The 57,671-nt window shown below is 50.3% G+C and carries 56 protein-coding genes, 1 tRNA gene and 2 pseudogenes (1 of these 59 running past the window's edge); 18 read left to right on the top strand and 41 right to left on the bottom strand.

The genetic code is table 11. From position 1 onward, the window contains the following. The 15 genes and pseudogenes from DFO56_RS13330 to DFO56_RS13395 form a co-directional block, all read right to left on the bottom strand. Positions 1-240, bottom strand: a 240-nt coding sequence (locus tag DFO56_RS13330; RefSeq protein WP_233500349.1) for a putative holin, incomplete at its 3' end; no start/stop codon positions are given. A 102-nt stretch (positions 241-342) separates the two neighbouring features. Continuing rightward, positions 343-837 (bottom strand): hypothetical protein, encoded by a 495-nt coding sequence (locus DFO56_RS13335; RefSeq protein ID WP_045514570.1) that lies wholly within the window; start codon positions 835-837, stop codon positions 343-345. A 184-nt stretch (positions 838-1,021) separates the two neighbouring features. Further along, positions 1,022-2,089: a site-specific DNA-methyltransferase gene (locus tag DFO56_RS13340; RefSeq protein WP_045514567.1), complete on the bottom strand. Its 1,068-nt coding sequence runs from the start codon at positions 2,087-2,089 to the stop codon at positions 1,022-1,024. 272 nt (positions 2,090-2,361) lie between these two features. Continuing rightward, positions 2,362-2,676, bottom strand: a pseudogene (locus DFO56_RS25155) (antitermination protein); the annotation flags it as partial. 132 nt (positions 2,677-2,808) lie between these two features. Continuing rightward, positions 2,809-3,171: pseudogene (locus DFO56_RS25160) on the bottom strand (antitermination protein); the annotation flags it as partial. Between the two features lie 12 nt (positions 3,172-3,183). Further along, positions 3,184-4,176, bottom strand: a complete 993-nt coding sequence (locus DFO56_RS13350) for a DUF968 domain-containing protein (RefSeq protein WP_045514561.1) — start codon at positions 4,174-4,176, stop codon at positions 3,184-3,186. Further along, on the bottom strand, positions 4,173-4,892 hold the full coding sequence (locus tag DFO56_RS13355) for a phage antirepressor KilAC domain-containing protein (RefSeq protein ID WP_114413874.1): 720 nt from the start codon (positions 4,890-4,892) through the stop codon (positions 4,173-4,175). The genes DFO56_RS13350 and DFO56_RS13355 overlap by 4 nt, the downstream gene beginning before the upstream one ends. Positions 4,893-4,903: 11 nt before the next feature. Then, positions 4,904-5,293 carry a RusA family crossover junction endodeoxyribonuclease gene (locus tag DFO56_RS13360; protein ID WP_045514558.1) on the bottom strand — a complete coding sequence of 130 codons (390 nt, stop codon included), beginning with the start codon at positions 5,291-5,293 and terminating at the stop codon, positions 4,904-4,906. Continuing rightward, complete coding sequence (locus tag DFO56_RS13365; RefSeq protein ID WP_072051680.1) at positions 5,290-5,628, bottom strand: hypothetical protein; 339 nt, start codon at positions 5,626-5,628, stop codon at positions 5,290-5,292. Before DFO56_RS13365 ends, DFO56_RS13360 begins: the two co-directional genes overlap by 4 nt. A gap of 9 nt (positions 5,629-5,637) precedes the next feature. Next, complete coding sequence (locus tag DFO56_RS13370) at positions 5,638-6,510, bottom strand: Dam family site-specific DNA-(adenine-N6)-methyltransferase (protein ID WP_045514556.1); 873 nt, start codon at positions 6,508-6,510, stop codon at positions 5,638-5,640. After that, entirely contained in the window at positions 6,507-6,938 is a 432-nt protein-coding gene (locus DFO56_RS13375; RefSeq protein WP_052679836.1) for a PerC family transcriptional regulator, read from the bottom strand. The genes DFO56_RS13370 and DFO56_RS13375 overlap by 4 nt, the downstream gene beginning before the upstream one ends. Further along, positions 6,935-7,873: a conserved phage C-terminal domain-containing protein gene (locus DFO56_RS13380; RefSeq protein WP_045514553.1), complete on the bottom strand. Its 939-nt coding sequence runs from the start codon at positions 7,871-7,873 to the stop codon at positions 6,935-6,937. The genes DFO56_RS13375 and DFO56_RS13380 overlap by 4 nt, the downstream gene beginning before the upstream one ends. After that, entirely contained in the window at positions 7,857-8,048 is a 192-nt protein-coding gene (locus DFO56_RS13385) for a DUF4222 domain-containing protein (RefSeq protein WP_072051679.1), read from the bottom strand. Before DFO56_RS13385 ends, DFO56_RS13380 begins: the two co-directional genes overlap by 17 nt. A gap of 239 nt (positions 8,049-8,287) precedes the next feature. Further along, positions 8,288-8,749: a YmfL family putative regulatory protein gene (locus DFO56_RS13390; RefSeq protein WP_045514545.1), complete on the bottom strand. Its 462-nt coding sequence runs from the start codon at positions 8,747-8,749 to the stop codon at positions 8,288-8,290. A 37-nt stretch (positions 8,750-8,786) separates the two neighbouring features. Next, on the bottom strand, positions 8,787-9,035 hold the full coding sequence (locus DFO56_RS13395; protein ID WP_045514544.1) for a helix-turn-helix domain-containing protein: 249 nt from the start codon (positions 9,033-9,035) through the stop codon (positions 8,787-8,789). Between the two features lie 97 nt (positions 9,036-9,132). On the opposite strand from DFO56_RS13395, the gene DFO56_RS13400 reads away from it, so the two are divergent. Continuing rightward, positions 9,133-9,765 (top strand): LexA family transcriptional regulator, encoded by a 633-nt coding sequence (locus tag DFO56_RS13400; RefSeq protein ID WP_045514542.1) that lies wholly within the window; start codon positions 9,133-9,135, stop codon positions 9,763-9,765. Between the two features lie 407 nt (positions 9,766-10,172). Here DFO56_RS13400 and DFO56_RS13410 read toward each other — a convergent pair whose 3' ends face one another. Further along, positions 10,173-10,619: a hypothetical protein gene (locus tag DFO56_RS13410; protein ID WP_045514540.1), complete on the bottom strand. Its 447-nt coding sequence runs from the start codon at positions 10,617-10,619 to the stop codon at positions 10,173-10,175. Positions 10,620-10,865: 246 nt separating this feature from the next. Then, the gene (locus DFO56_RS13415; protein WP_147271677.1) at positions 10,866-11,150 is read right to left on the bottom strand and encodes a hypothetical protein; all 285 of its coding nucleotides are present in this window, start codon (positions 11,148-11,150) and stop codon (positions 10,866-10,868) included. A 509-nt stretch (positions 11,151-11,659) separates the two neighbouring features. Here DFO56_RS13415 and DFO56_RS13420 point away from each other — a divergent pair. The 7 genes from DFO56_RS13420 to DFO56_RS13450 are packed head-to-tail and all read left to right on the top strand — an operon-like array spanning position 11,660 to position 15,243. Next, complete coding sequence (locus tag DFO56_RS13420; protein WP_045514536.1) at positions 11,660-12,196, top strand: hypothetical protein; 537 nt, start codon at positions 11,660-11,662, stop codon at positions 12,194-12,196. Continuing rightward, positions 12,193-13,035, top strand: a complete 843-nt coding sequence (locus DFO56_RS13425; RefSeq protein ID WP_045514535.1) for a DNA adenine methylase — start codon at positions 12,193-12,195, stop codon at positions 13,033-13,035. The genes DFO56_RS13420 and DFO56_RS13425 overlap by 4 nt, the downstream gene beginning before the upstream one ends. Next, positions 13,032-13,250, top strand: coding sequence for a TraR/DksA C4-type zinc finger protein (locus tag DFO56_RS13430; RefSeq protein ID WP_045514529.1), 219 nt, complete (start codon positions 13,032-13,034; stop codon positions 13,248-13,250). Before DFO56_RS13425 ends, DFO56_RS13430 begins: the two co-directional genes overlap by 4 nt. Further along, entirely contained in the window at positions 13,240-13,551 is a 312-nt protein-coding gene (locus DFO56_RS13435; RefSeq protein ID WP_045514527.1) for a hypothetical protein, read from the top strand. The genes DFO56_RS13430 and DFO56_RS13435 overlap by 11 nt, the downstream gene beginning before the upstream one ends. After that, positions 13,551-13,820 carry a hypothetical protein gene (locus tag DFO56_RS13440; RefSeq protein WP_045514525.1) on the top strand — a complete coding sequence of 90 codons (270 nt, stop codon included), beginning with the start codon at positions 13,551-13,553 and terminating at the stop codon, positions 13,818-13,820. Before DFO56_RS13435 ends, DFO56_RS13440 begins: the two co-directional genes overlap by 1 nt. 30 nt (positions 13,821-13,850) lie before the next feature. Beyond that, positions 13,851-14,060 carry a hypothetical protein gene (locus DFO56_RS13445; RefSeq protein ID WP_045514523.1) on the top strand — a complete coding sequence of 70 codons (210 nt, stop codon included), beginning with the start codon at positions 13,851-13,853 and terminating at the stop codon, positions 14,058-14,060. Between the two features lies 1 nt (position 14,061). Beyond that, positions 14,062-15,243 carry a phage integrase Arm DNA-binding domain-containing protein gene (locus tag DFO56_RS13450; protein ID WP_045514521.1) on the top strand — a complete coding sequence of 394 codons (1,182 nt, stop codon included), beginning with the start codon at positions 14,062-14,064 and terminating at the stop codon, positions 15,241-15,243. Between the two features lie 365 nt (positions 15,244-15,608). On the opposite strand, the gene DFO56_RS13455 is transcribed toward DFO56_RS13450, so the two are convergent. Both DFO56_RS13455 and DFO56_RS13460 read right to left on the bottom strand, forming a co-directional pair. Further along, the gene (locus DFO56_RS13455) at positions 15,609-16,130 is read right to left on the bottom strand and encodes an ImmA/IrrE family metallo-endopeptidase (RefSeq protein WP_045514519.1); all 522 of its coding nucleotides are present in this window, start codon (positions 16,128-16,130) and stop codon (positions 15,609-15,611) included. An 8-nt stretch (positions 16,131-16,138) separates the two neighbouring features. Beyond that, a complete protein-coding gene (locus DFO56_RS13460; protein ID WP_072051678.1) occupies positions 16,139-16,498 on the bottom strand; it encodes a helix-turn-helix domain-containing protein in 360 nt (119 codons plus the stop codon). Between the two features lie 266 nt (positions 16,499-16,764). Between DFO56_RS13460 and DFO56_RS24745 the strand changes: the two genes are divergently transcribed. Then, positions 16,765-16,842: transfer RNA gene (locus DFO56_RS24745), tRNA-Pro, on the top strand. Positions 16,843-17,385: 543 nt separating this feature from the next. On the opposite strand, the gene DFO56_RS13465 is transcribed toward DFO56_RS24745, so the two are convergent. From DFO56_RS13465 to DFO56_RS24750, 11 genes are read right to left on the bottom strand one after another with little or no spacing between them, the layout of a single operon-like run. Continuing rightward, positions 17,386-18,636: an ATP-binding cassette domain-containing protein gene (locus DFO56_RS13465; protein WP_045514517.1), complete on the bottom strand. Its 1,251-nt coding sequence runs from the start codon at positions 18,634-18,636 to the stop codon at positions 17,386-17,388. A 42-nt stretch (positions 18,637-18,678) separates the two neighbouring features. Beyond that, entirely contained in the window at positions 18,679-19,431 is a 753-nt protein-coding gene (locus tag DFO56_RS13470) for a cysteine peptidase family C39 domain-containing protein (RefSeq protein ID WP_082071826.1), read from the bottom strand. A gap of 15 nt (positions 19,432-19,446) precedes the next feature. Then, positions 19,447-20,388 (bottom strand): hypothetical protein, encoded by a 942-nt coding sequence (locus tag DFO56_RS13475; RefSeq protein WP_045514507.1) that lies wholly within the window; start codon positions 20,386-20,388, stop codon positions 19,447-19,449. Between the two features lie 42 nt (positions 20,389-20,430). Continuing rightward, entirely contained in the window at positions 20,431-21,156 is a 726-nt protein-coding gene (locus tag DFO56_RS13480; protein WP_045514505.1) for an SDR family oxidoreductase, read from the bottom strand. Between the two features lie 18 nt (positions 21,157-21,174). Further along, positions 21,175-21,411: an acyl carrier protein gene (locus DFO56_RS13485; protein WP_313626350.1), complete on the bottom strand. Its 237-nt coding sequence runs from the start codon at positions 21,409-21,411 to the stop codon at positions 21,175-21,177. Positions 21,412-21,425: 14 nt separating this feature from the next. Continuing rightward, positions 21,426-22,211: a MaoC/PaaZ C-terminal domain-containing protein gene (locus DFO56_RS13490; protein ID WP_045514502.1), complete on the bottom strand. Its 786-nt coding sequence runs from the start codon at positions 22,209-22,211 to the stop codon at positions 21,426-21,428. Beyond that, the gene (locus DFO56_RS13495; protein WP_045514500.1) at positions 22,208-23,449 is read right to left on the bottom strand and encodes a beta-ketoacyl synthase; all 1,242 of its coding nucleotides are present in this window, start codon (positions 23,447-23,449) and stop codon (positions 22,208-22,210) included. The genes DFO56_RS13490 and DFO56_RS13495 overlap by 4 nt, the downstream gene beginning before the upstream one ends. A gap of 1 nt (position 23,450) precedes the next feature. Beyond that, the gene (locus DFO56_RS13500; RefSeq protein WP_045514498.1) at positions 23,451-24,839 is read right to left on the bottom strand and encodes an efflux transporter outer membrane subunit; all 1,389 of its coding nucleotides are present in this window, start codon (positions 24,837-24,839) and stop codon (positions 23,451-23,453) included. Beyond that, complete coding sequence (locus DFO56_RS13505) at positions 24,836-26,776, bottom strand: ATP-binding cassette domain-containing protein (RefSeq protein ID WP_114413877.1); 1,941 nt, start codon at positions 26,774-26,776, stop codon at positions 24,836-24,838. The genes DFO56_RS13500 and DFO56_RS13505 overlap by 4 nt, the downstream gene beginning before the upstream one ends. Next, on the bottom strand, positions 26,777-27,934 hold the full coding sequence (locus tag DFO56_RS13510; protein ID WP_045514159.1) for an efflux RND transporter periplasmic adaptor subunit: 1,158 nt from the start codon (positions 27,932-27,934) through the stop codon (positions 26,777-26,779). It abuts the gene before it with no gap. Between the two features lie 58 nt (positions 27,935-27,992). Next, positions 27,993-28,211 carry a hypothetical protein gene (locus DFO56_RS24750; RefSeq protein WP_152641198.1) on the bottom strand — a complete coding sequence of 73 codons (219 nt, stop codon included), beginning with the start codon at positions 28,209-28,211 and terminating at the stop codon, positions 27,993-27,995. A gap of 123 nt (positions 28,212-28,334) precedes the next feature. Between DFO56_RS24750 and DFO56_RS13515 the strand changes: the two genes are divergently transcribed. Then, on the top strand, positions 28,335-28,577 hold the full coding sequence (locus DFO56_RS13515) for a hypothetical protein (RefSeq protein WP_045514161.1): 243 nt from the start codon (positions 28,335-28,337) through the stop codon (positions 28,575-28,577). 661 nt (positions 28,578-29,238) lie between these two features. Here DFO56_RS13515 and mqo read toward each other — a convergent pair. Next, positions 29,239-30,894 (bottom strand): malate dehydrogenase (quinone), encoded by a 1,656-nt coding sequence (mqo, locus tag DFO56_RS13520; protein ID WP_045514163.1) that lies wholly within the window; start codon positions 30,892-30,894, stop codon positions 29,239-29,241. 274 nt (positions 30,895-31,168) lie between these two features. Here mqo and DFO56_RS13525 point away from each other — a divergent pair, with 274 nt between their 5' ends. After that, entirely contained in the window at positions 31,169-32,404 is a 1,236-nt protein-coding gene (locus DFO56_RS13525; protein ID WP_045514165.1) for a SulP family inorganic anion transporter, read from the top strand. Here the strand turns inward: DFO56_RS13525 and mgtE are convergent. The 6 genes from mgtE to DFO56_RS13555 form a co-directional block, all read right to left on the bottom strand. Further along, entirely contained in the window at positions 32,367-33,803 is a 1,437-nt protein-coding gene (gene mgtE / locus DFO56_RS13530; RefSeq protein ID WP_045514168.1) for a magnesium transporter, read from the bottom strand. The two genes, DFO56_RS13525 and mgtE, sit on opposite strands and share 38 nt — an antisense overlap. Before the next feature lie 150 nt (positions 33,804-33,953). Continuing rightward, the gene (locus tag DFO56_RS13535) at positions 33,954-35,597 is read right to left on the bottom strand and encodes a multidrug ABC transporter permease/ATP-binding protein (RefSeq protein WP_045514170.1); all 1,644 of its coding nucleotides are present in this window, start codon (positions 35,595-35,597) and stop codon (positions 33,954-33,956) included. Between the two features lie 73 nt (positions 35,598-35,670). Next, a complete protein-coding gene (gene alkB / locus DFO56_RS13540) occupies positions 35,671-36,321 on the bottom strand; it encodes a DNA oxidative demethylase AlkB (protein WP_020454493.1) in 651 nt (216 codons plus the stop codon). Continuing rightward, complete coding sequence (gene ada, locus DFO56_RS13545; RefSeq protein ID WP_045514173.1) at positions 36,321-37,382, bottom strand: bifunctional DNA-binding transcriptional regulator/O6-methylguanine-DNA methyltransferase Ada; 1,062 nt, start codon at positions 37,380-37,382, stop codon at positions 36,321-36,323. The genes alkB and ada overlap by 1 nt, the downstream gene beginning before the upstream one ends. Before the next feature lie 72 nt (positions 37,383-37,454). Next, a complete protein-coding gene (apbE, locus tag DFO56_RS13550; RefSeq protein WP_045514176.1) occupies positions 37,455-38,486 on the bottom strand; it encodes an FAD:protein FMN transferase ApbE in 1,032 nt (343 codons plus the stop codon). A 116-nt stretch (positions 38,487-38,602) separates the two neighbouring features. Then, positions 38,603-39,742 (bottom strand): porin OmpC, encoded by a 1,140-nt coding sequence (locus tag DFO56_RS13555; RefSeq protein WP_045514179.1) that lies wholly within the window; start codon positions 39,740-39,742, stop codon positions 38,603-38,605. Between the two features lie 838 nt (positions 39,743-40,580). Here DFO56_RS13555 and rcsD point away from each other — a divergent pair. Together rcsD and rcsB are read left to right on the top strand one after the other, a co-directional pair. Next, positions 40,581-43,250: a phosphotransferase RcsD gene (gene rcsD, locus DFO56_RS13560; RefSeq protein WP_082071823.1), complete on the top strand. Its 2,670-nt coding sequence runs from the start codon at positions 40,581-40,583 to the stop codon at positions 43,248-43,250. Positions 43,251-43,266: 16 nt separating this feature from the next. Continuing rightward, complete coding sequence (gene rcsB, locus DFO56_RS13565; protein WP_017458563.1) at positions 43,267-43,917, top strand: response regulator transcription factor RcsB; 651 nt, start codon at positions 43,267-43,269, stop codon at positions 43,915-43,917. A 33-nt stretch (positions 43,918-43,950) separates the two neighbouring features. On the opposite strand, the gene rcsC is transcribed toward rcsB, so the two are convergent. Then, positions 43,951-46,797, bottom strand: a complete 2,847-nt coding sequence (gene rcsC, locus DFO56_RS13570) for a two-component system sensor histidine kinase RcsC (protein ID WP_045514184.1) — start codon at positions 46,795-46,797, stop codon at positions 43,951-43,953. A 113-nt stretch (positions 46,798-46,910) separates the two neighbouring features. Then, positions 46,911-49,553 (bottom strand): DNA topoisomerase (ATP-hydrolyzing) subunit A, encoded by a 2,643-nt coding sequence (gene gyrA / locus DFO56_RS13575; protein WP_045514187.1) that lies wholly within the window; start codon positions 49,551-49,553, stop codon positions 46,911-46,913. A gap of 158 nt (positions 49,554-49,711) precedes the next feature. On the opposite strand from gyrA, the gene ubiG reads away from it, so the two are divergent. The 4 genes from ubiG (at position 49,712) to yfaE (ending at position 54,509) form a co-directional block, all read left to right on the top strand. Beyond that, positions 49,712-50,440, top strand: coding sequence for a bifunctional 2-polyprenyl-6-hydroxyphenol methylase/3-demethylubiquinol 3-O-methyltransferase UbiG (ubiG, locus tag DFO56_RS13580; protein WP_020454501.1), 729 nt, complete (start codon positions 49,712-49,714; stop codon positions 50,438-50,440). Positions 50,441-50,785: 345 nt separating this feature from the next. Continuing rightward, entirely contained in the window at positions 50,786-53,071 is a 2,286-nt protein-coding gene (nrdA, locus tag DFO56_RS13590; RefSeq protein WP_020454502.1) for a class 1a ribonucleoside-diphosphate reductase subunit alpha, read from the top strand. 53 nt (positions 53,072-53,124) lie between these two features. Next, positions 53,125-54,255, top strand: a complete 1,131-nt coding sequence (gene nrdB / locus DFO56_RS13595) for a class Ia ribonucleoside-diphosphate reductase subunit beta (RefSeq protein WP_017458568.1) — start codon at positions 53,125-53,127, stop codon at positions 54,253-54,255. Continuing rightward, positions 54,255-54,509, top strand: a complete 255-nt coding sequence (yfaE, locus tag DFO56_RS13600) for a class I ribonucleotide reductase maintenance protein YfaE (RefSeq protein WP_017458569.1) — start codon at positions 54,255-54,257, stop codon at positions 54,507-54,509. Before nrdB ends, yfaE begins: the two co-directional genes overlap by 1 nt. Positions 54,510-54,536: 27 nt before the next feature. Here yfaE and glpQ read toward each other — a convergent pair whose 3' ends face one another. Beyond that, a complete protein-coding gene (glpQ, locus tag DFO56_RS13605) occupies positions 54,537-55,601 on the bottom strand; it encodes a glycerophosphodiester phosphodiesterase (RefSeq protein ID WP_045514190.1) in 1,065 nt (354 codons plus the stop codon). 12 nt (positions 55,602-55,613) lie between these two features. Continuing rightward, positions 55,614-56,966: a glycerol-3-phosphate transporter gene (gene glpT, locus DFO56_RS13610; protein ID WP_045514192.1), complete on the bottom strand. Its 1,353-nt coding sequence runs from the start codon at positions 56,964-56,966 to the stop codon at positions 55,614-55,616. Between the two features lie 273 nt (positions 56,967-57,239). Here glpT and glpA point away from each other — a divergent pair, with 273 nt between their 5' ends. Beyond that, positions 57,240-57,671: the 5' portion of an anaerobic glycerol-3-phosphate dehydrogenase subunit A gene (gene glpA / locus DFO56_RS13615; RefSeq protein ID WP_045514194.1), read on the top strand. Its footprint extends 1,191 nt past the window's final position; the window shows 432 of its 1,623 coding nt (coding positions 1-432); the start codon lies at positions 57,240-57,242; the stop codon falls past the right edge of the window.

Here is a 57,671-nt window from a genome sequence, read left to right on the forward strand (position 1 = left end):
GGTGATGCTCGCAAGCATTGAACCCACCAGCCCGGAGCCGTACACGCCAGCGAAGTAAGAAACGATGAAGTAGGCAGAACGGCGGAGAATCGTCAGATCGGCAGCGGTGGCGACATAGAACACGGCGCCAGCGAACGCACCGAACACAACGCCGTAATCGGTACCAGTTAACAAGCCATACAAACTGGCACCGGTTAAAGCACTCGCCGCCGCAGCGGAACCGGAAACAGGTTCGGACATTTAGCCCCCTCGTATATGCTGTGAGTCCTCTCAGAATGAGGGGAATAAAAAAAGGCTGCTTAAGGCAGCCTTTTATGAGATCCAGTTAGTTAAGAAAAATTATCATTTACGTATCTTCGTACTGGAATAACCCGTTCTCTGGGTTGTGACACGTGTGGATACGTGAGTGTCACCACATTCAGCACAAGTAAAGGTATCGGTGATTTTGTAACGCTCTTCCGTCCAGGATTCATGGACTATAATTTGTTTACCGACGTCAGGCCCATACCCTCCAACCTTCCCCTCGTTTTTGATTTTTTTACGCGGTATAGCTGTAAGAAAATCTTTTTTTGAATCAACCCGTTGTACAGAAAATTGTGCATTACAGGCCTTACAACGAGAATCAGCAGAAAGTACAAGATAGAATATTTTTTTTGCCGGAACCAAAGCAATAGCGGTTAAAGCTATCAAGCTTGAAATCCGGAGAAATGAATCCTTTGGAAGAAAATTAATTGCTATGAAGCTTAAGATGAAAGCGGCCAGCGCGCCAAAAAGCCAAGATTTTAAATTTATGGTTTTTTCTATTCTGATTTGTGAACTTGATAAATTTCTATTCATACACGCTCCTTGTTAAGCAGGAAAAACTCTTCCATCAAGCAAGGTTGTAAAAACACTGGATGACCAAACCCGATAGCACCGAAAGTTGTTATCGGAAAATGAATAGAAAAGTTTAGTAAGTCCGCAATTAGAACAACACCAAAGTATTTGGCAGCCAAATAGCGAAACCCGATTAAACGGGTCTTTATGTTCTGTTACCTTTCGCAGGCAACACTTCTGACACTTCAGCAACTGTCTGATTGAAACGCTCTGTTTCAAGTTCTACACCGATCGCACGGCGGCCAAGTTTCACCGCTTCTTTAACCGTAGAACCTGAGCCCATAAAGAAATCAGCGATCAGATCACCGGGCCGGCTGCTGGCGTTGATAATGTCCCTGAGCATGTCCGCAGGTTTTTCACACGGATGTTTGCCAGGATAGAACTGCACCGGCTTGTAGGTCCATACGTCCGTATACGGAACCGCCGCGGTGACAGAAAAGGGACGCCGTAGCGATTTGTATTCTTCCAGTAGCTCGCAGTATTTACGGTTAAGCGAATAGTACGTGACCACCAGCTGATGATGAGGCTGAACCAGCCCGCTCCGCTGCTGCTTCTCTGCCGCTATGCGCGTGAACAGCGCCTGCAACTTCAGGTAATCAGCTTCGCCCGGTAGTTGCCACTGGCTGGCACCGAACCAGTGCGAAACCATATTCTTCTTGCCGGTGGCGTCTGCAATTTCCTTTGCCGTCACACCAAGTGATGCGCGGGCGCCGCGGAAATACTCGATCAGGGGAGCCATCAGGCTTTGCTTTAGCTCAGTCCCTTTCTGCTCATATCCATCATCTTTAGGTCGGTACGGCCCCAGATAATGTTCGGCGAAAAGAACGCGCTCGGTCGCCGGGAAGTAAGCCCGCAGGCTTTCTTTATTACAGCCGTTCCACCTTCCGGACGGTTTCGCCCAGATGATGTGATTCAGCACACTGAACCGGCGGCGCATCATCAGTTCGATATCTGCCGCAAGCCTGTGGCCGCAAAACAGATAGATGCTGCCCGATGGTTTGAGGACTCGCCAGAACTGCTCCAGGCAGCTATCGAGCCACTTTAAATAATCCTCGTCGCCTTTCCACTGATTGTCCCAGCCATCCGGCTTGACCTTGAAGTAAGGCGGATCGGTAACAATCAGGTCAATTGAGTTATCAGGAAGGGTTGCGATGTAATGCAGGCAGTCAGCATTGATTAAATCAATACTGTTTAAATTTACAGTATTTTTCATGGATCAGTCAGCGGGACTCTGATAGGCTCAGTATGCTTTTGCGCTAAAGCAGTGGGCCATGGTTCGCTTGTGACCTCAAACATGAGCGAATGGCTGGTCGGGTGCGACAACACCCACCAGCCGCCCATTTCCACAAAAAGAAAAACCCCGCTTAAGCGAGGTTTCGAATATTGTTGTTAACGGTAGACATACAATGCCCATCGTTGTAAAAATCCTAACCAGTTTTTTTGAACATTGCAAGCATCGTGACGCGATAATTAAGAAGTTTGTCGCTAACGTGTGACTTTACGCAATTGTGCTTCGGCAAATGCCTCTTCCTGCCAGCACTTCGTGACCAGCAGGCTGATCACGTCGGCATAACCGCTGTACCACTGGTAACTGGTCAGGTCAGGGATTACTCTTTCCACCAGGGCGCGGGCGAGTGTTGTCGGTACTCGGCTGTAGCGATTGCCATTGCAGCGACCGCAAACCTTATATGTCGGCGCGCCGATCAGCTTTGTGCGTTTCTCATCAAGTACCATCCCCTTACCCTTGCAGCCGCGGCACGCTGTGCTGATCTCTCCCTTGCCTCCACAATGATTGCATTTAATCTTTTCGGTGCCGGTTACCTCTGTCCATTCTTCCCAGTACGACGGGCAGAGACCTTTGGTTGTGGCTGCCCACTTGGGTGGTTTTCCATCCGGGTACTGCACTTTTTTTGTTGTGGTTTCTCCGTCAACAAAACCGGTCCCGGCGCAATGCGGGCAGCGTCCCTTGCTGGCGGCAGATCGGGAATAGTCGGCGTAAGCGAACTGCACCAGCACCGGCAGTATTTCGAGGCGCGCTTTTTCACTTAGCTTCATCAGCACCGGATTTTTGAGCGCCAGCGCATAGTTCATCAGTCCATCAATCGCCGGTGCCGGGTCCTGAATGCCCATCTTTGCCAGGAACAGGTTAAAGCCGAGCGGCGCTTTTGACTGCACCATGCCTTGTGCTGCCATCACATCAGTAATCGTCAGCGCGGCGCCGCCGGTGGCAGGTGTCTCGTCGTTTAACTTCGGTGACTTTGGTGAATAGAATTTTGGTAATGATTCGAGGTTCATAGCGTCTCCACTTTACGCCAGCACGCCGATGCCCAGCGCGCGAGTTAAAAAACGAAACAGCAATTCAAGCTGGCTGCCATATTTTTCTTCAAATGCCACGGTGTCAGCGTGCACCGCGTCGTGATGCGCTCTGCAAAGCGGGATCACAAACAGGTCGTGCACCTTAGTACCCATCCCACCAAAACCGTGGCCAATGATGTGATGGGGGTCATCTGCCGGGTTGTAGCAGCACATGCATTGCTGCGATTTAACCCAGCGTGTCCAAACTGGATTTTCCCAGCGGCGGTATTTCTCCACCTTCATGAATGATTCTGGCGACTCCGGATCGATGCACAGCGCCAGCACCTGCTTTGCAACTTCCTCAACGATGTCCCGCGCCTGCGGCATGCCGGGAACCAGATCAAGCTCGCGTGTTACCGATTTAATGACCGGCTTCGGCATAAGAAGAACCTGCCGGGCGGCTTCCTCCGGCAACACATCGGCAAGCCCGTTACGCGCCAGCCACCAGCAGAACTCCGGCAGCGTCAGTGAATGTGAGTCGTCGAAGCCAAGCTCACGGCGGGCGGTCGTGAGGATGTATGCGGCGCAGTTGGCATGGGCAATACCCGCCAGTTGCTCGGTGCTGTGCTCGCGAAGAATGTTGTCGCAGTGCCAGCACAACCGGATCGCGCCCGGCGCGTGGCGCATGGTAGTCATGTTCTCATCGTGCCAGCTTTCATGTGGCCACTGACATCCGGTACCGGATTCAAGCCAGCTTTCCAGACCATTGATACCGCCAGCGCGACGCAATACCGCTTCATTTTCGAAGACACCAGCCAGTGCCGGATCTTCCGCCAGCGGCTGCTCTGCTGGTGGCAGTTCACCGTTCGGCATACCCGCCAGGCGCTCGGGTTCGTTCTCAAGCAACATGCGCCCGCGACGAAAATGCGGCAGGAGGCTGGTGCCGGGACGGAACATGACGAGGCCAAGCTCAGTTACCACGACGGGGTTTAACAGCGCCCTCACTCGGCTTCCCCCTGTGCTTTGTAGGCCGTCCAGAGTCCACCAATCCACTGCACGCCCTTCGCGGTGAAGCGCGCCTGGCTGAAGGCGTAATTTGAGGTATTAGTGGTACCGGTTTTCACTTCAAAGCGCTTTGCTTCGATGTGCTGATGGTGTGGCGTAAGCGCGCCGCCGAGGCGATACATTATCCCCCGCTCAATGAGGAACATGCGAAATTCAGGCTCTTTGGCGTTCAGCAGCTTTGCCACTTGCCGGAATGACATCGAGCCGTTTGCAGAGCAATAACGATCGACAAATTCAACCTTCGGCGCGGCGGCCGCCAGTTCCTGTTTAAGCTGTTGCTGCTGTTCAGCCAGATCAGCGGCGAGGCGCAGCGCTTCAGGTAAAGACTTCGGCACCAGCAATTCCTGCTGGCTTTCCAGTTCCTGCCAGCGATCAACAAGGCGGGCGGTAAACTCTGGCGACAACTGAGCCACCACCACATAGCTATCTCGCTTACCAATCTGGTAAACCGCCACGGCCTGCCCCTGGTGATTGGTAACATCCACCAATGGTGGAAGTTGAATAGCGCCGCGTTCAGCCAGCCTTTCTACTGTTCGTTTAACGCTGTCGTGACGTGACTCAACCAGATCGGCAATCTCCTGGCTGCTCATTGTCATTTCCTGCCCCGGCATAAATGGTACAGGGGTGAATGCTGGTGTTGCGTTCATCTGCTGCATGCGTATCTCCTTTAAGCGGCTGCAACCGCTGTTGGTTCAAACCTGCTGATCGTGATCTCTACCCTGCCACCCTTCACTACCGGCCCCCACTCCACCAGCATGCGCTTTACCTGCCTGTCGTCTTCCCACACTCCTGCGTGCGTAAGAGAGTCCAGCAGCGCCTTGTTGTAGTTGTCGATGTCCCTGCGGCGGGCGTCAGGCGGGAAGAGAAGAATTTCCACCGCAGCCAGTTCAGTTGAAGGTTTAGGCAGACGGCGCAACTGATCGAGGATGGCCGCACAGGCAGCACTCTGGTATTTACGCCCGGCGGCGCTGATGAGGTGGCGGCCTTTAAGCGGCCCTTTATTCGGTGCGCGCCAGTAGGTATTAACGCTTGGCGGGAAAGGTAAAATCAGCTTCATGCCGCGGACCCTCTGCGTTTCAGCCATTCCTGAGCCAGATCAGCCGAGCTTTCCTCGCCCTCCAGGAGCGCCCGGATCACTTGTTCGGCTTCATCGAGCGCCAGCGTGTCGTTTACGCCGATCACTTTGATGCCGCGCGCGGTGCCGCTGGCGATCGTGATGTAGCCTTTTTTCACCAGGGCGCGCAGGTGTTCAAAGGCAGCGTTGCCCGAGGCGACGCCAATCAGCGCAGCAAGCTCGGTATAGGTCGGCGGGTAGCCGTGCATGTTGTGAAAATCCACAAGCGCATTCAGCACCTGCTGCTGCCGGTCAGTCAGTGGTTTACGTTCTTCCACGGTTCCCCCTCAGAGAATGGCCACGATGTCGGTGGCGGTTTCGCGCGTGCTGCCTTTGCTCGATATGGCGCGACGGGCGCTGACGTGATGCAGGTCGAAGCCATGCCCCTTGTAAAGCTCGATGATGCGGGGCGCGGTGGAATTGCTGATCACCACTCTGGCGCCACGCTGATGCGCAGCAACACAGCAGCGCGCTAACTCCTGCTGGTCGTCCCACGTAAAACCACCGGCGGCATAGTTGGTAAAACCTGAGGTACCGGGCATAGATTCGTATGGCGGATCGCAGTAAACGACATCACCCTCACCTGCCAGTGCCAGCGTGCGGAGATAACCGGCATTCATAAACACGCAGCGGCGCGACATAGATACAAAGGCGTTTATCTCGGTGGCGGGAAAATACGGTGCGCGGTATTTGCCATAACCGACATTGAAACGGCCTTCGCGGTTGTAGCGGATCAGGCCATTAAAGCAGTGGCGGTTGATGTACAGGAAGGCGGCGGCTCGCTCAGGGCCGGACATACTCTGGTTGTTGAACTCTTCGCGACAGGCGATATAGCTGTCTTCATCGTTCAGCTTTTCAAATAATCCCCTGGCCCACTCGGTTACCAGCTCGGGAACCACTGTCAGCATCTGGTACAGGTTGATCAGATCAGCGTTTACGTCAGCCAGCAGGAAACTTTCATGCTTATCGGAATTGATAAACACCGAACCGCCGCCCACAAATGGCTCAATAAGGCGTTTACCAGCCGGGATGAGGCGATCAAGTTCCGGTAGCAGTGAATACTTGCCACCAGCCCATTTGAGGAACGGGCGCTGGTAAATGCGCGGCGCTGGCGTTTCTGATGGTCTGGCAATGGTAATGATGTTATCTACCTGGCTCACTGTGAACCCCCGATATTGGTTTCGTTCCAGCGGTTACCGGCACCATCAGCGACACCGCGTGTCATTCCTGACAGGCACTTTGCCCGGCGCAGCGCGAAGCACGCTCTGGCCTGTGGCGTTTTTGCACAGTCAAAGGCTTCCAGCCATACAGTGGCAGCGCGGCGGCGTAAGCCCCTTGCCTCCAGATCAAGTGCCTTGTTCGCCAGTTCAACCGGACGGCCTGTTTCGCTGGGCGCGATCGGTGCGTCTGTGAAATACAGGAAAAAACGGCCAAGCGGTTTGCGCTTCAACTGGCCGATGCTCGCCAGGCGCTCAAGCGTGCGCTGCACGACTCTGAGATCCAGATGTTCCAGGCCGCAACACACCTCGCTAGTGGTGCATTCGCCGTTTTGCTGGATGTATTCGAGCACTTCAGAAAAGGCGCTCATCCGCGGAACCCCGGCGGTATATTGGTATCAGGGCGGCTAATGGCATTGATGTCCCGCTCCCGTTTCCTGTCCCAGGTCTCGCGAAGCGGACGGCCTTTAGCTTCCCAGTTGGTGGCGCGCTGAAGGTAACCTTCGAATTTCTTCGGACCAAACAGAGTTTCCGGGCGCATGTACTGATAAAACTCGTCGTTGTCGCGCCAGTGCTCGTGCTTCAGGTCGATAACCAGTTTCATGTCATTGACTGTGAACCCCTCGCGAAGACGCGCGCGGATGTGCTCAAGCGATCTCCGTGATTTCTGGTAACGAGATCCGCTGACCTGGTTCAGATGGGTAAGAACCTCAATCGCTGAATCAGTTATTGCCACTTCGGGGTCGGGTTGCGCAGCAACCTGACAAGAGGGTTTTGAGATCTGTTTGTGGTGATCTGTGTAATGATCTGTATAGAGAATAGATTCCGCGACTTCGCGGTTAGGGTTCCGCGATTCTGCGGTTTCGGTTCCGTGATTCTGCGTAATGGGTTCCGCGACTTCGCGTTTCCCGTTCCGCGATTCTGCGGAATCCACTGGATTCGCAGGAAAGAGAGCATTTATCAACGCGTCACCATCAATGCGGTAATGCGTTTTTTTGGTCCCGTTAACCTGACGCTGTGCTTTTTCCACCACACCCGGAAGCCAGCGAGTGCAAATCTTGTTTACAAGGCGTTGCACCTGGTCTTCACTTACACCACGGATTTCGGCAGCAAGCTCGCTGTGCTCTTTGTAAAACCAGCCATCATTCAGGTCTGATTTACCTGACCAGAATACAAGCTGATTAAGTACCGCACCCAGCGCATGCGCCTGCTGATCGCCGGAAAAGAAGTCGAGATAAGGAACAGGGATCGTGATGCTGTTCCTCTGCCCTGACAGCGACTGGACGATTTCAAATATCTGGCTCATGGTCGTCCTTTATTTCTCTGAATTTACGCTGGAACTGCTCAAACGGGCTGAAGCATTCATGCTCGTAACCTTGCGCTTCACGAAGATAGATAACGCGCTGCTTTTCTGGCTCCCAGCGGATGACCCGCACAGGGATTCCGCGGTGGTCTCTGAATTGCCGGTTAATTTCAGCCATTCTTTGCGCCCTTGCTCGTTCATAGCTGCAAACGCCTCTACCATTCCGGCGGCGCGCTGGTAGTTGTTGGCATCAGCGCTTCCGCGTACTCTTTCCACATAGCCGAACGGTGCATTACTCCCCACCAGCGGTGGGCAGCGGAATTGCTTAGCTGGCCGATATCGGTTTAAACTGTTCATGCGTAGGTATCTCCACAACGATCGACACGCCACGACGCCAGAGGCTGCAACCTGCTGGCGTCACTTCTTTTTGCGGCTGAATAATTCGATGATGGCCGCGACTTCTTCTTCACGCGCAGCCATATGACGGCGGTGATATTCGTGGATAAGTTCTGCTTCATGTTGTTCAATCACCCCGTCTTCCAGTGCCTGTTGGATAATCTGATCAACCTGCCCGCGTGCTGCTGCGGTGCGCATTGCCCTGCTGAAAAGGTCAACACGATCGAGTTCTTCAAAGGTTGGAACTTCCACCAGAAGACAGCCGCGGCGCTTCGCAAAGTAATCAGCCAGGAATGAGGTATTCGATAAGTCCTCCATCGCTTCCAGCTCTGTCACTTCGAAAAACCGGCAACCGTTTTTCTCGTAAAGGTTGTTATTGAACTGCGTGGCGGTCATGCCAAGCGCACCGGCCATGGCTTCACGTCCACCGGGGTAGGCCTTACACATCGCCTTAACCACTGCTTTCAAACTGTGCTCTACCATGTTGTTTTCCCTTTGGTAGTTAATTATTCAGAGAGAATCACGTAGGGTTTTTGTTCTTAAAATTTGAAACTTTTGCGGTGCTTGAATGATGTTCTCCATACAGCAGCCAGTGGGCATCACATTGAAGAGCGGTTGCGATCTCGAGCAAAAATCGTGGGCGCTTGGTATTACCAGCCTCAATTGCCTGTAGAGACTGCTGGGTCATTCCAGCTTTCTCGGCTAATTGAGCTTGAGATAAGTTCATCTCCTCACGTTTCTGCTTGAGGCGTTGAGAAATTGTTTCCATATCACCTCCACAGTTTTATCTGTATTTTCTGACAGCTAATTCTGTTTGTCAATTACAGTTTAAACTGTGACGATCGGGGCAAATGGAAGGGGAATCTATGAGCCTTGCAGAACGTGTAAAACAGAAAAGACTTGAACTGGGTTTAACTCAATCCGAGGCAGCAGAAAAAGCCGGCATTCGTCAGCAGTCATGGGCGAGTATTGAAGACGGAAAGACATTAAAACCACGTAATATTGTTGGGATCGGAAAGGCTTTGAATTGCGACCCAACATGGCTGATGAACGGCGGAACGTTTATGGCTACATCGGAAGTCAATAGCCACCGAGTTCCTCTTATCAGTTATGTTCAAGCCGGTGCGTTAGCTGAGAAGCCGCCTATCGAAGCGTTTGATGGCAGCTTTGAATATATAATGACTGACAATGATTTATCTGAATTCAGTTTCGCCTTACGGATTGAAGGTGATTCCATGGAACCTGATTTCAAGGACGGTGATGTCATTATTGTTGACCCTGAAATCGAGCCAACACCGGGAGAGTTTGTTGTTGCTAAAAATGGTGGTGATCAAGCGACATTTAAAAAATATCGCCCTACCTATACAGACAGTAAGGGGATTCAGCATTTCGAGTTAGTGCCACTAAATGACGATTATCCCATTATCAACTCCAATGATCAGCCGCTTACAATATTAGGCGTTATGATTGAACACCGCATATATCGTAGAAAGCGCTAACCCATCCCCGTGACAACCGGCCTATGCCGGTTTTTTTTCGTCTTTAGAAAATTAAATCTAATTAAAAAACAGATAGATGTGTATTTCATAATCAATTAACAGTTTTAGCTGTTGACTAAATTACAGTTTTATCTGTATCTTTTATCCATCAACAGCGAACAGCAGTAAGCCCACGAAGTAGCCGCCCGGGGCGTATGAGGATGGGGGTGATTCGCAAATTGTGTTTACAGGGGTGATGAATATGTCAATGAAAGAGCCGGTAATCGACGCTGGAACCATGAGCAACGAAGAGCTTCACTCATGGTTTATGCGTAAGGCTGAAAATTTGAACCTTCTTCGTGAACTTGAGATTGAGAGGGAATCACTGGAGGCGAGGCTTGCGGCACTCAGCGCCAGAATAGCCCAGGTCAGTCTGGAATCTCAGTTAGAAATCTTTGCGAAAGATTAGGATCCCACTCCCCGTCAAGATAGTCAGGAAAGTTAATCGGGTATTGGGTTCTGGTTATTTGCAAAAGATATCGGCCTGCGTCTTCGGGAAGGGATTCAAGCTGTAGTTCGTCGTGCAGAGAAAGAAATATGTCAGACAGGCTCAGTCCACGAATCACGGATGGTGGCCATTGATATTTCATTAAGAGTTTGTGGTGTAGCGCCTGTATTCCATTTAGACCGTTGCAGTTGTTCCCGTATTTTTTACGGTGCAACTCCAACAGGAAGTCGAGAGTGCACACCTGGACGGCACGGTTGTTAACACATGCGATTTCATTGCTATCAACGAAGCCGGAAACCTTAACGCCTCGGATGGCGGCAATGTTTTCTTTAGTTTGGTTAAAGAGATGGGCTATCCCGACAATCATGATGTTTTCCTTCTTGGCTGTGTGAGAACGCCAAGATACCACCGAGCCTGATGTGGTGAAAAGACAGGCAAAAAAGCAGTACGGCGTATGGCACATGCGTCGTTAGCGGTCCGGGGATTCCTTTGACAGTATCCCGATCCAGCGGGTAGCCGGAATGTGCAAGCCAGCCCCGTACTTCGGCCTGAGCGATTCACCATCGTGGCGATTCGGTGTGACCACCGGGAAGAGTCCGGCAAAACGCAGCGGCTAAAAATGTGCTCTCGGATAGCTAAGGATTTCGATAACGGTGTGACGGGCCTGCTCGACGCTCTCAGTGTAACCGGGTATTTCGACGGGAGCCTCCTTGATGAAATCCACAGCATCATCGGTGCTGATGGTGCCGTCGGAAATAAGAGCCGAGATCAGCGCAACGGTAAATTCAGACCGTGCGACAAGATTTACAACGTTTTTCTCGGCTACTGCCTGAGCCTCTTTCAGGCGGGCAATTTCGAGAGTCAGTTGGTTAATTTGTTGCTGCAGCACCGTGTCCATATTCGAGTCCTTCTGATTGGGTGAGAACACCAGGACAACACCGAACCTGATGTGGTTAAAGCCAGGCACACAACATGAAAGCGCACTCCTTCTCTCATCAGTTATGGGTGGCAGGTGTGATTAAGCGGGAGTGCGCTTCCAGTTGTGGTGAATTGCAGCCGCTTCGACAATAACGAGAAGATAAGCGTCTGGCACCACACAACAGTATAAATGCCAACTGGTAGTTTTTGGCGGCGTCGGATCTTTCCCGTGAGGGCGCCGCAATTTTTTCACATAACTGTAAGCGCGTTCCGGCCTCTTCCCCTGAGTGTCTGGTCGTTAATGCAAACCCATTCCGGAGCGCGCTTTCAATTATGTGGAGATACCACAGGCGGTTGCAGCCGCCCGCTTCATTAAGCGCCCTGCTCCGGGCGTTTAGTAAAGCGAATAGTCATTAATTATCGCCACCCGGCGAGGGATTCGTGCATCCAAAAATCGCGTGTTGCAGCGCGCAAAGGAGATACAACGCAATGAAAGAAACCTTTATTCGCACCTACACGGGCAAAAAGTTTGACTACCTGACGGCCACCGCCGACGACATTGATATTGAAGATATCGCCAATGCACTGTCGAAGGTCTGCCGCTTTAACGGTCACCTGCCGGAATTCTACAGTGTGGCGCAGCATTCGGTGCTGTGTAGCCGCATCGTACCGGTTGAGCACGCGTTTGAAGCGCTGATGCACGATGCTGCAGAAGCCTATGTGCAGGACATTCCCGCACCACTTAAAGCGCTGCTGCCTGACTACCAGCGCATCGAGGCTCTGGTTGACGAAATGATCCGCAATAAGTTCGGGTTGCCGCGCGAGCATACGCCTGTCGTCAAATATGCAGACCTCACTATGCTGGCTACCGAGCGCCGTGATCTGGATATAGACGACGGTACTACCTGGGCAATTCTGGAAAACATCCCGGCAACCGACCTGATACTGATTAACCCGCTCCGCCCAGGGCAAGCCTATGCCCTCTTCATGAATCGCTTTAACGAATTGCAGGAGGCACGCCAATGATCGACACCGTGGCAATCAAGCATCCTGCAATCCGTTACCACGGCGGCAAATTCCGCTTGGCTTCGTGGATCACAAGCTATTTTCCGGCGCACCGTTGCTATGTCGAACCATTTGGCGGCGCCGCATCAGTCCTTCTTCGCAAAGCACCGAGTGAGGCTGAGGTTTACAACGATCTGGATGGGGAGATTGTGAATCTGTTCCGCGTGCTGCGCGATGCAGTGCAAAGCCGGAAATTGATTGAGGCATGCGCTCTGACACCTTACTCACGTGAAGAGTTTTATTGCGCATACCAGCCGACGGAAGATCAGGTGGAGCGCGCACGTCGAACGGTAGTCCGCGCGGCCATGGGATTTGGTAGTGCCGGTGCGACCAAAGGCACTACAGGTTTCCGGCTTGATACCAAACGGAACAGCGCGACCGCTCAGGCTATTTTTGCAAGGCAACCGGATAACCTGGCCGCTGTGGCCAGCCGGTTCGCTGGCGTGCTGGTTGAAAACCGCGATGCAATCCAGTGTATGAAAGATCACGACACCACCAGCACATTGCATTTTGTGGATCCACCTTACATACATGACACCCGCGTTAATGTTGCGAAAAACAGCGCCTATCGTTTCGAAATGACAAACGACGAGCATAAAGCGCTGCTTACCAGCATGAAGGAATTAAGCGGGATGGTCATTGTTTGCGGCTACGACAGCGATCTTTACAACGAATCACTCTCGAGCTGGAAGCGAGTTACCCGCACGACATCAGCTAATGGTCAGTCTGGTTCAGTGCAACGCACTGAGTGCCTCTGGATTAACCAAGTAGCACAGCAGAAACAGGAGCGTGCAGCATGACAGCAGAACTCATCGACCAGGCTAACGAGCTGGTAGAGCTCAACATGGCGCACGCCTTACAACGCATTCGCATTGACCGTAATGCTCCGTCAGCCGAGCATTGCGAAGAGTGCGGCGAGGCTATACCTGAAGCGCGGCGCGCCGCTATTGCCGGTTGCAAGACCTGCATGGATTGCCAGCAGCTCATTGAATTGGGAGCCGACCATGCTCGCTAAATTACTCGCACTGCTGAAAGGTAACAGGGCTGAAAGCACAGAGTTCGATTACACCACGCAAACATGGGGCCACGCCCTGCACTTCGTTCAGGGCTTCAAGGAAAAGGGAAAGATGGAGATCACCGGCCATTACTTTGGCGCGGGTCTGATTTACGAACCGATGCCCAGGAAAGGTGACACCTTCACGATTTCATTTACCAACAACCGTATCGGAGTTCTCCGCATTCACTCTATTAAGTTCTACCGCGATGTGAGTGACATGTTTAATGCCACTGTTTCATTCGAGGGGTTGAAGCGCTAATGGCCAGCAAACTGAAATTGCGGCGACAACGGCGCTTGCGCGAAGACGTGATCTGGTGGCGCGCTGAAGCGATGGATTGTAAGGCGCGGCTGCTGGAACTGGCAAAGCTACTGGAGGAAGCTAAGCGCCAGAGAGTTCCAATGCCGGTGCTGGTTACTGCCCGGATAATTAAACAGATGGCTCCGGCCACCAGCGAGCCTGACATTTGTTTGAAGTGTAACGACGGCGCCAGGCTTGGCTGCTCGTCATGTGCGTACAGATTGAAATAACCGGTTGCAGCCGGTAGTGGAGATATGACCATGGCCAAGTTGATGAAGGCGAGTCAGTGGGGTAAACGCGAGTTTGTTCCCGGCTCGATACCAGATAACAGAACGATTAAGCGCTGGGTTGAAGATGGCCTGTTGAAGGGACGTGTCGTGGACGGAATGGTCTGGGTATGTTCTTCCGAACAATGGGGTGTAGATTCGATGATCAGTGAGCGCGTTCGCACGTTAATGCAAGAGGATTAACATGGCCGCAAGACCTCGAAAAAGGGAAAACCGAAACCTTCCGGATCACCTGTATTTTGAAAAATCATCAGGTCAATATCGTTTTACTCTGATTACCGGGAAGAGAAAGCACCTTGGAACTGATCGCGTTATGGCTATAGCGATCGCCAGAGAATATAACAACCGACTCCGCCCGGAGTCAGTGCCATCAATTGAAAACCTTGTCAGAGAATCCGGTGGTATAAACGGAGAGGCGCGCCCTTTTGCTGAATATGCACAGAAGCTTTTAGATCGCGCTATTAATGATGAGAAACCAGGAGGCGATACGCTATCGGTTTGGCTTAATGATATTGAGAGGGTTAAAGAATATTTCAGCGATATTTATGCCTGTGATATCGAACTTGAGCATGTTAATGGATATATCAGGAAATATCATTCGGAGGCATCGGCTAATGTTCAAAACAGAAAAGTCAGCTTCTTAAAAAAATTATTCAGCTATGCGGTAGATGAATCGTTAATGATGGATAACCCGGCAGAACGTAAAAAAATGCGCCGGGTTGAATCGAAGGTGCGCCGCCGTCTGTCGCTTAAGGATTACCTCAAAATTCACCAAGCGGCCGAACGATGGTTACAGATCGCGATGGATCTCGCACTTCAAACAACACATGCGCGCCTGGAGGTTTCACGGATCCGTTATTCCATTAAACAACCCAGTGAAGGTGTGTGCGGTTGCGTCTGGCTTAATGAACCTCATGGCGATATCTTCGGCACGCTCTACATCCATCGCCAGAAAGTACAGCATAAAGAGGCTTCTCACGTCGCGATCCCCATCGGGCCCGTATTGAAGGACATTATCGAACGCAGTCGGGATAATGTGGCCAGCCCTTATGTCGTCCACCGGCTTCCATTGAAGCGCAGCAATCCCACCAGCAAAGAGGTGCACCATCCGACACAGGTAGCGCCGGACTACCTGAGTCGGGCATTCTCTGCACTAAGGGATCTGGTTGGCGTCGCCGCAAATCTCCCGGAAGAACAGCGTCCAACATTCCACGAGATCAGGGCATTATCTGCCTTCCTCTTCAACAAGCAGGGTATTGATCCGCAGGCGCGGATGGCACACAGCGATGCGAAGTCTACAAAGATATACACCGAGAATCATATCGACTGGGTTTTCGTGCCACATGGTGAAATAAAATACGCGTAAAAAAGATATCAAAAAAGGCACCAAAAGAGGTGCCTTTGTTTTGATTGTTATCTGGACATTAGCAACGAACTAAGAATGCCCACGCCTCATACCCATAATCATGAGCATCAAGGACTTTTGCGGATTTCCCACGAACCTTGCGGTAACGGCAGAAGACCCAACGGAACCCTTTAGGCGCCGCTTTTGAAACGATAGATTTCAAACCCATCCATAAAACACCTCCTTACCAAGAGAGATTTTTCCCTTGAACATCTTCCCTGAAGGTGTTAGTTTCAGGCTGTCTATTGAAGCTGTTCACGGTGGTGATGCCTCTTGGGTTCATCACCTAAATGCCCCTTGTATTGGTTGGCGCCAAGCAAGGGGTTTTACATTTTTCCAAGTTGATAACGCGCGGCTTCTAACGATACCCCACATATCTCAGCAACTTTTTCCGCACTCATTCCTTTTAATACCCTGGAATGTATTGCTGGCACTAATAACTCCCCACTGAAACATTTAGCTTGCCATTCACTGCTTTCAAAAGGGCGGATCTTTAACCCAGGAGCGGAACGAGCAAAAGCAATATTCTTATGCATGAGGAGATGACCAAGCTCATGCGCTGCAGTCATTCGGTCACGGCCGACACCATTCAAAGCGCCCTCATAGATATCTTCTCGCAAAATCAATAAATGCTCCTGAGGGTATGTAAGACCATGCGTGTCCCCCATTTCTTTCATCCCACCGATATGGAGTTCAAAATCGGGGATCAACTGAGGCAATGCGAACTCAATTACCTCCATAACAGGAAACTTCAAACCTGTGATGCCGAAGGTACCCCGCAAGGATCTTACGATCGAACGTATTGATTCACGATTCTGCGGTGGTACACGGTAATCTTGTCCGCTCAAGCTGCCTCCTACTGCTGTTTTCGATTCAAAATCTGTCGTAAGTTCCGAAAATCTTCTTCATTTAACTCGTCGAAACTGCGAGCAAACGCAATTGCGACTTCACGAGCATGGTCATTCTTACCTGACAAGCTGATCTCTACTGATTGCTGAGAGTCACGAGCTGCATTGATAAGCTTTTCTTTTTGTTTTTCATCCGCATTGAGATAGCCAATGATGCTATCCAGCACGGGTTTAGTGACCGCCCTTTTACCAGTTTCGATTGCTGAAAGATAAGACGAGGTCATGCCCATAGCCTCAGCCATGCTTTTAAGCGTTAGCCCCAGGTCTATGCGCATTTTTCTTACTGTCTTACCAAACGGCGTTAACATAGTTATATCTCCAGTGTGTCGAAGACCCCCAGCCAGTTCACTTGGGTCTGGTTATAAGTTAACACTCAAAGAAAACAATATCAACAGATTTTTGTTGATTTGTTTATCTGCCAATGTTTATACAATTCTATTTTTTGTTGACGACACTAAATTTCAGGCAAAAATAAAAAGGAAAAACCCAGCTTAAGTCCTTGATGTATAAAGAGTGGGTTTTGTAAAAAATGTACTGTTTGCATATACATACAAACAACTCACAAAGCCAGATGCGGCAAGGGTTTTCCGGGTGTTGAATCGTTGTCATGGGGTGTCAGGGGTCGGAGGTTCAAATCCTCTCGTGCCGACCAAATTACAATATGGTGTGGTTCATTTCAGACCATAGACCTCGATAAAAACCGCATTCACACTGTGTTTGCGGTTTTTTTTCATTCATAGCAGTTCAGTCTGTTACATTTACAGCCAGGTATTTTAGTTATCCGTTTTGTTATACATCCACGATATAGCAATGAGCTGTAGTGCGTCGTTTCAAAGAGACCAGCCTCACGGCAGACATCTTTCACTGTTCATCCGGCTTCAACCATCCTGGACACAGTGATGAGCTGATGCTCAGTAAAACGGGCTTTACGCATAGCGCGCGCCTTCATGGGCAAGAATGAATATGCAGGAAGAGCTCTGAAAGTGGATGGGTCGATTATGCCGGGTACTTACACTAAGAGCCTGTATAGCACAAACCCTGCGTTTTTTATGCCCGCAATTGACTCAGGTCTATGGTCTAACTCCTTACCGATAATACATCTTGAAAAGTGTTACCGTTTTTGTAATACCTAAAAGTTAAAAAGAAGCTGGCCATAAGCCAGCTTCTTTTCAGATAGTTATCGCATGTATAACGGTCAATGATTATCCAGGTCAATAACATTATCAAACAGGGATAACGTTTTAACGTCATGGGTAGATAATACAATCGTTTTATCACTGGTCATTAAAGAGTCTAATGCCAGCATAGCACTTTTTTCATCGAGATTAGCGGTCGGCTCATCGAGCAAAATAATAGATTTAGATGAAAGTAATGCCCTGCAAAGCATCAATCGTTGTAATTGACCGGAAGAGAGAACGGGATTACCTGGCGATATTTTAGTGTACAACCCTGCAGGCAAAGATGTAATTACCTCCAATAAACCAAATTTCCTCAACATTTCGCGGCAATCACGTTCATTAGCCTCTCCACCACTATACCAGACGATATTATCATAAATCGTGCCGTTAAATACGATAGAGCCTTGTGGAAGATAATACACATTGGAATAAAACAGATGCAGGTCATCTTTATTTATTTTTTGACCATCTATAATGAAATCACCGTTTCCTGGCTTATATAATCCAGCCAATAATTTCAATAAGGTGCTTTTCCCAGCACCGGAAGTTCCTATTACAGCGGTCCTGGAATGCAACGGTATTTCAATAGTTAAATTTTTAATAATTGCACTATCGGGTCCATAACCAAATTGTAGATTCTGGACACAAACTGATTCTTTAATTGTAGAATGCTGACGAGTAATGTCGATTTCTTTATAAGATAACATATCTTTTAATCGCTCATCAGAGACCTTTTGCAGTTTCTGTGCAACGCAACATTGATAGAATTGATTGATGCTATCCATCGCAATCCGTCTGAAAAACCAAAAGGCAATCACATTTCCGTAAGATATATGTAATTCACTTATGCTATAGAATGATATCCATAAAAACAACATTGAATCAATATTACTCAGAAATGAAAATATTGCATTCTGTCTAATATCGGTAGAGCTTACCTTTTTGTATCGATGAAACAACACTTCAAGTAAATGATTATACCTTCCAAGAACGCCAGTGCTTAGCTCACCAGATCTAATAGCCTGGATTCCATTTATTGTTTCAAGATTAAATGTTTCAATATCCGAAACACTTTCTTCAAAGCTTTTTGCAAATGACTTTTTGATACCTGCAAAGTAATAACTAACGCAACCAAAAATTGCCATAGTTCCGATTGAAAGGATCGACAAAACAACATTTAGCCATAACATTATACATAGAGTTATAATTGTTATAGTCAGTGCCTTATATTTATCATTAAGTATTTTTTCCCTGTTCAGAATAGCCATTCCAATGGAATTAATCCGCTGATTAATATCAGCAGAAGATCGTCATTCAAAGTAAGAGATATCTTTCTTTAATAACCTTTTAAATAATGAAGGCTTATATTTTGTTGCTGCATTTATCGCTGCATTCAAACCATATTTGTTACTAATGTATTGCAGGAATGATATAAGACAAAACAGCAGAATCATTCCCATAAACATAATATTGATCTGTTCATCTAAAAAGAAATGTTGATCTTTCGATATAAATGAGAACAACATCGGCGTAATCAAAGAAAAGAGCGACAAAAATATTGCCAGTAAACATCTTTTCATGATCCCCGGAAAAGAGAGTTTTTCTAGCCACCCACTTTCACTTCTAATTTTACCCGAGCTTTTTTTATCCTTATATAATGATTCATCAAGGATCAAGCCAAACCCCGTTGCCGATAATTCAAGTTCTTCGGCCGAGATCATTAGCCTGCCAGTAGCAGGGTTTAAAACCTGAAAGAAGGCACCGTGATGGCTATATACATAAACATAATGATTTCCGCCATAATGCAATATACATGGAACGGGTAAATATTGAATGCTACTAACATCAAATTTAACCGGTAAGGCCTCATACCCGTATGATTTAAGTATAGTAACTAATAAATCGAGGGACGTACCATCACCGCCACCCCATTTATCACGTAAGTCAGTTAATGTAGTATTTTCACCTAAGGTATTGAGCATCATGCAAGCACATGCAAGCCCACACTCGGATATTTCTCCTTGATAAACCATTTCAGGAGAAGAATAATATTTCTCTTTCATAATATTAAATAAAACCTAAAAATTATAACTATAGAAGGACGTGTAGTGCCACAAAGTCCATTCATTGTTATATCTGCAGATACCCTGCTCAACTAACTCAGGCATTTTCTTTTCGATCTTGCGATGGTCAACGCAATCTAAAATATCTATATTTAAATTATTTTTATCATCCAGCTTGATACAGTAAAATAACGTCGACTGTTTTAGCAGGCGGCTAAAAACAGGAAGACCTGAGTGCAACTCACAGCTTCGCTCCAGCAATCTAACTGGAAACGTTTTCATTTTTTTCTTTGTAAGCCTGGTTGTACATTCCGGAAGTGCATCAGGAAAGATAACAAGGTTCTTTTGATTCTCTACCAGGGAAAAAATAATATCCTGCAAACTATTGCCTTCATTACCCTCCATTGCTTCAGGGTTGAATTGTTCAATAGAGATACCCTGCGAGTTATTATTTTGCTTTTCATGGAGACTTTGCATTGAATTGTGCACAGAGACAACGACAACCGGCTTTCCCGTAACCCGCGCGGCAATCACCGTCTGTAAAATATCCGAGACGGTGTGCAATGGCGCAAATATCAGATGAGAAGATATATTATTTTCATCAATATAGCTCCTTATTTTTCCTGCACAAGCTTCCAACTGCTCCAGCAGTTGTTTATTCTCATTAACCAGCGCATTTTTTAATATTTTTTGTCGCATCACACAAAAAAAATGTGTTGTGGTGCTTTGCAAACCAAGAACGTTGTAATGCGTTTGCCTGAAGCTATTATTCAGGCCATAACTCTTACCAAATAGAAAACAATATCTCTCCGAAATATAGAGTAAAAATCGGTAATCTATATATTTAAAAAATAAAGCTATCAGCTTGCTTTTTATTGTTCTAAAAATGGTTATTTTCTTGTAATAAACACGAACATAACCTGACAATAACAAACTAAGAAATTCAAAGCCTGGCATCACGCTCTCAACTGGTCTGTATTTGTGAATTATACCTGAATGTTAAGCGGTCATTCCGCCATCAAGCACAATTGTTTGGCCTGTCATATATTGACAAGGTTCACTAATCATAAATCGTGCAACCTTTGCCACCTCTTCCACAGAGCCAAACCGGCGCAGCGGGATTTGTGAACGTAATTTTTTCAAGGCATCTGGCGATAAGTTGTGCGTCATATCACTGTCTATGACTCCCGGAGCCAGGCAGTTAACGCGAATACCAAATCGAGCAACTTCAAGCGCCAGTGACCGGGCCAGCCCAAAATGAGCCGCTTTGCTTGCACCATAAACCGTTTGACCAATATTGCCTTTTATTCCCGTTACCGAACTCACAAGCAAAATAACACCATCGCCATTCGCCATCATTTCAGGCAGGAGATACTTATTCCAATAAAAAATGGCATTGAGGTTTGTATCAATCACATTCCGCCATTGCTCAATCGATTGACGAATATGCAGTTCATCCTGAGTGACCCCGGCATTATGTATGACGGCTTTAGGCGGTCCATATCGATTTAACAAATCCTTCGCAACCGTTTCCACCTGCACAACATCACAGTTATCGCAAACCACATGCTCAATGAAAGTCTTACTGGACTGATTATTTTCATCCGGGCTGGATTTTGTCGACCGAGAAGTGAATACAATATTATTGTCACTACGTAATTCATTGACAATGGCTGAACCAATCCCGCGATTTCCACCTGTAACAAGGATCCATGAGTCACTCATTATTAATCACCTGAAATGCTAAGCTGATAAAACGGATGTACAAAACTCTTTAAGAGTAATGTCAGTTGATTTCATTGCTGCTTCGAAATTTATAGTTATATTAAATTGCTTTTTTACCATTACCATTAGTTCTACATAGTCCAGGCTATCCAAACCTAATTCTGAAATAGTCGTTTGCTCGTTTATCTCTTCTAAAGGAAGATCTTTTGCATCGGCAATAGTGCTTGCAATAGCGTTATAAAGTTCTGTGTACATATTCATTTCACCTGTTAGTTAATGGCAACTTTCAGTGTCACCGACATTTGCATGAGTGTATTTTCTTTTTCTTTTGCCGCCACCTGAACTTGAATTAACCAGCCGTAATCTGCATCACCGGTTATCAATGGCCTTGCAATAGAGAGACACAAACCTTCAATTTTTTGTCCCTCTCTGTAAAACAAGGAAGAATGGCAATAGAAATCATAATGCGTTTGTAATACGTGTTCCTGCGACAACAGCGCTGATAGCGAATGCACGGGAGTACATTTATTTAAAAAGTCGGCAGGAAATAAATCCTTAGCCCTGAATAGTTCTCTGAACATTACTGAGGATAAAAAAACGGCATAATTTTGTTCTATGTCAGCAGGCCACAGTGCAACAACCTCATCCTGATATTCCTTCGACAAAACCCTTTCAACAATAACATCGTTGATGGTTGGATAATTTGCCTGAGAAATAGTGCCGCGAATATGTGTGATACCGGTTGAGGAATCAATCAATTTGAAGGTTGTCTTTATTTCTCCATCATTATGGCGTAAAGAGTACATCGTGCCACACGATACTGGTTTTTCAAATTTTGCTGAAAACTTTACCGGAGCAGAATATGCTGCGCTAAAAATACCGGAATGATTAATCAGCTCATTTTGTACATCTGCCAGTACACGCATGCCATGCGCAACCAATGCTGTTTGATTCAGTTTAGCGACAGCAAGTAGATCAAAGTGTATCGGGTTGTAATCACCAGAAAAATGGGCCCAATGCTTTGCGTGAAAGTCATCATATGTCATGTCTGTCATAACGAGCGACCTATGACCAGAGCAGCATTTGTCCCCCCGAACCCAAAACTGAGATTCAGTACATTATCTACAACAGTCTGACGATGCTGGTTTGGAATGAAATCAAGATCACATTCTGGATCGGGGCGGTTCAGATTACGTGTTGCCGGCAGGATATTGTTTTCCAGCACCTTCAGACAGACAATGCTTTCGAAGCTACCTGCTGCAGCAATCAGATGCCCGCTGTATGATTTTGTACTCGAAACGGGGATCTCATATGCATACCGCCCGAAGACATCTTTAATCGACTGTGTTTCATTGAGATCGTTGAGCATGGTTGATGTTCCATGCGCATTTATATAACCAATTTCATTAGCGCTTAGCCCCGAATCCGCTAACGCTTTCTTGATAGTAGAAACGCGTGAAAGCTTATCCTGTGCAGGAGCGGTAAAATCAACTCCATCGGAAAAATTCCCGTATCCTTTAATTTCACCGAGTATGGTCGCCCCTCTTGCCAGCGCTGATTCGCGCTCCTCCAGACACAGGATAGCCGCGCCTTCAGATAAAACGAACCCCGAGCGGTCAAGACTGAATGGGCAAGAGGCTTTTTGGATATCATGTTGTTCATGCGTTAACGCCTGAAGCACATCAATCATCCACACCGATGCATTTGATGTCAGTGATTCACTTCCACCGGCAAGCATCATGGTCATGTGCCCATTTTTAATTAATTCATAAGCCTCGCCAATAGCCATGCTCCCCGTGGCACATGCTGCTATCGGGGTATTTTGATACCCCCTCAATCCCCACATGATGCTACAGGCGGCCGTTGCGACGCTTGGCATTGCATGAAAGCAGCTAAACGGCGAGCCAACACCAACAAGTTTATAATCATCATAATTATGGTAGGCGTCATCAATTCCCCCCCAGCCGGTGCCGACAATCGTGCCGCATTTCAGGGGGTCGTAGATATCGGCAGGTAGAGACTGGTTAAATGCCATTGCAACAGCTTCCTGCGCAGCCGCAAGACCAAGCCGTGCAAAACGCGGTAATTTCCGTCGAATAGAAGCAGGAACCCCCGTTAACTTAGGTTCATGCGCAATCAAGCCATAAAATTTCGAGTTAATACTCGCATCCGTTTTATCAACGTACTGATAGCCTGTTTGGTAATCCATAATAGATTTCCAGCTTTCTTCCGCTGAGCTTCCCAACGGCGTAATCGCACCGTAGCCGGTGATAACAACGCGTCTATGTTCCATTTTAACTTTTTACCTTGCTGTTAAATTCACCACCACCGATTGATAATAAAAACTTCATCGTAGAAGTTAGATAATCGTACTGACAATCGGCGTATGAAATTTTCTGGTTAAGAACATTGTCCTGAGAGTCCAGTAAGGTCTGAAGCGATATATAACCAGACCTGTACTTGACTGTATTTATTCGCATCAGATTCTGAGAAATTGAGAGTGTCTTTTTTTGCATCTCAAGACCATATTCAGCTTTTTTTCTGGCATCTAAAGCGTTCTCTACTTCAGATAATGCATTGAGCACGACTTTTCTGAAGTCATTAACTGATAACGCGACAGCAATCTTTTCTTTTTCTAATTCAAAACTCAACTTTCTCCACTGAAGCGGTGGGAAAGCGGTCGAGATAGATTGTAATAAGGTTTGCTCGCTAAACCATTGTGTGAAAATGGTGCTCCCCGCCCCGATCGTCGCGCCCAGTGAGATAGAGGGAAAGAAGTTAATCTTAGCCAGATCATAACCGGTAATTGCTATTTTTATTCTGGATTCTGCGGCGCGTATATCCGGGCGCAGCGATATTATGTCCACCGGTTTAAACAACGGCAGTTTGATATCCTGGTATTCACCAAGTCCTTTTTTTTCTTTCGGACGATCAATACTGTTTTTGTTATAGACAATGGTCATGGCGTTACGCTCATTTTCCCTTTGGCTAATAACATTCCGCAGTTGTAACTCGCTTGAATAAATAGCTTGCTTTGCTAATAAGACATCAGATCTCGCGCCTGCTCCGCTTTTATATTTAGCATTAACGACCAGATATGTAGACCTAGCGATCTCAAGCCGTTGTTTGTAAAACTCAATTTGTTCATTGAATTTAGCAATGTTCCAGTAACTTTTGGCAATTGAATCAATAATAACCAACACAGTGTTTTGCAAATCTTGTTCACTGGCATCAATGTTCCATTTACCCTGCTCTCTCGTCCTCGCTAACTTACCCCATAAATCAAGTTCATAGCTCATTGACAAAGAAGAGCTGTAACTCTCTGTTGAAGGAGTACCTTGCAATAAAGTGCGGTTATTACTTGCACTCGCTGACATATTAAAATCAGGAAAAAGATTCGTATTTATTTCGCCTGAATCCAGCTTGCTTTTTAACAGATTCAACGCGGCCGCATGCAAATCGTTGTTATTCCTCAGCGTATCATTAATGATCGATGATAACAGGGGGTCATTGAATACACTCCACCATGCTTCATTGGTGACAGCATTTTTATAACCTGTTTTCTCGCTTTGCCCCGCCGTTGGAAATTTTATCTCTGGCATATGATATTCAGTTTTCAACATGCTGCCGCAGCCTGTGCATAATAAGCAAAGCAAAAATAATGATGTTTGTCTGAACTTCATTTGTAACCTAATGCTTTAGCGGGCGTATAAGATGATGCTTTCTTCGCCGGAACGTAACCGAATACGATGCCGATGAAACATGAAAACGCACAGGCAATAACAATCGGTGTTATTGTCAAAACCATGTCAAATTGGTTCGTCACTAGAGGGAATATAATTCTGGCTAAACTCGTTAAAGCCACGCCGACGGCTCCCCCTAAAAAACAGATAAATACAGACTCGATTAAAAATTGCCTTTTAATATCAGCAGGACTCGCGCCTACAGAAAGACGAATGCCAATTTCATGAATGCGCTCTGTCACTGAAACAAACATAATGTTCATAACGCCCACCCCACCAACCAACAGCGAGATGGTTGAAATAGCTACCGTGAGCAGTTTCATTGAGGTAGAAACATTCTCGATCATTTCTGCCACGGACTCATTCGTGACCGTAAAGAAGTCCTTTTTACCGTGTGAAAACGTGAGTGCTTGCTCTATTTTCTCTCTTATAAGCTCAACCTGAGTCGGATCTTTGGCCCGAACCTGGATGGCTTCAAAAGGTATCAGACCCGTAATCCGGTTTATGTACGAGGTCCAGGGTATCCAGGCTTTTAATGTCGTCTTTTCCGATGCCGTCGAGATATCTTTGATCACCCCGACCACCTCAAATGGGTAGCCGGAAATCTGCAAATATTTTCCTACTGCTTCATTCGAGGAACCGAATGCGGTTTCTGCAAGCCTCGAGTCAATAACGGCAACAGCATCACTGGCGGTTATATTGTCAGTTTCAAACAAATGGCCAGCTAACACTTTATCGGCATCGAAGTACTCCTTACTGATACCGGTAAGCGCAGCGTCAATATCACTATCACCGCTATTTATCGTCGCTGTTGATGTTATCACCGGTGAAATTTTACTTTCCGGTAATAGCTCGGTAAGCATATCAACATCATCTTTTTCAAGAAGCTTATTGCCGGGATCTGGCATTGACTTCCAGCTGGTGCCGGGCCTGATTTCAATGGTGTTGGTGGCTAATAAATTCATTTCTTTCATAACACGATGGTGTGCGCCTTCACTTATGGCAATAGACATAAGCACAGCAAAAACCCCAATAATGACACCCAGCATTGACAGAAACGCTCGTATCCGGTGGCCGTTCAGTGCTCTAAATGCAGTTCTGAATGCTTCGACTATCCCAAACATCATGCCAAGCGGATCCTTTTCAAGTACCCTGGTGCATGCTGCCTGGAGGTCACTGGTTGATACGCTGCTTTCGTCTTTCACGATCCGGCCATCATTCATGTGTATGATTCGGTCGGCCTGTGACGCAATATTGCTATCATGCGTAACAAGGATAATCGTTTTGCCCTTTCGGTTAAGCGTCTTGAATATGTCCATAACCTGGCAACCCGTCACACTATCCAGAGCACCCGTCGGTTCATCTGCCAGAATAATGTCGGCATCATTCATTAGCGCTCTGGCAATGCTGACGCGCTGCTGCTGTCCACCAGAAAGTTGGTTTGGGTTAAAATCAACGCGATCGCTTAAGCCGACCGACTCAAGTATTTTTTCCGCACGTTCATTTCTATTTTTATAGTTTTTTGAGGTGTATTGTGCGGGTAAAGCGACATTCTCTTTCGCGGTTAAGTAAGGCAAAAGATTGTATTTCTGGAATACAAAACCAATATATTTATTTCGTAACTCAGCAACTGAGTCTGCTGTTAACACCGATACGTCAATGCCGTAGAATGACATCTGCCCAGCGCTAATATCATCTAAGCAGCCAATGGTATTCATCAGCGTGGTTTTACCCGAGCCTGATGGCCCGACGATAGCGATAAACTCGCCTTTTTTAATGGTTAGCGATACGCCTTTCAGTGCAGAAACGATTTCTCCACCACTCTCATATCGTTTATAAACGTCTGATAAAATAATATATTCATCGGTGCGGCTCATTTAGTCGCCACCCTTTATTATAATATCGCCTATTTCTAATCCTTTAACGATCTCAGTAATTTTTGCGTTCTTAATCCCGGTTTGTACGCGTCTTTTTTCTATTTTATTATTGTGAAGTACATTGACGATATAATGATCTTTGCTAACCATTTCACCCAGGTAGTTTGTCGGGACGGCTTTAACGTTTTTTTTCTCTTCAACAACTAAATAAACCTGTACCGACATAGCTGGCTTTAACACATGCTTATCATTTACTACGTCAAAACTCCCATTGTAATAGGTAGCTGTTTTCTTACTCCCGGCAGAATCACCTGAACTGCTCTTCATATCGTAAAGCATTTCTTCTGGTATTTGCTGTATCCTGTTTAGCATCCCTTTATAACGGGTGTCAGGAGAAGCCGTGACAGTAAACCATAAAGGCATACCAACCCTGGTTTTCAAAATATCCATTTCTGATATTTTGATATTTACAGTCATGATATCCAGATTAGCCACCACCAGAATTGTCGGCGCACTCTGTGATGAAACAATAGTCTGCCCTTCCTGGGTTAATATACCCAGGACGACGCCATCAATGGGCGACGTAATACGCGTGTACGCTAAGTTTGCCTGAGCAGTGTTTAACTTAACTCTGGCCTGAGCTATTTGAATTTCATTTATATCTAGCTGTTCTTTATCACTTTCATATTTTGTTTTCGCCGTCTCGAGGTCGCTCAGCGTTGTGGCGTCATCCAGTGACATTTTCTTTTGTCGGTTATAATCGCTCTTAGACTGTTTAAGCGACAGTAACGTGATCTTTTTTTGCGCTAATGCATTATCCAGCTCAGATGTAGCACTATCGACATCATTTTGTGCAAGCGTAGGATCGATCTCAGCCAGCAACTGGCCTTTTTTAACTGCATCACCTTCCTTCACATGCAGCTTATTGAGCCGTCCATTAACCTGCGCCCCGACACTAACTTGCTCGTTAGGTTTTAGAACGCCGGTCGTGGTAATCAGTCGATCGATATCAGAGTAGGTGACGTGAGAACTTTCTTTCTTCGTATTTTCAGTAACGTCACTTTCCGAAAGAAATACGCTATTAACTGCATATACAGCAGGAACTATAGCTACTAATAAAGTCAGAAAAAAAGGTTTTATCTTCACACTGATGACCATTATAAAAGGCCAGAAACTGGCCTTTGTTTTAATTTTACTGCTTAATTAATGTTGAGAATTACTTCTCGTCACAACGTTTTTCTAAACCATTTTTACCTGATTCACGACGGAACCAGCCATACACGCCGTTAGGACGGTTATCAACAAAATAACATTCACCGTATGGGCCAACCATTCCGCCCACAACTGCTTTACTTTCTTTGGATTCTAATACTGTTGCTTTGAACATTTTAATTCCCTTGTGTAATAGTGCTTCAATTATTTGCAAATCGTTCATTTCTGAACAGGATGAAATATATCGCATCACCCCAGGATCTTTTAATCAATAAAAAATCAAAAGCATCTTTAAAAATTTAAAGCGCTTTTTTGAAACTTTTAAATTTTTTTTGAAGTTTTTAAAGTGCTTTTTGAAGTTTTTAAAGCGCTTTTTGAAGTTTTAATGCGTTTACTTGAAGGTTTTAAAGCGCTTTTTGAAGTTTCAGTGTGTTTACTTGAAGGTTTTAAAACGCTTTTTGAAGTTTTAGTACGTTTATTTGAAGGTTTTAAAGTGCTTTTTGAAAATTATAAAGCATTCGTGAAAGGTATAAGTGCTGTTTTTTTAAAAATTTCTTTGCACGTCATTGTAAATGTAGCAATTATGTGAAGCAGCTGATAATGAGGTGCTATCATGCAGTCGATGATTATAAAGGTTTTGCCGTAGCCGCCATTTAAATCGCGCACTTAATCGATACTGAAAATCTGGAAAAGAAGTTAGGTAACGTGCTGAAGGCTCCGCATCATGTTGAATAACTGCCCGATAAGGACAGTTGACACCTGGCCGATGCAATACGCACGTTCGCCAGTTCACCGGGGGTTTTTAGTGTGAGCAACGCCAGTACGCAGCCCGCAAAGTAACGGGGTCGCAGAACCGTTCGTGAAGACATTCAAACGAGATCACGTCAACGTAAATGAATTACCGGATGCGGTATACGTGATGAAAGCTGTTATATGAAAGGGATTTCCAGTAAAGAGTCTGTCAATGGAGAGGCTCACAGCTTTGATGAAATTATATAAATCATAATGTTGTATTAATATATTTAATCCTCTCGTACCGCCCCAAAAACCCATAAGAAACCAATCCATTGCGGTTGATTTTGTTATGTCTGCGCTATGCGCAAGAGAACAAACAGCCCGAGATAGATGCCCTCCCCCATCATTGGTGATAGTGATACTGCGGCCAACAAAAACTCACTAATCCATCAGCGGGGGAGTGTAATAAAAACCGTAACGCATTCGTCACGGTTTTTATGTTGCAGTAAAAACGATTACAGCGCGATATCCGCAACCTGCTCGCCGTCATTGTGCGGCTGTGTTGTCGGTTTTTGCACCGGTGGCGTGATATCTGCTACCAGCGACTCGTCGCATTTCAGGCCGAGGATCTCGCTGGTGTAGCGCAGTTCCTTGTCTGCGGCTTCAATATTGCCATTCAGCTCGGTACCGAAAGAAGGAATGATCTCTTTCAGTTTTGCCTGCCAGGCATCAGAAGCGAAGCGCTCAGCGAACACTTTCTCCATCAACTCCAGCATGATTGGCGCTGCGGTCGAGGCGCCCGGTGACGCGCCAAGCAGCGCGGCAATGGTACCCTCTTTATCGCTCACGACTTCGGTTCCGAGGCGCAACACGCCGCCCTTGCCCGGCTCGCGCTTAATAATCTGCACGCGCTGACCCGCCTGCCACAAACGCCAGTCCTCTTTCTGCGCCAGCGGATAGTACTCGCGCAGCGCATCGAAGCGGTCGTCCTCATTTTGCAGCACCTGGTTAACCAGATATTTCACCAGGCTGAAGTTGGTCATCCCCACGGTCAGCATCGGCAGAATGTTCGACGAGTTAGTCGAACGCAGCAGATCCCACAGAGAACCATTTTTCAGAAAACGCGTCGAAAACGTAGCGAATGGTCCAAACAGCAGCACGCGTTTGCCATCGATAATGCGCGTATCAATATGCGGTACCGACATGGGCGGCGCGCCCACGGTGGCCTGGCCGTAGACTTTCGCCAGATGGTGATTGACCACTGCCGGGTTTTCCGCCACGAGGAACTGCCCGCCAACCGGAAAGCCCGCATAGTCTGCCGCTTCCGGAATACCGGATGCCTGCAACAGCTTCAGCGCTGCACCACCGGCGCCAATAAAAATAAACTTCGCCTTGATGATCTGCTCCGCGCCAGTTTGCAGGTTATGCAACGTCACATTCCAGCTATTGTCGGCATTGCGTTTGAGGCCGCGCACTTCAGTGCCCAGCTGCAAAGCGAAGTTCTCTTTTTTCTGCAACGAACCAATCATCTGGCGCGTCAGTTCGCCAAAGTTCACATCGGTGCCGATTTCGGTACGGGTGGCGGCAATTTTTTGCCCGGCATCACGCCCTTCCATCACCAGCGGCGCCCACTGTTTGATCTGTTCGGCATCTTCGGAATAGCGCATACCGCGGAACAGGGAACATTGCTGCAGCGCTTTGTAGCGCGCGCGCAGGAAGTTCACATTGTCGTCGCCCCAGACGAGGCTCATATGCGGCACGGTATTGATAAATGAACGCGGTTCGCGCAATACGCCGGTTTTCACCTGATGCGCCCAGAACTGGCGAGAAACACGAAATGCTTCGTTGATTTCAATCGCTTTTTTAATACTGACAGAGCCGTCCGCGCTGCGTGGGGTGTAATTCAGTTCCATTAAGGCGGCATGCCCGGTACCGGCATTGTTCCAGCCGTTCGAGCTCTCTTCCGCCAGGGCATCCAGCCGTTCCACCATGGTAATCGACCAGGTGGGTTCGAGATCCTGCAACCAGGTTCCCAACGTGGCGCTCATGATCCCACCACCGATTAAAAGCACATCTGTTTCCTGCTCTTTCGATGCGGACGTTTTTGCTGCTTTTGAGACAGCATTAAGCCCGACAGCCATCGAAAACAGCCTGGCAGTCATTTTTTTCATGATGATATTGCCTTACTTTTAGTGCTGCTTTATTCGCATTTATTGAGGGTAAAGTAGTTAGCACCCCTAACGTAGCACTTAAAAAGTGAGATTTAAATAATGTTTAAACATTAAATATTCATTGTATTAATGTTACTAATAAGTTGATTTTTTGCATTATATTTAACACTTATTGCTGGTCACTCTGCCCGGAAATCTGCTATCATCCCCCGCTTTGCCGAACGCAGTGATACCGTTTGTCACTGCTTTTCTGGCATCCCACCTGCGAATCTTTATGACTGAAAAATCAACCCATTCTGTACTGCGCGTAAGCCATCTTCTGCGCTCACCACAGCTTTTTACCCGTGAAGTTCTGGCAGGCGTAATCACCGCGCTGGCACTCATCCCGGAAGTTATCTCATTTTCGGTTATCGCAGGTGTTGACCCGAAAGTAAGCCTGATAGCCTCAGTAGTGCTTTGTTTTAGCATGTCTTTGCTCGGCGGGCGTCCGGCAATGGTCACGGCGGCGGCGGGATCAGTCGCGTTGGTTATCGGTCCGATGGTTCATCAAAACGGTGTGGAATACATCCTGCCGGCAGTTTTACTCGCGGGTGTGATGCAGATGATTTTCGGTCTGAGCGGAATGTCGCGGCTGATGCGCTTTATCCCACACGCTGTAATGACCGGCTTTGTTAATGCGCTGGGGATATTGATTTTCTGCGCTCAGGTGCCGCATTTCTGGCATAAAGATCCCCTGATTCTGGCGCTGTTTACCCTGACCATACTGATTGTGCTGTGGCTCCCGCGCTGGGTAAAAAGCATTCCTGCGCCGCTGGTGGCGATTGCGCTGTTCACCGCGTTCACCGTTTTTAGCGGTCAGGTGCTACCTACCGTGGGGGATGAAGGTTCAATGCAGGGCGGGTTGCCTGGCCTGACGCAATGGCTGGTACCATTGAACCTGCATACGTTGAGCATTGTCTGGCCGTGTGCGCTGAGCATCGCGTTTGTCGGCTTGATGGAGTCGCTGCTGACCGCAAAATTGGTCGACGATCTGACACATTCGCCATCGAATAAAAGCCGGGAAAGCACCGGGCTTGGGATCGCGAACATTCTGGCTGGCTTCTACGGCGGGATTGCCGGGTGCGCCATGATCGGCCAGACCATTGTCAATGTGGAAATGGGCAAAGGCCGCACGCGTATCTCGACCCTTGCTGCTGCGCTGGTGCTGTTACTGCTGGTAACGGCATTAAGCGACGTGATGGCGAAAATCCCGATGGCGGTACTGGCCGGAATTATGGCGATTGTCGCGTTCAAAACCTTTAACTGGAGCAGTGTGCAACCCGCGACGCTGACGCAAGCGCCAGTTATCGAAACGCTGGTAATGCTGGTCACCGTGGTTGCCACCGTCAGCACCGGTAATCTGGCTATCGGCGTTGTTGCCGGGCTGGTTACGCTGGCGATTACGCCAGCCGCGCTGCGGGAAAAGAGCCTGTCTACAGCAAAAAAATCGTCGCCAGCCCAAGAAAAATAAAGAAACCGCCGGTATCGGTAATCGCGGTGATCATCACGCTGGAGCCGACCGCCGGGTCGCGCCCCAGCCGGGTCATCACCATCGGGATTAACACCCCCATTAGCGCCGCCATCAGCAGGTTCAGCACCATTGCCAGCGTCATCACGCCGCCCAGCGCCGCATCGTCATACAGCCACCAGGTGACACCGCCCATAATCCCGCCCCACACCAGACCGTTAATCAGCGCCACGCCCATTTCACGCAGTATAAGAAAGGTAAAGTTGCCCGGCTGAATGTTCTGCAATGCTAACGCGCGAACAATCATGGTAATGGTTTGATTCCCGGTATTGCCGCCGATACCAGCGACAATCGGCATCAGCGACGCCAGCGCCACCAGTTGCGAGATAGTGTGTTCAAAACCATCAATGACGCGTGATGCGATAAAGGCGGTACACAGGTTGGTTGCCAGCCATACCCAGCGGTTTTTCACCGCTTTACTTACCGGCGCGAAAACATCTTCCTCGGTACTTAAGCCCCCCATCTGGCGCATATCGTTGTCGGTCTCTTCGTACACCACATCAACGATCTCATCGATGGTCAAACGGCCCATCAGCATGCCGTTTTCATCGACTACCGCCGCGCTGAGCAAGTTATCACGCTCAAAAGTGCGCGCCACTTTTTCCGCTTCGTCTTCAGGGGAGAAGGTCACCGGATCGGCATCCATCACCTCGCTTACCCGCCGTCCGGCGGCGTTAAGCAGGATAGTCTGCAGCCCAAGTTCGCCCATCAGCCGGTTATCACGCCCGATAACAAACAGTTTATCGGTGTTCTCCGGCATTTTACCGAGACGTCGCAAATAGCGCTGGACGGCCGCCAGGGTGACTTCTGAGCGTACGGTGATAACTTCAAACGCCATAATTGCGCCGACGCAATTTTTGCCATAACGCATGACCTGCCGCATGCGGGCGCGCTCTGTCGGCGGCAACGTCGCCATCAGCCGTCCGGTGAGGTTACGCGGCAGATGCTGCACCAGCCAGATTTGCTCATCAATATCCAGCGTTTCGAGCGCATCCAGCAGCGCGCGGTCGCTCATCTCATCGATCAGGTCATCCCAGACGTTTTCGGACGCTTCAAGCAGCACTTTGCCGCGCTTATCATCATCGATGAGCCGCCATAACGCGTGACGTTCAACCACCGGCAGCGCTTCGAGGGTGTCAGCCAAATCCGGTGGCGGCAGGTGCGAAACCAGCACTTTCACTTCGGCGAGATCGTGCTCAAGCTCGGCACTGTCGACCTGCTCGACCAGCGTGATTTCGCCAAGCAGCGCGGCGGTGAGCGGTTTATGGGTGGTGAGCAGCCAAATCAGCCGCGCACGCTCTTCATCGCGCAGTTTGACGCTGTTTTTTTTGATAACTGACATTGGCCGGTGATCCCTGAATGTGGCAAAGCGCTCCGAAGCCAGAGCAGAGTAGCCTTAAGCATAGCGGCAGGTTTTGTAAAAAATAATAAACAGCGCAGGCGTTTGGATAAAAAACCAGCGAACGCCCCCTCGCCAGAAGGGGCGGCTCTGTCAGGCGGTGCGTGCCACTGCGTCGCGGGAAGCGTGCGCACGCTCTTCACCCACCAACTCGGTAAGCTGGCCGTTACGCATCTCCAGCAGGCGATCGGCATGCACGAAGTAGTGATCGTCATGGCTGATGGCAAAAATGGTTTTGCCCATTTGCTGCATTAACGGGAGTAAGACCTGGTAGAAATCGCGGCGGAAATGCGGGTCCTGATCCGCCGCCCATTCATCCAGCAGCAGAATATCGCGCTCTTCCGCCAGCGCCAGCAGCAACGCGACGCGTTTTTTCTGCCCTTTCGACAGCTTGAGATTGAGGATCTTGCCGTTGTTCAGCTCCAGCTTGTGTGACATTTTCAGTTGCTCAAGCCACTTTTCCACCAGCGCCGGATCCGCCTGCCTGCCTTCCGGCCCCAGCAGGTCGTCAAACAGCCAGACGTCGGTAAAGACCGCCGAGAATAGTTTGCGGTAATCTTCCGGTTTATCCTGCGCCATCGGTTTGCCATCCAGCAGGATCTCACCGGAAACCGGCTGATACAGCCCGGTTAACAGCATCGCCAGCGTCGACTTACCGCTGCCGTTACCCCCAATCAAAAACACCAGCTCGCCGCGCTTGAGCGTAATATTGACGGGACCAATCGCGAAGTCGTTGTCCTGATATTTAAAGGTAACATTGCGCAGCTCCAGCATTTGCCAGTTCGGGAAAGCCTGCGGGCGGGGAAACCCGGCTTTATAGGGGGCCAGCGCAAACTGTTTTAGCTTTTTGAAAGCCACCTGCGCACTGAGCAGCGTGGGCAAGGCACCCACTGCTGACAGCAGCGGCGTGCGCAAAAACAGCAGGGTCAGGGAATACGTTGCGGCGACATTGGTATCCGCCCAGCCGAGGCTGTTTGCCATCCAGAACACCAGGCCGATTGCCCCCAGCATCATAATGTTCGACCAGTTCACCGCGCTTAAATGGAACGTGTCGGCGCGAATAATGTGATGGCGATATTCACGTGCATCCGGCAGGTACATCTGTTCGAAAATGTGTTCCGCGCGTTCGCGGTTGAGGTTCAGCTCTTTGCGCCCTTCCAGCACGGTCTGGAAATCGTTGTACAGCTTGTCTTCTGTTTCACGCAGCCTCGCCATATGTTTGTATACACGGGAAACCAGCACGAACCCGCCCCAGATGGTCAGCGCCATCCACAGCACAGTGATCAACAGCATCTTGCCGGAAAGCATCGCCAGATAGATACAGGAACCAACAGTCAGGATAATGCCCTGCACCAGTTCCGGCAGGCGCACAAAGGCGATGGTGATATTACGCACGTCACTGGTTAGCCCGGCCAGCAAAGAGGCGCTACCCAGTTGTTCGATACGTTCCACAGGCGTGTCGAGGATGCGCTTAATAAATTCACTACGCAGGCGGTAGACAAAATGGTGACCGAGCGTAGTCAGCGCCAGTTGCGACCCCAGCGTCACCGCCATCAGTAACAGCAACAGGCCGAGGAATTCCGGTAAAACAGTCAGCGACATATCCACGGTTTCAATCAGCCGCTGGTTAATAAAAGCAATCAGGCCGATACCAAACGCGGCACTCACGAGGGTAAGCGCGAGCACACCGACAAAAGGCCAGCGATACTGACGCCAGACAAGAAGGAGAAGTTCCATAACAAAACCCGGTCAACAAAATCAGCCAGCAGTTTAAACGGCTACCGGGCTACATCAAGAATAATTCTTATTTTTATTCGCCATTGCCTGCCTGGCGAAACGTCAGGTTGTAGCGGCACTCACCGGTCGCCGGATGATAGCCGCCTTTCAGCGGCGCAATGCCGTGGTAAAAGAGCCGCGACTCGCCGCCCCATACGACCACATCGCCGTGTTCAAGCATCAGCCGTTGCAGCGGATCGCTACGTTTGAGGCCGCCAAACTGGAAAATGGCCGGTAAACCGAGCGACACAGATACAATCGGCGCACGCAGGTCGGGTTCGTCCTTATCCTGATGCAGCGACAATTTCGCCCCCGGCACATAACGGTTGATAAGGCAGGCATCCGGATGAAAATCCGGGTAACCAGCCGCCTCGCTCGCCTGCTGGCACAACGCAGAAAAAGCCGCAGGCATCGGCGGCCACGGCTGTTGAGTTAGCGGATCGACCGGCGCGTAGAGGTAACCACGATGATCGGTGGTCCAGCCGAGTTTGCCACAGTTGGTCATCGCCACTGACATGGTATAACCGCCAGGGGTGACCATATGACGCAGCGGCGACTGACTGACCACTTGTGCGATACCGCGTAACAGTTGGTCGGCTGGTGCTAAGGCAAGGCGCCGCAGCACGACAGCGCCCGATGCCAGCGGCTCCTGCCAGGGTTGTTCTCCGGAAAACAGATCGAGCATTACGTCTCCTCTTTGTTACGTTCTCGCTGGAGCAACTGAGTTTTGCGCGCCATCCCCCAGCGATAACCGGACAGCGCGCCATCGCTGCGCACCACGCGATGGCAAGGGATGACAATCGCCAGTTTGTTCGCACCGCAGGCGCTGGCAACTGCTCGTACCGCGTTTGGTTTACCCAGCTTTTTCGCCAGTTCCTGGTAACTTACCGTCTCACCGGTGGGGATCTCGCGCAGTGCTTGCCATACCTGTAACTGGAACGCGGTGCCGCGAAGATCCAGCGGCAGCGTAAAGGGGGCATCGGCGTTGTCGAGCCGCTTAATGACCTGCGCCACCCGCGAGCTGAACGCGGTATTCGCTTGCGCACGCTGAGCGCGCGGGAAGATCGCCTGCAACTGGGCAAGAAGCTGCTCGTCACTGTCGGCCAGTAAAATGGCGCAAATTCCACGCTCACTCTCCGCCACCAGGCAGCGGCCCAGTGCGCAATCGCTGAAGGTATACCAGACGCCGGCAGCATCGCCGCCGCGACGGAACTGCTGTGCCGTCATCCCCAGCGATGCATCGGCCTTGCGGTAATAACTGCTGCTATCCGGAAAGCCCGCTGCAAGCACAGCGTCGGTAACGGTTTCGCTCACCGCAAGAGTATTGCGTAAGCGGCGAGCGCGAAAAGCCAGTTGCCAGGCTTTTGGCGTCATGCCGGTAACGGATTTAAATAAACGGTGAAAATGATAAGGGCTAAGCGCCACTTCAGCGGCCAGCTGCTCCAGCGTGATGGGCGTATCCTGCTCCAGTAAGCGGCAGGCTTTGGTCACTTTATCCAGCCGCTGTTGCTGCGGGTGGGTTTTATCCGGCTGGCAGCGCTTGCAGGGGCGAAAACCAGCGTCCTGCGCGCTCGGCGCATCGGGATAAAAACGGACATTCTGACGCAAGGCGTGGCGCGCCGTACAAGAGGGACGGCAAAAAATGCCGGTGGTCAGCACGGCAAAAACAAACTGACCATCGGCCTGCGCGTTACGGGCCAGCACCGCTTGCCAGCGCTGTTCATCTAATAATGTGGTGTCGTTCATGTCAGGCTCCTCATGTAAGCTTAGCCTCACTGTGCCCGTATACGCAGCTCCAGACACCCGCAATCTTGCGGTTTAATTTTTTTCGCTGAGCAGAAATGCGGAAAACTGCGGTGACATCCAGGTGCGGAAACCGTCGCCGTCTTTGATAATCATAAATACCGCCAGCCCTTCCCGCGTCACCACCTCTTTTGCCTGTTCGGTGCCGAGCACCATTAAACCGGTGTCCCAGGCGTCCGCTTCCAGCGCGGTGGGCGCGATAACCGTGACCGACACCAGCGCATGCTGGATTGGCCGCCCGCTACGCGGATCGATGATGTGAGAAATGCGTTTGCCGTCCAGCTCATAATAATTACGGTAGCTGCCGGAAGTGCTGATGCCATGACCGTTAATATCGACAACCGCCTGGGCAACATTCTCACGATCGGTCGGTTTCTGGATCGCCACGCGCCACGGCTGGCCTTGCGCGTTCATGCCCCGGCTGGCTAATGCGCCACCAACAGAAACCAGATAACGCGCGATCCCTTCCTGCTCCATTAACCTTGCCAGGTGATCCGCCGCGTATCCCTCGCCTACCGTCGAAAGGTCAACAAACAGATCCGGCAAATCTTTTTGCAGGAATTGCTCTCCGGCGCGGTTGATCACGGTTAAATGCGCTAAACCGGTACGCGCTTTCGCCGCATCAATTTGTGCCTGACCCGGTGTTTTTACCGGCTGTTTATCCGGGCCAAATCCCCATAAATTAACCAGCGGCCCGACGGTGATATCCATCGCGCCTTCGGTTTTCTCACCGACACGCAGCGAGGTAGTAACGATATCCGCCATCGCGGCGCTGACCGGCCACGGTGCCGTGCTGGTCGAATGGTTAAAGCGCATCAGCGCGGAGTCGTCCTTCCAGGTCGACATCAGATGATCATCAGCATCCAGCTGTGTCTGAATTTTTTGTTGCAGGCTTTGCGCCTGTTGCGGGCTAATATCCACCACGCTCACGCGCCAGAAAGTGCCCATGGTTTTGCCTTCCAGCACAGTGGGCTGTGCCTTGCTACCGGTGTCGCAACCGGACAGTAACAACAACGCCGCGACAACCCCGGCACGAAGAAAAATCATCTCTGTCTCTCGTTATTTGTTAACCCGCGGCAAGCCTACACTAAAACGCAAGCTTTGGCCGATGCGGGACATAAAAAAAGGGGCCTTTCGGCCCCTTAATAATCACGGTTGTTAACTTAGAACTGGTAAACCAGGCCCAGAGCAACAACGTTGTCGGTGGCAATGCCAGCGGCTTTGGTGAAGTCATTGTCGTCCAGCAGGTTGATTTTGTAATCAACATAGGTGGACATGTTTTTGTTGAAGTAGTAAGTCGCGCCAACATCAATGTATTTCAGGATATCCTGGTCACCGAAGTTAACCGTACCGGTGTTGTTGCTGACGTCCTTACCTTTAGATTGCAGGTAAGCGATAGACGGACGCAGACCGAAGTCAAACTGGTATTGGGCAACCACCTCGAAGTTCTGCGCTTTGTTGGCAAAACCGTATACAGCTGATGGGGAAGAACCATTGGAAGTACCAAAGCGGGTTGCGTTATAGGTCTGAGAGTACTGTGCCGCCAGGTAAATGTTGTTAGCGTCGTATTTCAGGCCGCCGCTGTACACTTCTGCGTGATCGCCTTCACCGTAAAGATTAGGGTTAGCAGCGTTCTGGTCAGCAGTACGTTTGGAAGAGGACATCGCACCGCCCACGCTGAAGCCTGCGCCCAGATCGTAAGTCAGAGACGCACCATAGCCGTCGCCGTTCTGGTTCAGCAAGCTGCGGCCGTTGGTGTTCTCACCACTCACGCTACCGTTTTTACCCTGGTATTGCAGAGCAAAATTCAGACCATCAACCAGACCGAAGAAGTCGGTGTTACGGTAGGTTGCTACGCCGTTAGCACGGGACTGCATGAAGTTATCGGCACCGTAGGTATCGCCACCGAATTCAGGCAAAACGTCGGTCCAGGAGGTAACATCGTAAATAACGCCGTAGTTACGACCGTAGTCGAAAGAACCTGCATCAGCAACGCGGATACCGGCGAAGGCCAGACGAGTCCATGCCTGATCGCTTGCACCTTCTTCGCTGTTCGCCTGAACGTTGTATTCCCACTGGCCGTAGCCGGTTACCTGATCGTTAACCTGCGTTTCGCCTTTGAAGCCAAAACGGACATAGCTCTTATCACCATCAGAACCGTTGTCGTCAGAGAAATAGTGCAGACCGTCTACTTTGCCGTACAGATCTAATTTGTTGCCATCTTTGTTGTAAACTTCAGCCGCATTTGCTGCGCCTGCTACCAGCAGAGCCGGTACCAGGAGGGACAGAACTTTAACTTTCATTTTATTAACCCTCTGTTATATGCATTTTTATTGCCACTGCTTGCCGATTAACCCTCTAATCAGCTGGCAAAATCATTGTGCTTAAAATAGAAAAATAATCCAACGAGAATATGATACGAAAACTTTGAAGATGTTTCATACATAATGATAGATGTTTCATTTTGTAAATTTGATGGAACTTTTTTTCGCACAAATAGCTAAACAAATGCGCACAAATAATCAAAAACAAATAAAAAATCATTTAAAAACAAAATAATAAGCAAAACACAAATCATAGCACTGAATGCAAAACCATAATCTTCAATCGCAACTAAAATAACTGACGCTATCATCATTAACTTTATTTATTACCGTCATTCGAATCTGAATGTCTGTTTACCCCTCTTATAACCGGATGCGGCGCATTCGGTTTTTTTTTACCTTTCCTTACGCAACTTGAATAATTATTTAGATATAATAACGATTTGTAACGACTATTAATTAATCAATTACCATGCCAGATATTTCTCATTGACGCATTCACGAAATTAATGGTTTGTTATTTATCGCGTTCTTTTTGCAACCAAACGGTAAATATATGTACAATTTTTCCTGGCTGTACATATTTGCCACTGCGTTTAGTCAATATGCCTATCCCCATGTTTTCGAGACTGAAACGGGAAAGAGAGTCTGGAAATTCACTCATTAACCGATATACTGCCTGCTGTACACTGCTCTGCAACACAACATCTATACGTTCGCCGCATGTTACAGGCGGTTATTACGGCATGGCAGCAACATTGTCTCAGCGAGCGCTGAGTATTTACAGCAGTGTTGTCATAACGGGTTCCACACAAGAATGAGTCGATCGGACACAATGATCCCTGGCAAATTTTCCCTGATACCGGGCAACATCACCCGTTACTTTCTTTTGTTGATTATCGTCCTGTTGGTGACAATGGGGGTGATGATCCAAAGTGCGGTCAACGCCTGGTTAAAAGATAAAAGCTATCAGATAGTTGATATCACCCACGCTATTCACAAGCGTATCGATACCTGGCGCTACGCTACCTGGCAAATCTACGACAACATTGCTGCGGCGCCTGCCGCTACGTCTGGTGAAGGTCTGCAAGAAACGCGCTTAAAGCAAGATGTTTACTACCTGGAAAAACCACGGCGTAAAACAGAAGCGTTGATTTTTGGTTCCCATGACAGTTCTACGCTGGAGATGACGCAGCGGATCTCAACGTACCTCGATACGCTCTGGGGCGCGGAAACCGTGCCATGGTCGATGTACTACCTCAACGGCCAGGATAACAGCATGATCCTGGTGTCGACGTTGCCGCTAAAGGATCTTTCTTCCGGTTTCAAAGACACCACGATCAGTAACATTGTCGATTCCCGCCGCGCAGAAATGCTGCAGCAGGCGAATGCCCTTGATGAACGCGAAAGCTTTTCATCTCTGCGCCATCTGGCCTGGCAAAACGGCCATTACTTCACGCTGCGTACAACATTCAACCAGCCGGGTCATCTGGCCACAGTAGTCGCATTCGATTTGCCGATTAATGATCTGATCCCACCCGGCATGACGCTGGATAGCTTCCGTCTCGATCCGGATACCACGCAGTCCAACACTCGCGGGCAGGATAAAGAAACAACCGACAGCGTTGCCGTCAATTTTAACAGTTCGCGCATTGAGATCTCCTCGGCGTTGAACGGCACCGGGCTGCGTCTGGTCTGGCAGGTGCCATTCGGGACACTGCTGCTGGATACGCTGCAAAATATTCTTCTGCCGTTACTGCTTAATATTGGCCTGCTGGCACTGGCATTGTTCGGTTACACCACTTTTCGTCAGATGCCAGGGCGTAAAGCCGACGGTCTGGCAACGCCTGGTGCAAGTAACGAACTGCGTGTGCTGCGTGCTTTTAATGAAGAGATCGTTTCACTGTTGCCGCTGGGGCTGTTGGTTCACGATCAGGAAGCGAACCGCACCGTCCTGAGCAATAAAATCGCCGATCACTTATTACCGCACCTGAATCTGCAAAATATTACGGCCATGGCCGATCAGCATCAGGGCGTGATTCAGGCCACCATTAATAACGAACTGTACGAAATTCGTCAGTTCCGCAGCCAGGTCGCTTCGCGTACGCAGATCTTTATTATTCGCGACCAGGACAGAGAAGTGCTGGTTAATAAAAAGCTCAAGCAGGCGCAACGGCTGTATGAGAAAAACCAGCAGGGCCGCGCCAGCTTTATGAGTAATCTTGCCGAGTCGCTGAAACAGCCGGTGAAATCGCTGGCCAGCGAAGCCGCAGCGTTGCAGAGCCAGGAGGGCAATCTTGTCGCGGATCACGCCGACAGACTGGTACAACTGGTCGATGAAATCCAGCTGGCACATATGCTGGAGAGCGACAGCTGGAAAGGCTCGTCTACACTGTTCTCAATTCAGGATTTGATTGATGAAGTGGTGCCGGAAGTCCTGCCGGTTATCAAACGTAAGGGTCTGCAACTCTTAATTAATAACCCGCTTCCGGCCAATGAAGAGCGTCACGGCGACCGCGACGCACTGCGTCGGATCCTGTTGCTGCTCATCCAGTACGCGGTCACGACCACGCAGATGGGCAAAATCACGCTTGAAGTGAATGTGGACGAATCGGCGGAAGACCGCCTGACCTTCCGGATTCTCGATACCGGCGTGGGTGTGAACGCCAGTGAAATCGATAATCTGCATTTCCCGTTCCTTAACGATACGCAGGGTGACCAGTACGGAAAAGCGAACGCCCTCACCTTCTGGCTGTGCGATCAGCTGGCGCGTAAGCTTGGCGGGCATCTGAATATTAAAGCGCGTGAGGATCTGGGCACCCGCTACTCGCTGCATGTGAAAATGGCGGCTCGTCCGCAACAGGCTGAGAGCGAAGAAAAATTACTCGATGACGTGGTGGCGATGATTGATATTACCTCTAACGAAATCCGTAATATTGTGGTTCGCCAGCTGGAAAACTGGGGGGCAAGCTGTATTTCCCCGGATGAGCGGTTATCAAGTCAAGAATATGATCTCTTTTTGACAGATAATCCGTCTAATCTTACTGCCTCAGGCTTGCTTTTAAGCGATGATGAGGCAGGCGTGCGGAAAATTGGCCCAGGCCAATTGCGCGTGAACTTTAATATGAGCAATGCAATGCAGGGAGCAATATTGCAACTCATTGAAGAGCAACTGGCGCAGGAGGATGTACCGGAGTCGCCTTTGGGGGGTGACGAAAACGCCGAGCTCCACGCCAGCGGCTATTACGCGCTGTTTGTTGACACAGTACCCGATGATGTTAAGAGGTTGTATACTGAGTCGGCGTTGCGCGATTTCGCGGCGCTGGCGCAGACGGCACACCGCCTGAAAGGCGTGTTTGCCATGCTTAATCTGGTACCTGGTAAGCAGTTGTGCGAAACGCTGGAGCAATTAATTCGCGAGAGCGATGTTCCAGGCATAGAAAATTACATCAGCGACATTGACGCTTACGTCAAGAGCTTGCTGTAGCAAGGTAGCCTAATACATGAACAATATGAACGTAATTATTGCCGATGACCATCCGATTGTACTGTTCGGTATTCGCAAGTCACTCGAACAAATCGAATGGGTAAACGTTGTCGGTGAATTTGAAGACTCTACAGCGCTGATTAACAACCTGCCGAAACTTGAGGCAAACGTATTGATAACCGACCTGTCAATGCCGGGCGATAAATACGGCGATGGCATCACGCTTATCAAATACATTAAACGTCACTTCCCGACGCTGTCGATTATTGTGCTTACCATGAACAATAACCCGGCCATCCTGAGCGCAGTGCTGGATCTGGATATTGAAGGTATCGTGCTGAAACAAGGCGCGCCGACAGACCTGCCAAAAGCGCTGGCGGCACTGCAAAAAGGGAAGAAATTCACGCCGGAAAGCGTTTCGCGCCTGCTGGAAAAAATCAGCGCTGGCGGTTACGGCGACAAACGCCTGTCACCGAAAGAGAGTGAAGTGCTGCGCCTGTTCGCCGAAGGTTTCCTGGTAACGGAAATCGCCAAGAAGCTGAACCGCAGTATCAAAACCATCAGTAGCCAGAAAAAATCAGCAATGATGAAACTGGGTGTCGATAACGATATCGCACTGCTGAACTATCTCTCCTCCGTCACCCTGACGCAGACAGAAAAAGAGTAATCCCACAACCCCGGCACCCGCCGGGGTTCTTTTTTATACCCGGCTGTTACGTACCCGCGCGGCATACGCTGCCAGCGTTTGCTTGAGAATATCCAGCGTTACCGGCTTCGACAGGCAGCTGTCCATACCCGATTCCAGACAGCGTTGCTTCTCTTCTGCCAGCGCGTTAGCCGTCACACCAATCACCGGCAGCGTCAGCCCTAACTGACGAATACGCTGTGTCAGGCGGTAACCGTCCATATTCGGCATGTTGACATCGCTGAGCACAATATCGATAGGGTTTTTGCTCAGAACATTCAGCGCATCCACGCCATCATTGGCCGTTTTACACTGATATCCCAGCGATCCCAGCTGATCGGCCAGCAGGCGACGGTTAATCGGATGATCATCTACTACCAGGATCATCATGTCATCGTTACGCACCGCTTCCCGCGTCTCGGCAGGAAGCGCATTGCTCGCCTGCGGCTCGATAACCTGCACGCGGTAAATGCGCCCAAGCAGCGTCAGCAGGTCGTGTGGCGACGCCACGCTGTGCAACCATTCGCCCGGGGCTCGCTCGACGGGAATACCGATATGGCGACGGCAGAAAATAATGGCCGCGCGTCCGGTCCACGACGAGGAGAGTTCATCATCGGTGATTAACGTATCCTGGTTGCCCAGCGCGCGTCCGTCGTACTGCTTAACCTGAATACCGTTCCATTGCAGTAATGTCTGCAGATAACCCGACAGCCAGGCATTACGCACCGCCAGCCAGCAGCACGTATCCGCCAGGCCGTCGACATCGGCGCGAACCGGTGCGACCGCGCTGTAAAGCGGGATACGGATGGTGAACTGGCTCCCCATGCCCGGCTCGGTATCAACGGAAATATCGCCATCCATCATGCTGATCAATTTTTCACAAATCGCCAGCCCCAGCCCGGTGCCCTGGAAGTTACGCTGTACGCCGGTTCCCACCTGGAAGAAGGGATCGAACAGACGCACCACTTCTTTACCCGGAATTCCCACGCCGGTATCACGTACGCGAATGCTGAGATAATCCGCATCGCGATGCACATGCAGCACGATACAACCGATATCAGTAAACTTAATCGCGTTGCTGAGCAGGTTGGAAATCACCTGCTGTAAACGCATCGGATCGCCATTCAGCGCCATCGGCACATCTGGTTCAATAAAGCAGTACAGCCCCAGCTGTTTGCGCACTACCAGCGGTAAATAGTTGGCGGTGATATGGCTCATCACTTCGCGCGGGGAAAACTCGCGCGGCTCGATTTTCAACTGTTCCGATTCAATTTTCGAGAAATCGAGAATATCGCTGATAATTTTCAGCAACAGACTCGATGAGTTGTTCATCGCGGTGACCAGCCTGTCGACCCCTTTCGGCAGCTCTTTCGTTTGCAGCAGATCGAGGTTACCGATAATACCGTACAGCGGCGTGCGCAACTCATGGCTGACTGTCGCAAGGAACATCGATTTCGACTGGCTCGCCTGCTCCGCCGCTTGCGCCATCTCCTGCAACGACTCTTCCATTTTCACGCGGGCGGAAACATCCACCAGCACGCAAATCGCCACGTTTTCATTGCGATAACGTGAATGAACAAAGCTAATTTGCAGATTGGTATTATTGCTGGTCAGCACATCAACGAAATTGACCTGCTGACCACAGATAATTTGCGTAAGCCGCTGCCTGTCTTCATGCGTCAGCATGTTCAGATAGTTGTGCGCCAGCTCGTTACTCAGGATGTTCGTCCCGTCCTGAGTACGTAAAATGCAGATCCCCACCGGCGCGGAGGCGACGATTTTGCGGTTGAACTGCTCATGCTCTTCCAGTCGCTGGGCATCATTTTCCGCCGGAATAAAAATCCGCCGCTCGTACATGCGCGCAAGCGTAAACAGCGCCACACCAACCAGCACATTCAGCAATACGGCGTTGAGGATCAGCATGCGAATGCGTTCCAGCACCATATCGACCGGTACGGAGTAAACCACGCTCAGCGATGACGGTGGCAGGCTCTTTTTCAGGATCAGTTCGCGAAAACCCGAGGTATAACCAAACCATGAACGTTCCTGCATCCAGCGCGGATCGACAACAATGCCGCTATCCTGGCCGGTAAGGGAGATCAGCGCATGGCCGTTGTCATCCAGAATGGTCACGCCCATCGGCAGGCTACCCGGCGTGAAAAAGTTCTCCATGCGAATGGACTGTTCCGTTCCCAGCAGCGCTTGCAGGCGGTTGCCGAGGTAAACCGGCGTCAGCGCATAGAAGTAACCGATCCCCGGACGCGGCCCCTGGCTCATCCAGTAGACGTTGTTGCTGCGCTCATCCTGCGGGGCGTTACGGTATTTAACGATGCGCTCATGCAGGCTTTTCAGCGTGTCGTCGCGTTCAACGGGAAGATCGCGCAGGCCGAAGTCGGCCATACAGAGATTGTCGCTGCCGATCAAAAACACACGGTTGAGATCGTAAGCGGCGGAGAAATTGTCGCGCCAGTAGCGCATAAACCACGCCAGCGACTCCAGCGAGCCGCGCCAGGAGCTGCCCATGGCGGAGCAGTCAGAATCCGGGAACAGCGGTAAAAATGTCGGGACTTCGGTTTTGTCGTCGCGGTTGCGCGAGGTCAGAATACCGTTTTCTGCCGTCAGACGGTTTTCAGCGATGTACTTCAGCTCTTTCATCACGTCAGACGTGCGCTGGATGTAACGCTGCGCCTGATCGGAACTGAGGTTAAATTCCTGGCGAATTTCCGACTCTTTGTCATGCAAGGCGTTAACAATATAAAAGACAGAAAAAAAGGCAATCAACAGCCAAAGCAATAGCGCCAGCGCCCTGAACAGATAGCGGGAGACTTTCAGGGTACTGCGAAACGAGACGAGGTATTTCAACCTGGGGAAACTCCGCCACAAGGAAGTTAAAAAAGAGTGTGATTAAGGTAGCGATAAATCGCAAAGGCCGCAATGGCAATGAAAAAGGGCCGGAAACCGGCCCTTATAACGCATTACTCGGCGTCGTCGTCCGCCGCGTCGTCGTCGGTATCGGTGTCAACTTCCGGCGCGATATCATCATCGCCTTCCGCTACGCTACCGTCGATGGAGTCTAACTCTTCATCATCTACCGGCTCAGCAACACGCTGCAGACCCACTACGTTTTCATCTTCCGTGGTGCGGATCAGAATAACGCCCTGGGTGTTACGCCCTACCACGCTGATTTCCGAGACGCGTGTACGCACCAGCGTACCGGCATCGGTGATCATCATGATCTGGTCGCAATCATCAACCTGCACCGCGCCGACCACTGCGCCATTACGCTCGGTGACTTTGATGGAGATAACGCCCTGAGTACCGCGCGATTTGGTCGGGTACTCGGTTTCCGCCGTACGTTTACCATAACCGTTCTGCGTTACCGTCAGGATTGCGCCTTCGCCACGCGGTACGATCAGCGAGACAACGCTGTCTTTTTCCGCAAGTTTGATGCCACGAACACCGGTCGCAGTACGACCCATTGCACGCACAGCACCTTCTTTAAAGCGCACCACTTTGCCCGCCGCAGAGAAGAGCATCACTTCGTCGCTACCTGACGTCAGATCGACACCAATCAACTCATCGCCTTCGTTCAGATTGACGGCAATGATACCGGCAGAACGCGGACGGCTGAATTCGGTAAGCGCGGTTTTCTTCACGGTACCGCTGGCGGTCGCCATAAAGACGTTCACGCCCTCTTCGTATTCACGCACCGGCAGGATGGCGGTAATACGCTCGTTCGGCTCCAGCGGCAGCAGGTTGACGATCGGGCGACCACGCGCGCCACGGCTCGCTTCCGGCAACTGATAGACCTTCATCCAGTACAGACGTCCACGGCTGGAGAAGCAGAGGATGGTGTCATGGGTGTTGGCCACCAGCAGGCGGTCAATAAAGTCTTCTTCTTTAATTCGCGCAGCCGATTTACCTTTACCACCACGACGCTGGGCTTCGTAGTCGGTCAGCGGCTGATACTTCACATAGCCCTGGTGCGACAACGTGACCACAACATCTTCCTGATTGATCAGATCTTCGATGTTGATATCAGCAGTGTTAGCGGTAATTTCGGTGCGACGCTCGTCGCCAAACTGTTCGCGAACCAGCTCAAGCTCTTCGCGGATCACTTCCATCAGGCGTTCAGCGCTGCCAAGGATATGCAGCAGCTCGGCAATCTGTTCCAGCAGCTCTTTATATTCGTCGAGCAGTTTTTCATGCTCAAGGCCGGTCAGTTTCTGCAAACGCAGATCCAGAATCGCCTGTGCCTGCTGTTCGGTCAGATAGTATTTACCATCGCGAATACCGAACTCCGGCTCCAGCCACTCCGGACGCGCCGCGTCATCGCCCGCACGTTCCAGCATGGCAGAGACATTGCCCAGATCCCACGGCTGCGCGATCAGGCCCGCTTTTGCTTCAGCAGGCGTCGGCGCGCGGCGGATCAGTTCAATGATCGGATCGATGTTCGCCAGCGCCACGGCCAGCGCTTCAAGGATATGCGCACGGTCACGAGCTTTACGCAGTTCGAAAATGGTACGACGCGTCACGACTTCACGGCGGTGGCGCACAAACGCGGCCAGAATTTCTTTCAGCGCCATGATCTTCGGTTGACCATGGTGCAACGCCACCATGTTGATACCGAAGGAAACCTGCAATTGCGTCTGGGAGTAGAGGTTGTTCAGCACCACTTCACCCACGGCGTCACGTTTGATTTCGATAACGATGCGCATACCGTCTTTATCGGACTCGTCACGCAGCGCGCTGATGCCTTCAACGCGTTTATCTTTCACCAGCTCGGCAATTTTCTCGATCAGGCGCGCTTTGTTAACCTGATACGGAATTTCATGCACGATGATAGTTTCGCGGCCGCTTTTCGCGTCGGTTTCCACTTCCGCGCGCGCGCGAATGTAGATCTTGCCGCGACCGGTACGATAGGCTTCTTCGATGCCACGGCGACCGTTAATGATCGCCGCGGTCGGGAAATCCGGCCCCGGAATATGCACCATCAGCTCTTCAATGCTGATGTCTTCGTTATCGATGTAAGCCAGGCAACCATTGATCACTTCCGTCAGGTTATGTGGCGGAATGTTGGTTGCCATACCGACGGCAATACCCGAAGAACCGTTCACCAGCAGGTTCGGGATCTTGGTAGGCATCACATCAGGAATTTTTTCGGTGCCGTCGTAGTTATCGACGTAATCAACCGTCTCTTTTTCCAGATCGGCCATCAATTCATGGGCAATCTTCGCCAGGCGGATTTCCGTATAACGCATCGCCGCCGCGGAGTCGCCATCGATGGAACCGAAGTTCCCCTGACCATCGACCAGCATGTAACGCAGCGAGAACGGCTGCGCCATACGGACAATGGTGTCGTACACTGCGGAATCACCATGGGGATGGTACTTACCGATTACGTCACCAACGACACGGGCAGATTTTTTGTAGGCTTTATTCCAGTCATTGCCCAATACGTTCATGGCGTAAAGTACGCGACGGTGAACCGGTTTCAGGCCATCTCGGACATCCGGAAGCGCACGGCCAACAATGACCGACATCGCATAGTCCAGATAGGAGCTCTTCAGCTCTTCCTCGATGTTAACCGGTGTAATTTCTCTCGCAAGGTCGCTCATCTAACCGCTATCCCTCTACTGTATCCCGGATTCAAAGGTCGCAAATTATAACACAACCGCTTTGATACAGGTAAACCTATAGCACCCGTGCAAAGGTTTATTCATCCCGTTGGCCTGATATACTCACGGGTCTTATTGATAGAGGAGTTATTGCGCCCATGAATGCCGAAAAAACGCCGGTCGCTCAAAACGTTGATCATGCTGAAATCGCCAAATTTGAGGCTGTCGCCTCGCGCTGGTGGGATAAAGAAGGTGAGTTTAAACCCCTGCACCGCATCAACCCGCTGCGTCTGGGTTATATCAGCGAACACGCTGCCGGTCTGTTCGGTAAGAAAGTGCTCGATGTCGGCTGCGGCGGCGGGATTCTGGCGGAAAGCATGGCGCAGGAAGGCGCGGATGTCACCGGGCTCGATATGGGCTTTGAACCGCTCCAGGTGGCGCGTTTGCATGCGCTGGAATCTGGCATTCAGGTCAATTATGTGCAGGAAACTGTAGAAGAACATGCGGCAAAACATGCACAGCAGTATGACGTCGTCACCTGCATGGAGATGCTGGAGCATGTTCCGGATCCGCAATCGGTGGTGAAAGCTTGTGCGCAACTGGTCAAACCCGGCGGTCATGTCTTCTTCTCTACTATTAACCGCAACGGCAAAGCCTGGTTGATGGCGGTAGTCGGCGCGGAATATGTGCTGCGCATGGTGCCGAAAGGGACGCACGACGTGAAGAAATTTATTAAGCCAGCAGAGCTCTTACATTGGATTGACGGCACCGTGTTACAGGAACGTCACATTACCGGGTTACATTACAACCCGTTGTTAAACCAGTTTACGTTAGGGCCGGGTGTGGATGTGAACTATATGTTACATACAACGGCAAAAAATGACTAAGGTCATCAGATAAAGTGATAGAAGATTGCGCAGCATCAAGTTGCGCAATTGCCTTTCCCGATGAAGAAATCAGCACTCGATCAAAAATTCATTTTTTTTTGCGAAATATTGACATCGCCGCCAGGCCTTACGATACGAGGACTTAGCGATTATCACCCTTTCGCAACCTCAATTTAACCTCAAAATCAACTCTTGTACTGAAAAGAATCCTTACTAGAATACTCACCATATAGCGTTTCTCTTATCGCAAACCCCCTATATGTAGTATTTATCCACAGAGTTAATCACAGCAACGAATTGTGGATAAATGGGGGGATATTTTCTATTTCACGGACAGGTAATCACATGAATCAGAGTCTGCTGGTGACAAAGCGTGATGGTGGCACTGAGCGCATCAATCTCGACAAAATTCATCGAGTACTGGATTGGGCGGCAGAGGGGCTAAGTAACGTATCTATCTCTCAGGTTGAACTGCGCTCACACATTCAGTTCTACGACGGTATCAAAACGTCCGATATCCACGAGACCATCATTAAGGCCGCCGCGGATCTGATTTCCCGCGATGCGCCGGACTACCAGTACCTGGCCGCACGCCTGGCCATTTTCCACCTGCGTAAAAAAGCCTACGGCCAGTTCGAGCCGCCTGCGCTGTTTGACCACGTGAAGAAAATGATTGAGCTTGGCAAATACGATCATCATCTGCTGGAAGACTACACGGAAGAAGAGTTCAAGCAGATGGACGGTTTTATCGACCACTGGCGCGATATGAACTTCTCCTACGCGGCGGTGAAGCAGCTGGAAGGTAAATACCTGGTGCAGAACCGCGTGACCGGCGAGATCTACGAGAGCGCGCAGTTCCTGTATATCCTGGTTGCCGCGTGCCTGTTCTCCAACTATCCGCGTGAAACCCGTCTGGACTACGTGAAGCGCTTCTACGATGCCGTTTCCACGTTCAAAATTTCGCTGCCGACGCCGATCATGTCCGGCGTGCGTACGCCGACCCGTCAGTTCAGTTCCTGCGTACTGATCGAGTGTGGTGACAGCCTGGACTCCATCAACGCCACTTCCAGCGCGATTGTGAAATACGTTTCCCAGCGCGCCGGTATCGGTATCAACGCCGGCCGCATTCGTGCGCTGGGTAGCCCGATCCGCGGTGGTGAAGCGTTCCACACCGGTTGTATCCCGTTCTACAAACACTTCCAGACGGCAGTGAAATCCTGCTCGCAGGGCGGTGTACGCGGCGGCGCGGCAACCCTGTTCTACCCGATGTGGCATCTGGAAGTCGAAAGCCTGCTGGTACTGAAAAACAACCGTGGCGTGGAAGGTAACCGCGTACGTCACATGGACTACGGCGTACAGATCAACAAACTGATGTACACCCGTCTGCTGAAAGGTGAAGAGATCACCCTGTTCAGCCCGTCCGACGTGCCGGGTCTGTACGATGCGTTCTTCGCCGATCAGGACGAGTTCGAACGCCTGTACACCAAATATGAAAAAGACGACAGCATCCGCAAACAGCGCATCAAAGCGGTGGAGCTGTTCTCCCTGATGATGCAGGAACGCGCGTCAACGGGCCGTATCTACATTCAGAACGTCGATCACTGCAACACCCACAGCCCGTTTGACCCGGTGGTTGCCCCGGTACGCCAGTCCAACCTGTGCCTGGAAATCGCCCTGCCGACCAAGCCGCTGGATGATGTGAACGACGAAAACGGTGAAATCGCGCTCTGTACGCTCTCTGCGTTTAACCTCGGCGCGATTAAAAACCTCGACGAGCTGGAAGAGCTGGCCACGCTTGCGGTGCGTGCGCTTGATGCCCTGCTGGATTATCAGGATTACCCGATTCCGGCCGCTAAACGTGGCGCGATGGGCCGCCGTACGCTGGGTATTGGCGTCATCAACTTTGCTTACTGGCTGGCGAAGAACGGCAAACGTTACTCGGACGGCAGCGCGAACAACCTGACGCATCAGACTTTCGAAGCCATTCAGTACTGGCTGCTGAAAGCCTCTAACGAGCTGGCGAAAGAGCAAGGCGCGTGCCCGTGGTTCAACGAAACCACCTACTCGAAGGGTATTTTGCCGATCGATACCTACAAGAAAGATCTCGACGGTATTACCAACGAGCCGCTGCATTACGACTGGGAAGCGTTGCGTGAATCGATCAAAACGCACGGCCTGCGTAACTCCACGCTCTCCGCGCTGATGCCGTCTGAAACGTCGTCGCAGATCTCCAACGCCACCAACGGCATTGAACCGCCGCGCGGTCATGTGAGCATCAAAGCGTCGAAAGATGGCATCCTGCGTCAGGTAGTGCCGGATTATGAAAAACTGAGTAATGCCTACGAGCTGCTGTGGGAAATGCCGAATAACGACGGCTACCTGCAACTGGTCGGCATCATGCAGAAATTTATCGATCAGTCGATTTCGGCGAACACCAACTACGACCCGTCACGCTTCCCGTCGGGCAAAGTGCCGATGCAACAATTGTTGAAAGACTTGCTGACCGCCTACAAATTTGGTGTGAAAACGCTGTACTATCAAAACACCCGCGATGGCGCGGAAGATGCGCAGGATGACCTGGCACCTTCCATCCAGGACGATGGCTGCGAAAGCGGCGCATGTAAGATCTAACTAAGGGGCGGGGAAACCCGCCCTTTTTTTTCGCAAGACAGGACTCACATTTCATGGCATACACCACTTTTTCACAGACGAAAAACGATCAGTTGCTGGAGCCGATGTTCTTCGGCCAGCCGGTTAACGTGGCGCGCTACGATCAGCAAAAATATGACATTTTCGAAAAGCTGATTGAGAAACAACTCTCCTTCTTCTGGCGTCCGGAAGAAGTTGACGTTTCCCGCGACCGTATTGATTTCCAGGCGCTACCGGAACACGAAAAGCACATTTTTATCAGCAACCTGAAATACCAGACGCTGCTGGATTCCATTCAGGGTCGTAGCCCGAACGTTGCGCTGCTGCCGCTGATCTCTATCCCGGAACTGGAAACCTGGGTAGAAACCTGGGCGTTTTCAGAAACGATCCATTCACGCTCTTACACCCACATCATCCGCAACATCGTTAACGATCCGGCGGTGGTGTTTGACGATATCGTCACCAACGAGCAGATCCTCAAGCGCGCGGAAGGCATCTCGCACTTCTACGACGAGCTGATCGAAATGACCAGCTACTGGCATCTGCTGGGGGAAGGCACGCACAACGTCAACGGCAAAACCGTGACCGTCAGCCTGCGCGAGTTGAAGAAAAAACTCTACCTGTGCCTGATGAGTGTGAACGCGCTGGAAGCGATTCGCTTCTACGTCAGCTTCGCCTGCTCCTTCGCTTTCGCCGAGCGTGAGCTGATGGAAGGCAACGCCAAGATCATTCGCCTGATTGCCCGCGACGAAGCCCTGCACCTGACCGGCACCCAGCATATGCTGAACCTGCTGCGTTCCGGCGCGGATGACCCGGAAATGGCCGAGATCGCCGAAGAGTGCAAACAGGAGTGCTATGACCTGTTCGTGCAGGCAGCATTGCAGGAAAAAGAGTGGGCGGAATACCTGTTCCAGGGCGGCTCGATGATCGGTCTGAACAAAGACATTCTCTGCCAGTATGTTGAGTACATCACCAACATCCGTATGCAGGCAGTCGGTCTCGACTTACCGTTCCAGACCCGTTCGAACCCGATTCCGTGGATCAACACCTGGCTGGTTTCCGATAACGTCCAGGTGGCACCGCAGGAAGTGGAAGTGAGTTCCTATCTGGTCGGCCAGATCGACTCTGAAGTCGACACCGACGATCTGAGCAGCTTCCAGCTCTGATGAGCCGCGTTACGCTTAGCCTTTCCGGCACGCACGTCCAGTGCCAGGATGAGCACCCTTCCCTGCTGGTGGCGCTCGAATCGCACCAGGTGGAAGTTGAGTACCAGTGCCGCGAAGGCTACTGCGGCTCCTGCCGCTGTCGCCTGGTGGCAGGCCAGGTGGACTGGATTGCCGAGCCGCTGGCCTTTATCAACGAAGGGGAAATTTTGCCCTGCTGCTGCCGGGCGAAAGGCGATATCGAAATCGAGATGTAAAAAAGGGCCTTCACAGGCCCTTTTGTTTTACTTGTGCTTTAAAAACTGCACCGCTTTATCCGGGAAATCGGTGAACAAACCATCGACACCCGCCTGCTGATACAACACCTTATAGAGCTGATTCACATCGCTGGCGTACGGCGGAAGCTGATCCGCGCGTACGGTAAACGGATGGACCTGCAAATGGCTGGCATGCGCCTCTTTCACCATTGCCGTAAGCTTGACGTTACCCGGTTTTGAACCGTCCGCCACCAGCATGTGGTAGTCCGGACCGATACCGTCGGCATACCGGGCGATCTGCTTCATCGCGCCGGGTTTGAACATCCAGTCGTAACTGTAATTCACCCATTTGCCATCCGGCTGCTGCTCCTGCGTTTCATTCCATTTGGTATACGCAATCAGCTGTACCAGTTTAAGATCCATCCCCATCTTCGGTTCCAGCTCATTCTTAATGCGCTTGAGCTCATTGACGTCAAAACATTGCAGGTACACGTTGTCCTGCTTGCTGGTGTAACCGTACTTTTTCAGCACTTCCAGCGTTTTTGCGGCAATGTCTTTCCCCTCCTGATGGTGGAACCAGGGCGCTTTGATCTCCGGATAAATACCGATGTTTTTGCCAGTGGAGTGGTTTAACCCCTGCACAAACTCGATCTCCTCTTCAAACGTGTGAATGCGGAAATCGGATTTGCCCATCGGGAAACGCCCCGCATAGACCTGCACTTTTTTGCCCTTTTCCAGCTCGAACCCTTCGGTAAACTTCAGCGAGCGGATCTCGTCGAGCGTAAAGTCGATGGCGTAGTAACGCCCGTCTTTACGCGCGCGCTGTGGGAAGCGCTCCGCGACATCCGTCACGCGGTCGAGATAGTGATCATGCAGAACGACCAACTGGTCGTCTTTGGTCATCACCAGATCCTGTTCCAGGAAATCCGCGCCCTGCGCATAGGCCATCGCTTTCGCCGGTAAGGTATGTTCCGGCAGATAACCGCTGGCGCCACGATGGGCGATAACGATTTTATCGGCGGCCAGCGCCTGGCTGGTTAACGCGCCTGCCAGCAGCAGGCTTGACGTCATACGGGTGAAAGTGGTTTTCATCAGTGCTCCCTGTTAGCTGCGACGCGCCAGCACGTCGGCATGGTGACGTTTCTCGCCAATCATCACGATAACCAGCAGTAAAACCGCCAGAATACTGCCGCCAATCATCACCATAAAGCCGCCATCCCAGCCGAAGAAATCAACGGTATAGCCAACAATGGCGCTGGCGGCGACAGAACCGCCAAGATAGCCAAACAAGCCGGTAAAGCCCGCCGCCGTACCCGCCGCTTTTTTCGGCGCCAGCTCCAGCGCATGCAGACCAATCAACATCACCGGGCCATAAATCAGGAAGCCGATGATGATCATACAAGCCATATCCACGGTCGGGTTACCCGCCGGGTTCAACCAGTAAACGATAGTCGCAATGGTCACCAGCGTCATAAAGAACACGCCCGTTGCACCGCGATTACCGCGGAAGACTTTATCCGACATCCAGCCACACAGCAGCGTGCCGGGAATACCCGCATATTCATAGAAGAAATAGGCCCACGAGGATTTATCCAGCGCGAAGTGTTTCACCTCTTTCAGGTAAGTCGGCGACCAGTCGAGAATGCCGTAGCGCAGCAGGTAAACAAAAACGTTCGCGACCGCGATATACCACAACAGTTTGTTCGGCAGGATGTACTGCATGAAAATCTGTTTGGCGGACAACTCTTCTTCGTGCTTGTCGCTGTAATCATCCGGGTAGTCATTTTTGTACTCTTCAATCGGCGGTAAGCCGCAGGATTGTGGCGTATCGCGCATCAGTGCGAAAGCAAGAATGGCCACCAGAATCGCGCCAAACGCGGGCATATATAACGCCGCGTGCCAGTCGTTAAACCACGCCATCCCCAGCAGGAACAGCAGCGGAGGAATGCCACCACCGACGTTATGCGCACAGTTCCACACCGACACAATGCCGCCGCGCTCTTTTTGCGACCACCAGTGCACCATAGTGCGCCCACACGGCGGCCAGCCCATCCCCTGGAACCAGCCGCACAGGAACAGCAGCACAAACATGACCATGATGCTGGATGTGGCCCACGGCACGAAGCCCATAACCAGCATCACCGCCGCCGCCAGAATTAACCCGGCGGGCAGGAAAACGCGCGGATTCGAGCGATCCGACACCGAACCCATAATGAATTTCGAAAAACCGTAGGCAATGGAGATCCCGGACAGCGCAAACCCCAGATCGCCACGGGAAAAGCCCTGTTCGACTAAATACGGCATCGCCAGCGCAAAGTTCTTACGCACCAGATAGTAGGCGGCATAACCGAAGAAGATCCCGAGGAAAATCTGCCAGCGCAACCGCCGGTACAGCGGGTCGATTTGCGCATCGGGCAGACGCGATTGATGGGGGGCAGGTCTAAAAATACTCAACATAGCGGCCTCCGTGGCGCGGTAAGACTCATATCTTTCATTAATGAGTGAAAACGAACATAACCAGAGTTATTCGCGGCGGATTGTAGTGAAAGTTTTAACCAGAGAGAATGAGTTGTCGCAGATATTGTTACAGAAATATGACAAACATCTAACTTCACGCAAGAAAGCGCGTTTCACTTTCGTTTTTTGCTCGAATATGCGCGATATCAAACAAACCACAATCATAGTATGGCTAAATGGTTGCTAAGGAACGTCGACCAGAAGGACGCGAACATGCGCAACTCCAGTGACTACGATGTGATTATTATCGGCGGCGGCGCGACCGGCGCAGGCATCGCCCGCGACTGCGCCCTGCGCGGCTTGCGCGTGGTGCTGCTTGAACGCCACGATATCGCCACCGGCGCGACCGGCCGTAACCATGGCTTACTGCACAGCGGTGCGCGTTACGCGGTGACCGATAACGAATCAGCACGTGAATGTATTGCCGAAAATCAGATCCTCAAACGCATCGCCCGCCACTGTATCGAACCGACAGACGGCCTGTTTATCACCCTGCCAGAAGATGATCTGGTCTATCAAAGCCAGTTTATTGACGCCTGTCTGCAAGCGGGGATCCCGGCGCAGGCCATCTCACCGCAGGAAGCGCTGCGCATGGAGCCAAGCGTCAACCCGGCGCTGATCGGCGCGGTGCGCGTACCGGACGGC

The organism is Kosakonia sp. AG348, assembly GCF_003337365.1.
Lineage (GTDB): Bacteria > Pseudomonadota > Gammaproteobacteria > Enterobacterales > Enterobacteriaceae > Kosakonia.

Coding starts and splice junctions, on each gene's coding strand:
- gyrA (WP_045514187.1), bottom strand. CDS start 49,553: ATGAGCGACCTTGCGAGAGAAATTACACCGGTTAACATCGAGGAAGAG.
- DFO56_RS13510 (WP_045514159.1), bottom strand. CDS start 27,934: ATGGTCATCAGTGTGAAGATAAAACCTTTTTTTCTGACTTTATTAGTA.
- DFO56_RS13465 (WP_045514517.1), bottom strand. CDS start 18,636: ATGGCTATTCTGAACAGGGAAAAAATACTTAATGATAAATATAAGGCA.
- DFO56_RS24750 (WP_152641198.1), bottom strand. CDS start 28,211: ATGAACGATTTGCAAATAATTGAAGCACTATTACACAAGGGAATTAAA.
- DFO56_RS13380 (WP_045514553.1), bottom strand. CDS start 7,873: ATGAGCCAGATATTTGAAATCGTCCAGTCGCTGTCAGGGCAGAGGAAC.
- DFO56_RS13450 (WP_045514521.1), top strand. CDS start 14,062: ATGGCCGCAAGACCTCGAAAAAGGGAAAACCGAAACCTTCCGGATCAC.
- rcsD (WP_082071823.1), top strand. CDS start 40,581: ATGAGTCGATCGGACACAATGATCCCTGGCAAATTTTCCCTGATACCG.
- ubiG (WP_020454501.1), top strand. CDS start 49,712: ATGAATGCCGAAAAAACGCCGGTCGCTCAAAACGTTGATCATGCTGAA.
- DFO56_RS13535 (WP_045514170.1), bottom strand. CDS start 35,597: ATGGAACTTCTCCTTCTTGTCTGGCGTCAGTATCGCTGGCCTTTTGTC.
- nrdA (WP_020454502.1), top strand. CDS start 50,786: ATGAATCAGAGTCTGCTGGTGACAAAGCGTGATGGTGGCACTGAGCGC.
- DFO56_RS13355 (WP_114413874.1), bottom strand. CDS start 4,892: ATGCAGCAGATGAACGCAACACCAGCATTCACCCCTGTACCATTTATG.
- DFO56_RS13360 (WP_045514558.1), bottom strand. CDS start 5,293: ATGAAGCTGATTTTACCTTTCCCGCCAAGCGTTAATACCTACTGGCGC.
- DFO56_RS13500 (WP_045514498.1), bottom strand. CDS start 24,839: ATGAAGTTCAGACAAACATCATTATTTTTGCTTTGCTTATTATGCACA.
- DFO56_RS13490 (WP_045514502.1), bottom strand. CDS start 22,211: ATGACAGACATGACATATGATGACTTTCACGCAAAGCATTGGGCCCAT.
- nrdB (WP_017458568.1), top strand. CDS start 53,125: ATGGCATACACCACTTTTTCACAGACGAAAAACGATCAGTTGCTGGAG.
- DFO56_RS13440 (WP_045514525.1), top strand. CDS start 13,551: ATGGCCAGCAAACTGAAATTGCGGCGACAACGGCGCTTGCGCGAAGAC.
- DFO56_RS13425 (WP_045514535.1), top strand. CDS start 12,193: ATGATCGACACCGTGGCAATCAAGCATCCTGCAATCCGTTACCACGGC.
- DFO56_RS13460 (WP_072051678.1), bottom strand. CDS start 16,498: ATGTTAACGCCGTTTGGTAAGACAGTAAGAAAAATGCGCATAGACCTG.
- DFO56_RS13435 (WP_045514527.1), top strand. CDS start 13,240: ATGCTCGCTAAATTACTCGCACTGCTGAAAGGTAACAGGGCTGAAAGC.
- DFO56_RS13420 (WP_045514536.1), top strand. CDS start 11,660: ATGAAAGAAACCTTTATTCGCACCTACACGGGCAAAAAGTTTGACTAC.
- DFO56_RS13410 (WP_045514540.1), bottom strand. CDS start 10,619: ATGATTGTCGGGATAGCCCATCTCTTTAACCAAACTAAAGAAAACATT.
- DFO56_RS13400 (WP_045514542.1), top strand. CDS start 9,133: ATGAGCCTTGCAGAACGTGTAAAACAGAAAAGACTTGAACTGGGTTTA.
- DFO56_RS13480 (WP_045514505.1), bottom strand. CDS start 21,156: ATGAGTGACTCATGGATCCTTGTTACAGGTGGAAATCGCGGGATTGGT.
- DFO56_RS13375 (WP_052679836.1), bottom strand. CDS start 6,938: ATGAGCGCCTTTTCTGAAGTGCTCGAATACATCCAGCAAAACGGCGAA.
- DFO56_RS13470 (WP_082071826.1), bottom strand. CDS start 19,431: ATGAAAGAGAAATATTATTCTTCTCCTGAAATGGTTTATCAAGGAGAA.
- mgtE (WP_045514168.1), bottom strand. CDS start 33,803: ATGTCAGTTATCAAAAAAAACAGCGTCAAACTGCGCGATGAAGAGCGT.
- DFO56_RS13430 (WP_045514529.1), top strand. CDS start 13,032: ATGACAGCAGAACTCATCGACCAGGCTAACGAGCTGGTAGAGCTCAAC.
- DFO56_RS13495 (WP_045514500.1), bottom strand. CDS start 23,449: ATGGAACATAGACGCGTTGTTATCACCGGCTACGGTGCGATTACGCCG.
- DFO56_RS13445 (WP_045514523.1), top strand. CDS start 13,851: ATGGCCAAGTTGATGAAGGCGAGTCAGTGGGGTAAACGCGAGTTTGTT.
- ada (WP_045514173.1), bottom strand. CDS start 37,382: ATGAACGACACCACATTATTAGATGAACAGCGCTGGCAAGCGGTGCTG.
- DFO56_RS13485 (WP_313626350.1), bottom strand. CDS start 21,411: ATGTACACAGAACTTTATAACGCTATTGCAAGCACTATTGCCGATGCA.
- glpQ (WP_045514190.1), bottom strand. CDS start 55,601: ATGAAAACCACTTTCACCCGTATGACGTCAAGCCTGCTGCTGGCAGGC.
- DFO56_RS13385 (WP_072051679.1), bottom strand. CDS start 8,048: ATGGCTGAAATTAACCGGCAATTCAGAGACCACCGCGGAATCCCTGTG.
- DFO56_RS13525 (WP_045514165.1), top strand. CDS start 31,169: ATGACTGAAAAATCAACCCATTCTGTACTGCGCGTAAGCCATCTTCTG.
- DFO56_RS13390 (WP_045514545.1), bottom strand. CDS start 8,749: ATGGTAGAGCACAGTTTGAAAGCAGTGGTTAAGGCGATGTGTAAGGCC.
- rcsB (WP_017458563.1), top strand. CDS start 43,267: ATGAACAATATGAACGTAATTATTGCCGATGACCATCCGATTGTACTG.
- alkB (WP_020454493.1), bottom strand. CDS start 36,321: ATGCTCGATCTGTTTTCCGGAGAACAACCCTGGCAGGAGCCGCTGGCA.
- glpT (WP_045514192.1), bottom strand. CDS start 56,966: ATGTTGAGTATTTTTAGACCTGCCCCCCATCAATCGCGTCTGCCCGAT.
- DFO56_RS13415 (WP_147271677.1), bottom strand. CDS start 11,150: ATGGACACGGTGCTGCAGCAACAAATTAACCAACTGACTCTCGAAATT.
- DFO56_RS13340 (WP_045514567.1), bottom strand. CDS start 2,089: ATGAAAAATACTGTAAATTTAAACAGTATTGATTTAATCAATGCTGAC.
- DFO56_RS13555 (WP_045514179.1), bottom strand. CDS start 39,742: ATGAAAGTTAAAGTTCTGTCCCTCCTGGTACCGGCTCTGCTGGTAGCA.
- DFO56_RS13505 (WP_114413877.1), bottom strand. CDS start 26,776: ATGAGCCGCACCGATGAATATATTATTTTATCAGACGTTTATAAACGA.
- yfaE (WP_017458569.1), top strand. CDS start 54,255: ATGAGCCGCGTTACGCTTAGCCTTTCCGGCACGCACGTCCAGTGCCAG.
- apbE (WP_045514176.1), bottom strand. CDS start 38,486: ATGATTTTTCTTCGTGCCGGGGTTGTCGCGGCGTTGTTGTTACTGTCC.
- mqo (WP_045514163.1), bottom strand. CDS start 30,894: ATGAAAAAAATGACTGCCAGGCTGTTTTCGATGGCTGTCGGGCTTAAT.
- DFO56_RS13475 (WP_045514507.1), bottom strand. CDS start 20,388: ATGCCAGGCTTTGAATTTCTTAGTTTGTTATTGTCAGGTTATGTTCGT.
- DFO56_RS13395 (WP_045514544.1), bottom strand. CDS start 9,035: ATGGAAACAATTTCTCAACGCCTCAAGCAGAAACGTGAGGAGATGAAC.
- DFO56_RS13335 (WP_045514570.1), bottom strand. CDS start 837: ATGAATAGAAATTTATCAAGTTCACAAATCAGAATAGAAAAAACCATA.